At 73.3% G+C, this 54,155-nt stretch carries 60 protein-coding genes and 1 pseudogene (1 of these 61 running past the window's edge); 31 read left to right on the top strand and 30 right to left on the bottom strand.

The features are described 5' to 3' along the window. Window positions 1-235 precede the first annotated feature (235 nt). Window positions 236-367 carry a morphogenic membrane protein MmpB gene (gene mmpB, locus ACYVPE_RS18620; protein WP_461034755.1) on the top strand — a complete coding sequence of 44 codons (132 nt, stop codon included), beginning with the start codon at window positions 236-238 and terminating at the stop codon, window positions 365-367. On the opposite strand, the gene ACYVPE_RS18625 is transcribed toward mmpB, so the two are convergent. From ACYVPE_RS18625 to ACYVPE_RS18635, 3 genes are read right to left on the bottom strand one after another with little or no spacing between them, the layout of a single operon-like run. Then, the gene (locus tag ACYVPE_RS18625; RefSeq protein ID WP_461034756.1) at window positions 357-1,985 is read right to left on the bottom strand and encodes a CotH kinase family protein; all 1,629 of its coding nucleotides are present in this window, start codon (window positions 1,983-1,985) and stop codon (window positions 357-359) included. The genes mmpB and ACYVPE_RS18625 overlap by 11 nt on opposite strands. Beyond that, window positions 1,985-2,662, bottom strand: coding sequence for a DUF4956 domain-containing protein (locus ACYVPE_RS18630; RefSeq protein WP_461034757.1), 678 nt, complete (start codon window positions 2,660-2,662; stop codon window positions 1,985-1,987). The genes ACYVPE_RS18625 and ACYVPE_RS18630 overlap by 1 nt, the downstream gene beginning before the upstream one ends. Further along, window positions 2,652-3,524: a VTC domain-containing protein gene (locus tag ACYVPE_RS18635; RefSeq protein WP_461034758.1), complete on the bottom strand. Its 873-nt coding sequence runs from the start codon at window positions 3,522-3,524 to the stop codon at window positions 2,652-2,654. The genes ACYVPE_RS18630 and ACYVPE_RS18635 overlap by 11 nt, the downstream gene beginning before the upstream one ends. A 186-nt stretch (window positions 3,525-3,710) precedes the next feature. On the opposite strand from ACYVPE_RS18635, the gene ACYVPE_RS18640 reads away from it, so the two are divergent. From ACYVPE_RS18640 to ACYVPE_RS18650, 3 genes are all read left to right on the top strand, one after another. Further along, on the top strand, window positions 3,711-5,132 hold the full coding sequence (locus tag ACYVPE_RS18640) for an ABC transporter permease (protein ID WP_461034759.1): 1,422 nt from the start codon (window positions 3,711-3,713) through the stop codon (window positions 5,130-5,132). A gap of 827 nt (window positions 5,133-5,959) precedes the next feature. Beyond that, window positions 5,960-6,637, top strand: a complete 678-nt coding sequence (locus ACYVPE_RS18645) for an ABC transporter ATP-binding protein (RefSeq protein ID WP_461034760.1) — start codon at window positions 5,960-5,962, stop codon at window positions 6,635-6,637. Window positions 6,638-6,695: 58 nt separating this feature from the next. Next, window positions 6,696-7,310 carry a nucleoside triphosphate pyrophosphatase gene (locus ACYVPE_RS18650; RefSeq protein WP_461034761.1) on the top strand — a complete coding sequence of 205 codons (615 nt, stop codon included), beginning with the start codon at window positions 6,696-6,698 and terminating at the stop codon, window positions 7,308-7,310. On the opposite strand, the gene ACYVPE_RS18655 is transcribed toward ACYVPE_RS18650, so the two are convergent. After that, on the bottom strand, window positions 7,242-7,739 hold the full coding sequence (locus tag ACYVPE_RS18655) for a hypothetical protein (RefSeq protein WP_461034762.1): 498 nt from the start codon (window positions 7,737-7,739) through the stop codon (window positions 7,242-7,244). The two genes, ACYVPE_RS18650 and ACYVPE_RS18655, sit on opposite strands and share 69 nt — an antisense overlap. A gap of 330 nt (window positions 7,740-8,069) precedes the next feature. Here ACYVPE_RS18655 and ACYVPE_RS18660 point away from each other — a divergent pair, with 330 nt between their 5' ends. Next, entirely contained in the window at window positions 8,070-9,848 is a 1,779-nt protein-coding gene (locus ACYVPE_RS18660; protein ID WP_461034763.1) for an acetyl/propionyl/methylcrotonyl-CoA carboxylase subunit alpha, read from the top strand. 212 nt (window positions 9,849-10,060) lie between these two features. After that, window positions 10,061-10,258, top strand: a complete 198-nt coding sequence (locus tag ACYVPE_RS18665; protein ID WP_461034764.1) for a DUF397 domain-containing protein — start codon at window positions 10,061-10,063, stop codon at window positions 10,256-10,258. A 74-nt stretch (window positions 10,259-10,332) separates the two neighbouring features. On the opposite strand, the gene ACYVPE_RS18670 is transcribed toward ACYVPE_RS18665, so the two are convergent. Both ACYVPE_RS18670 and ACYVPE_RS18675 read right to left on the bottom strand, forming a co-directional pair. After that, a complete protein-coding gene (locus ACYVPE_RS18670) occupies window positions 10,333-11,214 on the bottom strand; it encodes a DeoR/GlpR family DNA-binding transcription regulator (RefSeq protein WP_461034819.1) in 882 nt (293 codons plus the stop codon). A gap of 169 nt (window positions 11,215-11,383) precedes the next feature. Next, window positions 11,384-12,826 carry an NAD(P)H-quinone dehydrogenase gene (locus ACYVPE_RS18675; protein WP_461034765.1) on the bottom strand — a complete coding sequence of 481 codons (1,443 nt, stop codon included), beginning with the start codon at window positions 12,824-12,826 and terminating at the stop codon, window positions 11,384-11,386. Window positions 12,827-12,934: 108 nt separating this feature from the next. Between ACYVPE_RS18675 and ACYVPE_RS18680 the strand changes: the two genes are divergently transcribed. The 4 genes from ACYVPE_RS18680 to ACYVPE_RS18695 all read left to right on the top strand — a co-directional run bounded on the left by ACYVPE_RS18680 (window position 12,935) and on the right by ACYVPE_RS18695 (window position 17,194). Then, entirely contained in the window at window positions 12,935-13,372 is a 438-nt protein-coding gene (locus ACYVPE_RS18680; RefSeq protein ID WP_461034766.1) for a gamma-glutamylcyclotransferase, read from the top strand. A 995-nt stretch (window positions 13,373-14,367) separates the two neighbouring features. Beyond that, a complete protein-coding gene (locus tag ACYVPE_RS18685; RefSeq protein ID WP_461034767.1) occupies window positions 14,368-15,168 on the top strand; it encodes a purine-nucleoside phosphorylase in 801 nt (266 codons plus the stop codon). Continuing rightward, window positions 15,168-16,871, top strand: coding sequence for a phospho-sugar mutase (locus tag ACYVPE_RS18690; RefSeq protein WP_461034768.1), 1,704 nt, complete (start codon window positions 15,168-15,170; stop codon window positions 16,869-16,871). Before ACYVPE_RS18685 ends, ACYVPE_RS18690 begins: the two co-directional genes overlap by 1 nt. A 50-nt stretch (window positions 16,872-16,921) precedes the next feature. After that, a complete protein-coding gene (locus ACYVPE_RS18695; RefSeq protein WP_461034769.1) occupies window positions 16,922-17,194 on the top strand; it encodes a type II toxin-antitoxin system RelE family toxin in 273 nt (90 codons plus the stop codon). A gap of 13 nt (window positions 17,195-17,207) precedes the next feature. Here ACYVPE_RS18695 and ACYVPE_RS18700 read toward each other — a convergent pair whose 3' ends face one another. After that, complete coding sequence (locus ACYVPE_RS18700; RefSeq protein WP_461034770.1) at window positions 17,208-17,846, bottom strand: PH domain-containing protein; 639 nt, start codon at window positions 17,844-17,846, stop codon at window positions 17,208-17,210. A 371-nt stretch (window positions 17,847-18,217) separates the two neighbouring features. Here ACYVPE_RS18700 and deoC point away from each other — a divergent pair, with 371 nt between their 5' ends. From deoC to ACYVPE_RS18735, 7 genes are all read left to right on the top strand, one after another. After that, the gene (gene deoC, locus ACYVPE_RS18705) at window positions 18,218-19,180 is read left to right on the top strand and encodes a deoxyribose-phosphate aldolase (RefSeq protein WP_461034820.1); all 963 of its coding nucleotides are present in this window, start codon (window positions 18,218-18,220) and stop codon (window positions 19,178-19,180) included. A 35-nt stretch (window positions 19,181-19,215) separates the two neighbouring features. Next, window positions 19,216-20,646 carry an aldehyde dehydrogenase family protein gene (locus tag ACYVPE_RS18710; RefSeq protein ID WP_461034771.1) on the top strand — a complete coding sequence of 477 codons (1,431 nt, stop codon included), beginning with the start codon at window positions 19,216-19,218 and terminating at the stop codon, window positions 20,644-20,646. A 1-nt stretch (window position 20,647) separates the two neighbouring features. After that, the gene (locus ACYVPE_RS18715; RefSeq protein WP_461034821.1) at window positions 20,648-21,523 is read left to right on the top strand and encodes an aldehyde dehydrogenase family protein; all 876 of its coding nucleotides are present in this window, start codon (window positions 20,648-20,650) and stop codon (window positions 21,521-21,523) included. 85 nt (window positions 21,524-21,608) lie between these two features. Further along, window positions 21,609-22,016, top strand: a complete 408-nt coding sequence (locus ACYVPE_RS18720) for a hypothetical protein (protein ID WP_461034772.1) — start codon at window positions 21,609-21,611, stop codon at window positions 22,014-22,016. A gap of 77 nt (window positions 22,017-22,093) precedes the next feature. After that, the gene (locus tag ACYVPE_RS18725) at window positions 22,094-22,918 is read left to right on the top strand and encodes a maleylpyruvate isomerase N-terminal domain-containing protein (protein WP_461034773.1); all 825 of its coding nucleotides are present in this window, start codon (window positions 22,094-22,096) and stop codon (window positions 22,916-22,918) included. 95 nt (window positions 22,919-23,013) lie between these two features. Next, window positions 23,014-23,904 (top strand): erythromycin esterase family protein, encoded by an 891-nt coding sequence (locus ACYVPE_RS18730; RefSeq protein WP_461034774.1) that lies wholly within the window; start codon window positions 23,014-23,016, stop codon window positions 23,902-23,904. Between the two features lie 4 nt (window positions 23,905-23,908). Then, window positions 23,909-24,322 carry a VOC family protein gene (locus tag ACYVPE_RS18735; protein WP_461034775.1) on the top strand — a complete coding sequence of 138 codons (414 nt, stop codon included), beginning with the start codon at window positions 23,909-23,911 and terminating at the stop codon, window positions 24,320-24,322. Window positions 24,323-24,332: 10 nt separating this feature from the next. Here the strand turns inward: ACYVPE_RS18735 and ACYVPE_RS18740 are convergent, their stop codons facing one another. From ACYVPE_RS18740 to ACYVPE_RS18755, 4 genes are read right to left on the bottom strand one after another with little or no spacing between them, the layout of a single operon-like run. Beyond that, window positions 24,333-24,800: a hypothetical protein gene (locus ACYVPE_RS18740; protein ID WP_461034776.1), complete on the bottom strand. Its 468-nt coding sequence runs from the start codon at window positions 24,798-24,800 to the stop codon at window positions 24,333-24,335. A gap of 12 nt (window positions 24,801-24,812) precedes the next feature. Further along, window positions 24,813-24,962, bottom strand: a complete 150-nt coding sequence (locus tag ACYVPE_RS18745; RefSeq protein ID WP_461034777.1) for a hypothetical protein — start codon at window positions 24,960-24,962, stop codon at window positions 24,813-24,815. 30 nt (window positions 24,963-24,992) lie between these two features. Further along, window positions 24,993-25,565, bottom strand: coding sequence for a GNAT family N-acetyltransferase (locus ACYVPE_RS18750; RefSeq protein WP_461034778.1), 573 nt, complete (start codon window positions 25,563-25,565; stop codon window positions 24,993-24,995). Continuing rightward, the gene (locus ACYVPE_RS18755; RefSeq protein WP_461034779.1) at window positions 25,562-26,773 is read right to left on the bottom strand and encodes a hypothetical protein; all 1,212 of its coding nucleotides are present in this window, start codon (window positions 26,771-26,773) and stop codon (window positions 25,562-25,564) included. Before ACYVPE_RS18755 ends, ACYVPE_RS18750 begins: the two co-directional genes overlap by 4 nt. A gap of 331 nt (window positions 26,774-27,104) precedes the next feature. On the opposite strand from ACYVPE_RS18755, the gene ACYVPE_RS18760 reads away from it, so the two are divergent. From ACYVPE_RS18760 to ACYVPE_RS18770, 3 genes are all read left to right on the top strand, one after another. After that, on the top strand, window positions 27,105-27,317 hold the full coding sequence (locus ACYVPE_RS18760; protein ID WP_461034780.1) for a hypothetical protein: 213 nt from the start codon (window positions 27,105-27,107) through the stop codon (window positions 27,315-27,317). Next, complete coding sequence (locus ACYVPE_RS18765) at window positions 27,314-27,547, top strand: hypothetical protein (RefSeq protein ID WP_461034781.1); 234 nt, start codon at window positions 27,314-27,316, stop codon at window positions 27,545-27,547. The genes ACYVPE_RS18760 and ACYVPE_RS18765 overlap by 4 nt, the downstream gene beginning before the upstream one ends. A gap of 200 nt (window positions 27,548-27,747) precedes the next feature. Next, entirely contained in the window at window positions 27,748-28,209 is a 462-nt protein-coding gene (locus ACYVPE_RS18770; RefSeq protein WP_461034782.1) for a hypothetical protein, read from the top strand. 197 nt (window positions 28,210-28,406) lie between these two features. On the opposite strand, the gene ACYVPE_RS18775 is transcribed toward ACYVPE_RS18770, so the two are convergent. Together ACYVPE_RS18775 and ACYVPE_RS18780 are read right to left on the bottom strand one after the other, a co-directional pair. Beyond that, the gene (locus ACYVPE_RS18775) at window positions 28,407-29,045 is read right to left on the bottom strand and encodes a DedA family protein (RefSeq protein ID WP_461034783.1); all 639 of its coding nucleotides are present in this window, start codon (window positions 29,043-29,045) and stop codon (window positions 28,407-28,409) included. Continuing rightward, a complete protein-coding gene (locus tag ACYVPE_RS18780) occupies window positions 29,042-29,689 on the bottom strand; it encodes a class I SAM-dependent methyltransferase (RefSeq protein WP_461034784.1) in 648 nt (215 codons plus the stop codon). The genes ACYVPE_RS18775 and ACYVPE_RS18780 overlap by 4 nt, the downstream gene beginning before the upstream one ends. Window positions 29,690-29,804: 115 nt before the next feature. Between ACYVPE_RS18780 and ACYVPE_RS18785 the strand changes: the two genes are divergently transcribed. Together ACYVPE_RS18785 and ACYVPE_RS18790 are read left to right on the top strand one after the other, a co-directional pair. Then, window positions 29,805-31,031: a sensor histidine kinase gene (locus ACYVPE_RS18785; RefSeq protein WP_461034785.1), complete on the top strand. Its 1,227-nt coding sequence runs from the start codon at window positions 29,805-29,807 to the stop codon at window positions 31,029-31,031. Beyond that, the gene (locus ACYVPE_RS18790; RefSeq protein ID WP_461034786.1) at window positions 31,028-31,699 is read left to right on the top strand and encodes a response regulator; all 672 of its coding nucleotides are present in this window, start codon (window positions 31,028-31,030) and stop codon (window positions 31,697-31,699) included. Before ACYVPE_RS18785 ends, ACYVPE_RS18790 begins: the two co-directional genes overlap by 4 nt. On the opposite strand, the gene ACYVPE_RS18795 is transcribed toward ACYVPE_RS18790, so the two are convergent. After that, window positions 31,623-32,840: an MFS transporter gene (locus ACYVPE_RS18795; protein ID WP_461034787.1), complete on the bottom strand. Its 1,218-nt coding sequence runs from the start codon at window positions 32,838-32,840 to the stop codon at window positions 31,623-31,625. The genes ACYVPE_RS18790 and ACYVPE_RS18795 overlap by 77 nt on opposite strands. Before the next feature lie 88 nt (window positions 32,841-32,928). Between ACYVPE_RS18795 and ACYVPE_RS18800 the strand changes: the two genes are divergently transcribed. Next, the gene (locus tag ACYVPE_RS18800) at window positions 32,929-33,915 is read left to right on the top strand and encodes a DUF5937 family protein (protein WP_461034788.1); all 987 of its coding nucleotides are present in this window, start codon (window positions 32,929-32,931) and stop codon (window positions 33,913-33,915) included. Window positions 33,916-34,171: 256 nt separating this feature from the next. Here the strand turns inward: ACYVPE_RS18800 and ACYVPE_RS18805 are convergent, their stop codons facing one another. Further along, the gene (locus ACYVPE_RS18805; protein WP_461034789.1) at window positions 34,172-34,921 is read right to left on the bottom strand and encodes a SigE family RNA polymerase sigma factor; all 750 of its coding nucleotides are present in this window, start codon (window positions 34,919-34,921) and stop codon (window positions 34,172-34,174) included. Between the two features lie 197 nt (window positions 34,922-35,118). Here ACYVPE_RS18805 and ACYVPE_RS18810 point away from each other — a divergent pair, with 197 nt between their 5' ends. The 4 genes from ACYVPE_RS18810 to ACYVPE_RS18825 all read left to right on the top strand — a co-directional run bounded on the left by ACYVPE_RS18810 (window position 35,119) and on the right by ACYVPE_RS18825 (window position 38,725). Beyond that, complete coding sequence (locus tag ACYVPE_RS18810; protein WP_461034790.1) at window positions 35,119-35,796, top strand: response regulator; 678 nt, start codon at window positions 35,119-35,121, stop codon at window positions 35,794-35,796. Continuing rightward, entirely contained in the window at window positions 35,793-37,415 is a 1,623-nt protein-coding gene (locus tag ACYVPE_RS18815; protein WP_461034791.1) for an ATP-binding protein, read from the top strand. The genes ACYVPE_RS18810 and ACYVPE_RS18815 overlap by 4 nt, the downstream gene beginning before the upstream one ends. 53 nt (window positions 37,416-37,468) lie before the next feature. Further along, window positions 37,469-38,047 (top strand): hypothetical protein, encoded by a 579-nt coding sequence (locus tag ACYVPE_RS18820; RefSeq protein ID WP_461034792.1) that lies wholly within the window; start codon window positions 37,469-37,471, stop codon window positions 38,045-38,047. A 144-nt stretch (window positions 38,048-38,191) separates the two neighbouring features. Next, window positions 38,192-38,725 (top strand): VanZ family protein, encoded by a 534-nt coding sequence (locus ACYVPE_RS18825; RefSeq protein ID WP_461034793.1) that lies wholly within the window; start codon window positions 38,192-38,194, stop codon window positions 38,723-38,725. A gap of 13 nt (window positions 38,726-38,738) precedes the next feature. Here ACYVPE_RS18825 and ACYVPE_RS18830 read toward each other — a convergent pair whose 3' ends face one another. The 3 genes from ACYVPE_RS18830 to ACYVPE_RS18840 form a co-directional block, all read right to left on the bottom strand. Next, a complete protein-coding gene (locus tag ACYVPE_RS18830; protein WP_461034794.1) occupies window positions 38,739-39,140 on the bottom strand; it encodes an ATP-binding protein in 402 nt (133 codons plus the stop codon). 173 nt (window positions 39,141-39,313) lie between these two features. Beyond that, entirely contained in the window at window positions 39,314-40,456 is a 1,143-nt protein-coding gene (locus tag ACYVPE_RS18835; protein WP_461034795.1) for an adenosine deaminase, read from the bottom strand. A 579-nt stretch (window positions 40,457-41,035) separates the two neighbouring features. Beyond that, complete coding sequence (locus ACYVPE_RS18840; RefSeq protein ID WP_461034796.1) at window positions 41,036-42,028, bottom strand: LysR family transcriptional regulator; 993 nt, start codon at window positions 42,026-42,028, stop codon at window positions 41,036-41,038. A gap of 92 nt (window positions 42,029-42,120) precedes the next feature. On the opposite strand from ACYVPE_RS18840, the gene ACYVPE_RS18845 reads away from it, so the two are divergent. The 3 genes from ACYVPE_RS18845 (at window position 42,121) to ACYVPE_RS18855 (ending at window position 44,108) form a co-directional block, all read left to right on the top strand. Then, complete coding sequence (locus tag ACYVPE_RS18845; RefSeq protein WP_461034797.1) at window positions 42,121-43,407, top strand: MFS transporter; 1,287 nt, start codon at window positions 42,121-42,123, stop codon at window positions 43,405-43,407. 96 nt (window positions 43,408-43,503) lie between these two features. Further along, on the top strand, window positions 43,504-43,860 hold the full coding sequence (locus ACYVPE_RS18850) for a hypothetical protein (RefSeq protein ID WP_461034798.1): 357 nt from the start codon (window positions 43,504-43,506) through the stop codon (window positions 43,858-43,860). Continuing rightward, window positions 43,857-44,108, top strand: a complete 252-nt coding sequence (locus tag ACYVPE_RS18855) for a hypothetical protein (RefSeq protein ID WP_461034799.1) — start codon at window positions 43,857-43,859, stop codon at window positions 44,106-44,108. The genes ACYVPE_RS18850 and ACYVPE_RS18855 overlap by 4 nt, the downstream gene beginning before the upstream one ends. 115 nt (window positions 44,109-44,223) lie before the next feature. On the opposite strand, the gene ACYVPE_RS18860 is transcribed toward ACYVPE_RS18855, so the two are convergent. The 6 genes from ACYVPE_RS18860 to ACYVPE_RS18885 form a co-directional block, all read right to left on the bottom strand. After that, the gene (locus ACYVPE_RS18860) at window positions 44,224-44,862 is read right to left on the bottom strand and encodes a sensor domain-containing protein (RefSeq protein WP_461034800.1); all 639 of its coding nucleotides are present in this window, start codon (window positions 44,860-44,862) and stop codon (window positions 44,224-44,226) included. Window positions 44,863-44,971: 109 nt separating this feature from the next. Next, the gene (locus tag ACYVPE_RS18865; protein ID WP_461034801.1) at window positions 44,972-46,135 is read right to left on the bottom strand and encodes an amidohydrolase family protein; all 1,164 of its coding nucleotides are present in this window, start codon (window positions 46,133-46,135) and stop codon (window positions 44,972-44,974) included. Window positions 46,136-46,139: 4 nt separating this feature from the next. After that, entirely contained in the window at window positions 46,140-46,760 is a 621-nt protein-coding gene (locus ACYVPE_RS18870; protein ID WP_461034802.1) for a TetR/AcrR family transcriptional regulator, read from the bottom strand. Window positions 46,761-46,788: 28 nt separating this feature from the next. Beyond that, entirely contained in the window at window positions 46,789-47,205 is a 417-nt protein-coding gene (locus ACYVPE_RS18875; RefSeq protein WP_461034803.1) for an ankyrin repeat domain-containing protein, read from the bottom strand. After that, window positions 47,202-47,312: a DUF397 domain-containing protein gene (locus ACYVPE_RS18880; RefSeq protein ID WP_461034804.1), complete on the bottom strand. Its 111-nt coding sequence runs from the start codon at window positions 47,310-47,312 to the stop codon at window positions 47,202-47,204. Before ACYVPE_RS18880 ends, ACYVPE_RS18875 begins: the two co-directional genes overlap by 4 nt. Next, on the bottom strand, window positions 47,275-48,219 hold the full coding sequence (locus ACYVPE_RS18885; RefSeq protein WP_461034805.1) for a helix-turn-helix domain-containing protein: 945 nt from the start codon (window positions 48,217-48,219) through the stop codon (window positions 47,275-47,277). Before ACYVPE_RS18885 ends, ACYVPE_RS18880 begins: the two co-directional genes overlap by 38 nt. A gap of 121 nt (window positions 48,220-48,340) precedes the next feature. Here ACYVPE_RS18885 and ACYVPE_RS18890 point away from each other — a divergent pair, with 121 nt between their 5' ends. Then, entirely contained in the window at window positions 48,341-48,664 is a 324-nt protein-coding gene (locus ACYVPE_RS18890; RefSeq protein ID WP_461034806.1) for a hypothetical protein, read from the top strand. A gap of 49 nt (window positions 48,665-48,713) precedes the next feature. Here ACYVPE_RS18890 and ACYVPE_RS18895 read toward each other — a convergent pair. From ACYVPE_RS18895 to ACYVPE_RS18920, 6 genes and pseudogenes are all read right to left on the bottom strand, one after another. After that, window positions 48,714-48,872 (bottom strand): annotated as a pseudogene (locus ACYVPE_RS18895) (helix-turn-helix domain-containing protein); the annotation flags it as partial. Beyond that, complete coding sequence (mgtE, locus tag ACYVPE_RS18900; protein WP_461034807.1) at window positions 48,868-50,193, bottom strand: magnesium transporter; 1,326 nt, start codon at window positions 50,191-50,193, stop codon at window positions 48,868-48,870. The pseudogene ACYVPE_RS18895 and the gene mgtE, both read right to left, overlap by 5 nt. A 318-nt stretch (window positions 50,194-50,511) precedes the next feature. Beyond that, window positions 50,512-51,798 carry a thymidine phosphorylase gene (locus ACYVPE_RS18905; RefSeq protein WP_461034808.1) on the bottom strand — a complete coding sequence of 429 codons (1,287 nt, stop codon included), beginning with the start codon at window positions 51,796-51,798 and terminating at the stop codon, window positions 50,512-50,514. Window positions 51,799-51,820: 22 nt separating this feature from the next. Further along, entirely contained in the window at window positions 51,821-52,243 is a 423-nt protein-coding gene (locus ACYVPE_RS18910; protein WP_461034809.1) for a cytidine deaminase, read from the bottom strand. 14 nt (window positions 52,244-52,257) lie between these two features. After that, complete coding sequence (locus tag ACYVPE_RS18915; protein WP_461034810.1) at window positions 52,258-53,553, bottom strand: ABC transporter permease; 1,296 nt, start codon at window positions 53,551-53,553, stop codon at window positions 52,258-52,260. After that, window positions 53,550-54,155 carry the 3' portion of an ABC transporter permease gene (locus ACYVPE_RS18920; RefSeq protein ID WP_461034811.1) on the bottom strand. Its footprint extends 546 nt past the window's final position, so the window shows 606 of its 1,152 coding nt (coding positions 547-1,152); its start codon lies beyond the right edge, outside the window; its stop codon occupies window positions 53,550-53,552. Before ACYVPE_RS18920 ends, ACYVPE_RS18915 begins: the two co-directional genes overlap by 4 nt.

Raw genomic sequence — 54,155 nt, forward strand, 5'->3', positions numbered from 1 at the left:
TCTTCCTAAGACCGCTTGGCCTCCGACTTCGACGGGCCACGGCCGGCGTCCGCCTGGTCGCACCCCGCCCGCACCGTGCCGCGGCGCCCCCCTGCGCCGGGTCCCGGCGCGTGGCGGACCAGCTTCTGGCCGGCCTGAGCCGGGCCGGGCGGAACCGGGCCGGGCGGAGGTGGGCTATCCGGATCTGAGTACGGGTACTCAGGCGCCCGGGCGCCTTCGCTGGGAGCCTGGTCCCATGCTCTGGTCCGACCTGGCAGAACCGTCAGACGCCGAGGGGGAGTACGGCGCCGCCCGGGCCATGCTGCGCCGCGCCGGCTGGGTGCTGGCCGTCGCGGCGCCGCTGGTGTTGCTGCTGCTCAGCCGGTGACCGTCGCCTCCTCCCCGGTCCCCGACCCGGCCTGCGTGGTCACGCTCTCCCGCAGGGTGTCGGCCGCGGCGGCGAGTTCGTCCGCGTCGGCGCCGGCGGCCTCGGCCCGCTCGACGAGCCCGTCGAGGATGTCGAGCGCGGCGCCCGAGCCGTAGAAGGCGTCCTGGAGTTCGCGCCGGGCGTCCGCGTAGACCTCGTCGAAGGCGTCGGACTCCAGGAACCGCTCCTTGAGGGCGTTTCCGGCCATCAGGCCGCCCTCCACACCGTCTTCGGGTCCGCCCTCGGGACCGCCGTCACCCTCGCCGGGCGGCCCGCACTCCTCGGTGCCCTCGGGCAACGTCAGGCCCTCCGGGAGCTCCATCCCCTCCGGCAGTTCCATGCCCTCCGGTGGTCCCCCACCGCCCGGCATGCCGCCACCGCCACCGTCGCCGTCGCCGTCGCCGCCAGGGAATCCACCGCCGGCCATGCCCATGCCGCTGAACGCCAGGTTGAAGTCCCAGCCCAGCACCTCGAACGTACGGCTCGAAAGGTCGTACCAGAGCAGGTAGTTGCTCCCGGGGCCCGACATGTCGTCGAAGTTGCCGATCAGGTCCTGGGTGGCCACGTAGCGCGCGAACGAGTCGACGTCCACATGGTCGGCCAGCTCGGCCGCGAACTCCTCGTCCGAGGACTCCTCGACCCACCGGATGAGGTCGATCACCGGCTGGAGGTCCTGGCTGCCCCGCTTGTTCAGCTGCTTGAAGTCGTCCTGGTACTCGGTCGGATCGTCCCCCCGGTAGCTGAACTCGCTGCTGGCCCGCGACTTGTAGAGCACGCCGTCGTCACCCAGCGCGGCCGCGTAGCCGGCGCTGGGGTTCTCCACCACCAGCCGGGTGGTGGCCGGCCGGCTGTTGACGGCGAAGGTGGAGAACGCGAACCGCTCGGCCGGCTGGTCGGACTCGGCCATCAGGGTGAGCGAGAGCGCCTCGTTGAGCGGCACGTCGGCGCCGCTGCCCGGCCGGACCGAGATCTCCTGGTGGCCCTGGTAGGCGCGGCCCTCGACGTACTCGTCGATGCTGATCAGCCAGGGCAGTTCCTCAGGCCGGTCGGCGGACAGGGTCACCATCCCCCCGCCGGCGGGACCGCCGACCAGGGGGCCCTCCTCGTCCCCGTCCGACGGGATCTCGCCACCCGGTCCAGCGCCGCAGATCACCAGGCCGCCCGGCATGCCCTCGTCGTCGCCCGGGCCGCCGCGCCCCGAGAGCGACGACAGCGTGGAGTTGCCCTTGAGCCGGATGCCCACGCTCTCGATGAAGGTGCCGTCGACGGTCAGGTCGGCCTCGATGTACTCCTTCTCGCCGTCCTCCTCGAAGGACGCCATCAACTCGGCGAAGTCGTCCTCGTCGTACTCCAGTTGGATCGAGTGGGCGACCGAGGAGTCGTACAGGTCGACCGTCCCCGCGATGTCCTCGGTGATCCGGTCGCCCTCGCCGTCCGACGCGCTGGTGACGACGGCGGTGACCCGGACGTCCCCGAAGAACGTCAGCGTCACCCCAAGCGCGCCGACCAACGCCGCCGCGGGCCGCCAGTGCTGCCGCAGCCGGACCGGCACCCGGTGCCGCAGCCGTCGGGTGGCCATCAAAGGTCCGTCTGGTCGTAGCCGGTCAACACCGAGACCCGCTGCCCGTGGGTGCGTTCCTGGAGCGCGGCGACCAACTGGGCTGGTGCCACGCCCTTCTTCATCCGGACCGTGTAACACGCCTCGGTCAACGCGCCGCCGCGTATCGACTCCGTGCTGACCAGCTCGAACTCGGTGGTGTGGCGGATCAGCACGTCCTCGATCGCCGCGGTGTGGTCCTCGCCGGCCGGCAGCTGCGCCTTGACCACCTGCCGCTGCACATTGAGGTGGAACACGTTGAACCGGTGCATCACCAGGATCACCGCGCAGACGGTGATGCCGCCGATCAGCGCCAGCGTGTAGAAGCGGGCGCCGCAGGCCATGCCGAGGCCCATCACCAGGAAGATGAAGCCGACGTCCCTGGTCTCCTTGATGGCGTTCCTGAACCGCACTACCGAGAGCGCGCCCACCAGCGAGAAGGCGCGGGCCAGGTTGGAGCCCACCACCAGCAGGATCAGCGCCACGATCATCCCGACGATCACCAGCGTCTGCACGAACGACTGGCTGTAGGAGACGTTGCGGTGGGTGGCCCGGTAGACGAAGCCGGTCATCATGCTGAGCACGAAGGACAGGGCCAGACAGACGATGACGTCGGTGGTGCTGAACGTGCCGCTGAGGTCCTGGAGATCATCGAACATGGGTGGGGGCCGTTTCTTCGAAGGCGGGGGTCTCGAACTGGTGGGTGGGGGGCGTGGGCGCGCTGGTCGCCGGCGCCTCGGCCTCGTCGGGCACGTGGAAGGCGGACCGCGGCGCGCGGCCGTACGCCTCCACGCTCTGGCAGTACTTGGAGACCCGGACCACGGTCAGGTTCCGGCGGGCCATCAGGTCGGTGATCCAGTACGGCACCCGCTCGTTGACCTTGACCTCCATCACGGCCAGCCGGGGCGGGACGATGTACCGGTTCTCCGCCGGCGAGGCGAAGTGGAAGTCGCGGTCCCGGCCGCGGATCCGCCGGTCGAAGGTCACCCGCAGGCCGGCGTCCTGTTCCCGGCCGACCAGCGCCTCGCGCCGGTAGCCGGTCATCGCCGTGGCCCGCAGGTCGAGCCGGATCAGCAGATCGAGCACCTCGTGCACGAACGGCCGTTCCCGCTCGGCGTGTTCGACCTCCGCCCGGCCGTCGCACAGCGTGCGCGCCGCGTGGTACGGCAGCCGCAGCCGGCGCTTCTGCGTGACGCGGTTGACCCGCTGCTTGATCTCCACGTGGACTGGCGAGTCGTCGGTCACCGCCGAGACGTCCCCGTAGTGCCTGATCCGCAGCTTCCGGCGGAACTTCAGCCCCTCGATCTTCTCCCAGTAGAAGCGCAGCGCCGGCGTGTCGTAGTACACGCTCCACACCCCGTAGCCACCGTCCGGGCAGTTCACGTCCCGGTCCATCCGCCGCGCGAGCTCGTCGCGCAGCGGGGCCACCTCCGTGACGGGCACCAGATACTTGATCTCGTACCGGTTGAAGGCGTGCAGTCGGCTGGCCACGCCTCGTTCGTGGCGTGCGTCGGCTGTCATGATCCCCCTTTCCCGAGTTCACCTCTCGATCGCTCGGCGTTAACCAACTAGCCGTGGATGAGAGGACGATGAGAACCGGCTGAGAATGGTCTTGGGGATCGCGCCCGGGGCGGCTCCGGCGGTTTCTCATGCGCCTCTCATGGCGCCCTCAGGGTCTCCTCACGGCCCCGCCCTACCGTGCCGCGCATGATCCTCACCTACCTGCGCCGGGAGTTGCGCAGACGTCGAAGAGCCCAACTCGTCATCGCCTCGGGGCTCGCGCTCGGCATCGCCCTGGTGATCGTCGTCAACGCGGTCTCCGCCGGCATGCAACGCGCCCAGGACGAGGTGCTGCGGTCGCTCTACGGCCTCGGCACGGACCTGACCGTCAGCCCCGCCGTCACCTCGCCGGCCGACGGCGGGGACGGTGAGGACGGCGGGGACGGTCAACGGCAGCGGCCCCGCTTCGAGTTCGACGCCCGGGAGGGCGAGGAGCAGAGCGGCGACATGCTGGTCGTGGACGGCTTCCAGACGCTGGACGAGTCGGCCGTCGCCACCATCGCCGACCTCGACGGCGTGACGGGCGCGGTCGGCGGCCTCGCGCTGCGCAGCGTGGGCGTGCGCGGCTCGTTCGAACCGGGCGAGGGGCCGCCGAGCGGCCAGGGCCGGGGGGAAGTCGGGGGCGGCGGGGCCGCGTTCGACATCGACCAGTACGCGATCCTCGGCGCCGACGTGGCCCACGTCGACCAGGGCCCGCTCGGCGCCACCGAGGTCACGGACGGCCGGACGTTCACGGCGGACGACGCCACGGCGGACGTGGCGCTCCTCGACGCCGGATACGCGACCGGCGAGGAACTCGCGGTGGGCGACACGCTCACCGTCGGCGGCGCGGACCTGGAGGTCGTCGGCCTCACCGCCGCGACCGAGGGCGACGCGGCCGCCGACGTCTACCTGCCGCTGGCCCGGGCCCAACAGCTCTCGGACAACGAGGGCGCCCTCACCGACGTCTACGTGCGGGCCGCGGACTCGCAGCGGCTGGACGCCGTCGAGGCCGCCATCACGGACCGGATCGCGGACGCGGACGTCGTGACGGCGGACGACCTCGCCGACCAGGTCTCCGGCTCCCTCGCCACGGCCGCCGACCTGGCGGACGGCCTCGGCCGCTGGCTCTCCTACCTGGTGCTCGGCTCGGCCTTCCTCGTCGCCGGGCTGCTCGCGTCCTCGGCGGTCACCCGCCGGGTCCGGGAGTTCGGCACGCTCAAGGCACTCGGCTGGTCGCGCGGCCGGGTCACCCGGCAGGTGCTGGCCGAGTCCCTGGCCACCGGCCTGTTCGGCGGCGCGATCGGCCTCGCGGCCGGCGTGGGCGCGGCGGCCGTCATCACGGCCGTCAAGCCGTCACTGACCGCCGAGTTGGGCACGGCGGCGTCCCTCCCCGGGCCCGGGATGCTGGGGCAGGGCATGGAGCAGCCGACCACGGCCCTCGACATCGCGCTCACCGCGCCCGTCAGCCTCGGCATCGTGACCCTCGCCGCCACCCTGGCCATCGCGGGCGGCCTCTTCGCCGGCACGTTCGCCACGTGGCGCGCGGCCCGCCTCCGCCCGGCCGACGCGTTGGCCCGCGTGGCGTGACCGGGTGCGGATATCCCCCACCCACCCGCCCTTTCCGGCATCCGGCGCGCCGTGGCCCTGCGGCCGGCAACGCAGCCACGGCACGGGCACGGGGGCGACACCAGTCCGAACGGAGGCCAGCGCTACGCGCAGCGACCCGGCCTGCGGCCGGCGCCCCAGGCACTACGACCTCCGCCCGCACGCAGCGCGGGGCTCGGAGGCGGCACCAATCGGCGCCGGCGCGCCGGCCACCGGCCACCGGCCACCGGCCAGGGCGATGCGACCCCCTGCCCGCGCGCAGCGGCCCGGCCTGCGGCCCGCGATGCAGCCGCGGCACGGGGCGCTGGGCAACACCTGCCAGCACGGCGGCCGGTGCTGGCGCGCGGCTGGCAACACCAAACGCCAGCGGCGGAGGGCCACTGGCCAGTGCTCGCCGCCACGGCACGGCCCCAACCCGCCGCAGCGCGGGGTACGGAGGCGACTTCGTCGGGACCAACGCCCGCGCGGTGCGCGGCCCGAGCCGGGCCCGGATGGGCGGGCCACCGCGAAATCCAGGGTCGCTGGAGCGGCGCGGCGCGGCGCGCCCGCGCGCAACGCGGAGTACCGGGGCCGGGGCTGGTGGCCCGCGCAGCGGGGTGGCGCGGCCCGGCCTGCGGCCGGTGGCGCGGGCCCGCTCTGCCCCAACCGCGTGCCGCGCTGGTTACAAGACAACGGCCCTCGGCGTTGGTGCCACACGCGCACGGCCCGGCGGCGCACCGTGGGGCGGGGGCCGGCCGCGCGGGGCGCGGGAAAGGGGTGGGTGGGTGGGGGGAAACAACAGTCGGACGACAGAAGGAAGCGCTGAGGACATGTACGAACTCACCGACGTCACCAAGACGTACCGCCGCGGCAAGGCGGCCGTCGTCGCGCTCGACGGCGTGCGGTTGACCGTGCCGAGTGGGGAGCGGCTGGTGATCCAGGGGCCGACCGGCGGCGGGAAGTCCACGCTGTTGCAGTTGCTCGGCGGGCTCGATCGGGCCAGCGGTGGCAGTGTCGTCCTCGACGGCACCGATCTCGGTCAGCTCTCCGAGGCGAAGCTCACCCGGCTCCGCGCCGAGCGGATCGGGTTCGTGTTCCAGGGGTTCCACCTCATCCCGACCCTCACCGCGCAGGAGAACGTCGAGACCGCGCTCGCCCCGCTCGGGCTCCGCGCCGCCGAGCGGCGGCGGCGCGCGGCCGAGGCGTTGGAGTCGGTCGGGCTCGCCGAGCGGGCCAACCACCTGCCGAGCGAGCTCTCCGGCGGTCAGCAGCAGCGCGTCGCCATCGCCAGGGCGCTGGCCAAGCGCCCGCAGGTGCTGCTCGCCGACGAGCCGACAGGCAACCTCGACGAGTCGACCCGGGACGAGGTCATGGAGGTGCTGGAGAGCCGGTGGCGGGAACTCGGCCTGACGTTCGTCATGGTCACGCACGACAGCGCGTTGGCCCGCCGGGCCGAGCGGGTGGCCAGGATCGCCGACGGCAGGATCGAGATCGTCGGGAGCGCCTGACGCCGGCGGAGGCCGGAAGGCCGGAAAGGCGGAAAGGGGGCCCGTTACGCTGACGGCCATGAACTCCCTGACGCCGAAGAGGCGACTCGTGCTGGCCTCGCGGTCCCCGGCCCGCCTCGGGCTGCTGCGGCAGGCGGGGCTGGCCCCCGAGGTGATCGTCAGCGGGGTCGACGAGGACGCGCTGGCCGCCGAGACGCCGAGCCAGCTCGCGCAGGCGCTGGCCGACGCGAAGGCCGCCGCCGTGGCCGCGCGGCCCGAGGCGGCCGGCGCGCTGGTCGTCGGCTGCGACTCGCTGCTCGAACTCGACGGCCGGCCGCTCGGCAAGCCGGCCGACGCCGAGGCCGCGATCGGCCGTTGGAAGTCGATGCGGGGCCGCGCCGGCGTGCTCCGCACCGGGCACTGCCTCATCGACACGCTCGACGGCCGGCGGGCCAGCGGCGTGGCGTCGACCACCGTCCACTTCGGCGAGCCGACCGACGACGAGATCGCCGCCTACGTCGCGTCGGGCGAACCCCTGCACGTGGCGGGCGCGTTCACGCTGGACGGCCGCTCGGCGCCGTTCGTCGACGGCATCGAGGGCGACCCCGGCAACGTGATCGGACTCTCACTCCCGCTGCTGCGCCGGCTGCTGCGCGACGGTCTCGGCATGGCCGTCACCGATCTCTGGACCTGACGGGCCTGACGGGCCTGACGGGGCCACCCCGGCCACTGCCGGCCCCCGCGGCGGAGCCGCCGGGTAGAGCGTCAACGTCAGCACGATCAGCGTGAAGATCACCATCATCCCGGTGAACGCCGTCCACCCCACGAGCCCCACGGCCAACGCACCGAGCACCGCGTGCACCACCGCCCCGCCCACGAGCGCCACCCGCGCGAAGCGGCGCGGCGGGCGGTCCGTCACCGAGACGCGCGCCAGCAGCGCGCCGCACAACACCAGGAACGCGGCGAGCGCCCCGCCGCCCACCCATGCCGAAAGGCTGATCGCCGTGGTGGACACGCCACCCACGGACATCTCCTGCCGTTCGGCCACCAGCCCGAGAATCCAGTGCAGCAGCCCGAGAACCACCGCCGCACCGAAGACCACCACCGCCGCCACCGCGGCCACGCCTCGTCTGCCCCGGTTCACGCGGCGCACGCTACTGCCGGGTAAAGCGGACGGCAACCCCCCTCGTCCAGACGGCAAAGAATCGCGCGGAGCGTTATGGGGTTCCCACAATTCCAAGGGGTCTCTGATGTCTCGGAGTACCCGAGTTTCAGTCCGCCTCAGGAATCCCAAGGCAAAGGCCAGCAAGGCGCGTACCTTGGGACAGCAAGGATTTTCGCCGGACGGGCGCGCTCCGCTCACCGCCCGTGTGGGCAAGGTCACCCCTGTGGGCGACTCGTTGCGAGGTGTCGCCAGTACCTAAAATCCCCTTGTTCCGAGGAGGGAGCCATCGTGCGCAAGGTGCTCATCGCCAACCGCGGCGAAATCGCCGTCCGGGTCGCCCGGGCATGCCGGGACGCCGGCATCGCCAGCGTGGCCGTCTACGCCGAGCCGGACCGGGACGCGCTGCATGTCCGCGCGACCGACGAGGCGTTCGCGCTGGGCGGTGACACCCCGGCCGCCAGCTATCTGGACATCGAGAAGGTACTCAAGGCCGCCGCCGACGCCGGCGCCGACGCCGTCCACCCCGGCTACGGATTCCTGTCCGAGAACGCGGAGTTCGCGCAGGCCGTGATCGACGCGGGCCTGACCTGGATCGGTCCGCCGCCGGCCGCCATCCGCTCGCTCGGCGACAAGGTCGCCGCCCGGCACATCGCGCAGCGCGCCGGCGCGCCGCTGGTCGCCGGCACCACCGACCCGGTGTCGGGGGCCGACGAGGTGCTGGCGTTCGCCGCCGAGTACGGCCTGCCGGTGGCCATCAAGGCCGCCTTCGGCGGCGGCGGCCGCGGCCTCAAGGTCGCCCGCACCATGGAGGAGATCCCCGAGCTGTACGACTCCGCGGTGCGCGAGGCGGTGTCCTCGTTCGGCCGCGGCGAGTGCTTCGTGGAGCGCTACCTCGACCGGCCGCGGCACGTCGAGACCCAGTGCCTGGCCGACCAGCACGGCAACGTGGTCGTCGTCTCCACCCGTGACTGCTCCCTCCAGCGCCGGCACCAGAAGCTGGTCGAGGAGGCCCCCGCGCCCTACCTGAGCGCCGAGCAGAACGCCGAGCTGTACCGGGCGTCCAAGGCCATCCTCCGCGAGGCCGGCTATGTCGGCGCCGGCACCTGCGAGTTCCTGGTCGGCCAGGACGGCACGATCTCCTTCCTGGAGGTCAACACCCGCCTCCAGGTGGAGCACCCGGTCTCCGAGGAGGTCACCGGCATCGACCTGGTGCGGGAGCAGCTGCGCATCGCGGAGGGTGCGGAGCTGGGCTACGACGACCCCGAACTGCGCGGCCACTCCATCGAGTTCCGGATCAACGGCGAGGACCCGGGCCGTGGCTTCCTGCCGGCGCCCGGCACCGTGACGACGTTCGTGCCGCCGCTCGGCCCCGGCGTGCGGGTGGACACCGGCGTGGAGTCGGGCTCGGTGATCGGCCCCGCCTGGGACTCGATGCTGGCCAAGCTGATCGTCACCGGCGCCACCAGGCGCCAGGCCCTGGAGCGGGCGGCCCGCGCGCTGGCCGAGTTCCGGGTCGAGGGCATGGCGACGGTGATCCCGTTCCACCGCGCGGTCATGAAGGACCCGGCGTTCGCGCCGGAGGTCGCGGGCCGGGAGGGCGAGCCGTTCCAGGTCCACACCCGCTGGATCGAGACGGAGTTCGTCAACGCGCTCGAGCCCTACGACAGCTCGGGCGCCAACGCGGACGCGGAGGGCGCGGTCCGCGAGACGGTGGTGGTCGAGGTCGCGGGCAAGCGGCTCGAGGTGTCGCTGCCGGCCACCCTGGCCATGCCGCTGGCGCGCGCCGCGGTCGCGGGCGGCGCCCGCCCGGCCCGCCGCAAGCCGGGCAAGCGGGCCGGCTCGGGCGTCACCGGCGACGCGCTGGCCTCGCCGATGCAGGGCACGGTCGTGAAGGTCGCGGTGGAGGAGGGCCAGCAGGTCTCCGAGGGCGACCTGGTGATCGTGCTGGAGGCCATGAAGATGGAGCAGCCGATCAACGCCCACCGCGCCGGCACCGTCACCACCCTCAAGGCCGAGGTCGGCGCCTCGCTGTCCTCGGGCGCGGTGATCTGCGAGATCAAGGACTGAACAGACCGAACGATTCGGCACGTTGCCCGGCCCCCGCGACACCGACCGCGGGGGCCGGGCGTCTTCACCGTGCGCTCCGTGTCCACCCGTGTACATATGCCGAACGCACTTTCGCTACCATCTGCTCTCGCGTCGTGACCGTATCGTGACGCGGCGCCTTCGCATGGGGCGTCAACCGGCGTGTTTTCCAAGGGCATGGAGGACGATCGGCGATGTACTTACTCCGGGAGTCGGAACTGCGGGCGACATCGTGGCGCAGGTCCAGCTACAGCAACGGCAACGGGGGCGAGTGCGTCGAAGTGGCGAGAGGGCACTCCGAGGCGCTGCCCGTCCGGGACAGCAAGGGTCCTGGCAAGCCGGTGCTGGTCTTCCCGCGCCGCTCCTGGCAGGCGTTCCTCACCTCGCTCTGAGCGGCCCGCACCACGCGGCCCGTTCCTGGCGGTCCGTTCCGTAGCGGCCCGCACCGCGCGGGCTCCGCGGGAGGTCAGCCGTCGAGCCTGCGCAGCAGCCGCGTGCCGCGCGGCAGCGGCACGTCGCGGCGGCCCCCCGCCGGCGGTGGCGACGACGGCGGCTCCCCAGGGTGCTTGGCGACGCCGCCACCGGCCGGGCCGCCGCCGGCGCCCGCCAGGGCGATGCGGACGCCCTGGGCGGCCAGCGCCTCGAGCACCCCGGCCGCCTTGTCGCCCTCCGCAGCCGGGGGCGGCTGGTCCGACACCAACTGCGCGATGTGGTCGGCCGGCACGGTCTGGAAGGCCGTGTCCAGGCCGAGCTTCGTGTGGTCGGCGAGCACCACCACCTCGGCCGCCGCCCGCACCAGGGCCCGGTCGACGCTGGCGGCCAGCATGTTCGACGTGGAGAGGCCGCGGTCGGCGGTGAGCCCGGAGCCGGACAGGAACGCCCTGCTGACCCGGAGGCCGAGCAGCGACTGCTCGGCGCCGCTGCCGACGAGCGCGTAGTTGGAGCCGCGCAACGTGCCGCCGGTCATCACCACCTCGACCCGGTTGGCGTGCGCGAGGGCCTGCGCGACCAGCAGCGAGTTGGTGACCACCGTGAGCCCCGGCACCCGCGCCAGCCGGCGCGCCAGCTCCTGGGTGGTGGTGCCGGCGCCCACCACGATGGCCTCGCCCTCCCGCACCATGCCGGCCGCGTACTCCGCGATGGCGGTCTTCTCCGCGGTCGCGGCCATCGCCCGCTGGGGGAAGCCCGACTCCCGGGTGAAACCGCCGGGAAGGACCGCACCACCGTGCCTGCGGTCCAACAGTCCTTCGGCCTCCAGCGCGCGCACGTCGCGCCGCACGGTCACCTCGGAGGTCTGGACAACCCGGGCGAGCTCCCGAAGCGAAACCGCCCCATTGGCCCGCACCATTTCGAGAATCATCTGACGACGTTCAGCAGCGAACACGGAACTGACAGTAACCTGAACGACCGTCTGCTTTCAGCAGGTTGCGGGGAATTTCCGAAGTTGTCTGTGCGCACGCCCCAGGCGTGCTATGCGCCCGTGCGCCCTTGTTTGCGATACACGCGCTGACCTGTGCCTACTGTTCCTCGCCCGTCCTGCGGTTGTGCAACTGCCGAGCGGCCTCCGCGATCGAGCCGGACAGAGACGGGTACACAGTGAACGCCTTTGCGATCTGTTCCACCGTCAGACTGTTGTCGACCGCGATCGAAATCGGATGAATGAGCTCGCTGGCCCGCGGCGCGACGATCACGCCGCCCACCACGATCCCGGTGCCGGGACGACAGAACAGCTTGACGAAGCCGTCCCGCACGCCCTGCATCTTGGCCCGCGGGTTGCGCAGCAGCGGCAGCTTCACCGCCCGCGCGTCGATCCGGCCCTCGTCCACGTCGGACTGGGTGTACCCCACGGTGGCGATCTCCGGATCGGTGAAGATGTTCCCCGAGACCGTGTTCAGGTCGAGCGGGGCCACCGCGTCGCCGAGGAAGTGGTACATCGCGATCCGGCCCTGCATCGCCGCCACCGAGGCCAGCGCCAGCACTCCCGTGCAGTCGCCCGCCGCGTAGACACCGGGGGCCGTCGTCCGCGACACCTTGTCCGTCCAGATGTGGCCCGAGTCCCTGAGCTTGACGCCGGCCTCCTCGAGACCCATGTCCGCGGTGTTCGGGATCGCGCCGACCGCCATCAGGCAGTGCGTGCCGGAGATCGTCCGACCGTCGGCCAGGGTGATCTCCACCCGGTCGCCCACCCGCTTCGCGGACGCCGCCCGCGAACGGGCCATCACGTTCATCCCACGCCGCCGGAAGACGTCCTCCAGCACGGCCGCCGCGTCCGGGTCCTCGCCCGGCAGCACCCGGTCCCGCGAGGACACCAGCGTGACCCGGGAGCCGAGCGCCTGGTAGGCGCCGGCGAACTCGGCGCCCGTCACGCCGGAGCCGACCACGATCAGCTCCTCGGGCAGCTCCTTCAGGTCATAGACCTGCGTCCACGTCAGAATCCGTTCACCGTCCGGACGCGCGTCCGGCAGCTCGCGCGGCTGCCCGCCGGTGGCGATCAGCACGCAGTCGGCCTCCAGCTCGAGCGGGACGCCGTCCTCCGTGTCGACCACCGTGATCCGCCGGGAGCCGACCGGCCCCCGCAGCGGCTCGAGACGGCCGCGACCGCGCACCACCCGGACGCCGGCCCTGGTCACCGACGCGGTGATGTCGTGCGACTGGGCGAGCGCCAGCCGCTTCACCCGACGGTTGACCCGGCCCAGGTCGACCCCGATGCCGCGCACCTCGTCGCCGACGCCGTCCCCGTCGTGGTCTATCTCGATGCCGAGCTCCTCGTGCGAGGAGTCGAAGCCGGTCATCACCTCGGCCGTGGCGATCAGCGTCTTCGACGGAACGCAGTCGGTCAGCACCGACGCCCCGCCGAGACCGGCGCGGTCGACGATGGTCACCTCTGCCCCGAGCTGCGCCGCCACGAGCGCCGCCTCATAGCCGCCTGGTCCGCCACCAATGATCACGATCCGAGTCACATATCCAGTGTCTCGTACGACCGGTCGAATCTCCCGCCCGGCCCCCACCGGCCGCCCGCGCCCGCCGCTTCGGCCTGTCCCCCGCACCTCTCCCGTACGCTCAGTCCCATGTCGCTCTACGCCGCATACGCCGGAAACCTCGATCCCCGGCTGATGTCCCGCCGCGCCCCGCACTCGCCGCTGCGCGTCACCGGCTGGCTCACCGGCTGGCGGCTGACCTTCGGCGGCGAGGAGATGGGCTGGGAGGGCGCCCTGGCCACGATCGTCGAGGACCCGATCTGCGACGTCTTCGTCGCCCTCTACGACATCGCACCGATGGACGAGGACGCGCTCGACCGCTGGGAGGGCGTCGGCCTCGGCATCTACCGCCGCACCCGCCTCCGCGTCCACACCCTCGACGGCGACGTCGCGACCTGGGGCTACGTCCTCAACGCCTACGAGGGCGGCCTCCCCTCCGCGCGCTACCTCGGCGAGATCGCCGACGCGGCGGATTCGGCGGGCGCGCCGCACGACTACGTGATGGAACTCCGCAAGCGTCCCTGCTAACCCGCCTGGCGGCTGGAGCGCCCCGAAGGGGCCTCCGCCGGCACGGACCTGGGCGGCCCGAAGGGCCAGGCCGCCCCGAAGGGGCGGACAGCAACCGCCTGGCGGCGGAAGCGTTCCGCCTCCCGGCGGGGGCAGCGCCCCCACTCGACCCGGCGACGCCCCGCACGTCGCTCGCCCACCGCCCTACCGGGCGGCATCCCCCGCCCAGCGGCGGCCAAGCAACCAGCCGCTCCGAAGGGGCGGACAGGAACGGCCGGGCCAAGGCCGGCACCGGCACCGCCTGGCGGCTGGAGCGCCCCGAAGAGCCTCCGCCAGCACGGACCTCGGCGCCCCGGAAGGGCGGACGGCGAACACCGGGCCAAGCCCGGCACCCGCGCCGCCTAGCGGTGGGACCGCCCCGAAGAGCCTCCGCCAGCACGGACCTCGGCGCCCCGGAAGGGCGGACGGCGAACACCGGGCCAAGGCCGGCACCCGCGCCGCGTAGCGGTGGGACCCGCCCCGAAGGGGCCTGCGCGAGCTTGGGCGCAGCCTCGCCGAACGTCGGCCGCCTGGTGGCGGCACACCCCGGGCCAGCAGCGGCCGGGGGGAGCCGGGCGGCCGTACCGCCCGGAGGGCCAGGTGCCCCGCAGGGGCTGCGGCCGCCAGCCGGCGGCGCGGGGCGCCGCCGCAGCGCCGGCCCGGGCCAGCGGTTGGCGCCCCGGCGCTGGGCGGAGCCCAGCGGGCCACAGCCCAACCGCCGCATGACGGCTCCACCCGCGCCTGGCGCGACGCCCGATGGCGAACCAACCGCGCTATGGCGGGGCGACGTTGCGCCGCCCCGGCGCGGAGCCGGGCCGTACCCGGCCCCCGGCCCCCGGCCGGGACCGGCTAGCGCGGCACGTACGCGCCGCGGTGTACCAACCGCCGGCCGTACCCGTCCTGCGGCCGGGACGAGTAGGACGGCCACGTCCGATCCGCCTCTACGCGCGTAGGCCGGTACCGGATACGCTCGTCGCGTGAACGCATCTGAGATTGACGACACGGTCAACGCCGCAGCAGCGCGGCTGCGCGAGTTGACCGGGGTGGCCGGCCACGACGTCGCGCTGGTCATGGGGTCGGGATGGCTGCCCGCCGCCGATGAACTGGGCCGCCCGGAAACCGAGTTCGACGTCACCGAGCTGCCCGGATTCCCGCCGCCGGCCGTCGAGGGGCATGCCGGCAAGGTCCGCTCCTACCGGGTCGGCGGCAAGCGCGCCCTCGTCTTCCTCGGCCGCACCCACTACTACGAGGGCCTCGGAGTCGCCGCCGTCGCGCACGGCATCCGCACCGCGGTCGCGGCCGGCTGCAAGGCCGTCGTCCTGACCAACGGCTGCGGCGGGCTGCGGCCCGGGATGGCCGTGGGGCAGCCGGTGCTCATCAGCGATCACATCAACCTCACCGGCACCTCCCCCATCGTCGGGCCCAACTTCGTCGACCTCACCGACCTGTACTCGCCCCGGCTCCGCGCCCTCTGCCGCGAGATCGACGCCTCCCTCGAGGAGGGCGTGTACGTGCAGTTCCCCGGGCCGCACTACGAGACGCCGGCCGAGATCCGGATGGTGCGGACGATGGGCGGCGACCTCGTCGGGATGTCGACCGTGCTGGAGGCCATCGCCGCCCGCGAGGCCGGCGCCGAGGTGCTCGGCATCTCGCTGGTCACCAACCTGGCCGCCGGCATCACCGGTGAGCCGCTGAACCACGAGGAGGTCCTCCAGGCCGGCCGCGACTCGGCGGCCAGGATGGGCAGTCTGCTGGCCCAGGTGCTGGGGCGGCTGTGATGACGGGGGCGGAGGAGACGCCCGAGGAGCTGTTCGCCCGCGCCGGGGCCTGGCTGGCCGAGGACCCGGACCCGGAGACCCGCACCGAGCTCGCCGCCCTGCTGGAGGCAGGGGACGTCGCGGCCGTCGCCGACCGGTTCGCCGGCACGCTGGAGTTCGGCACGGCCGGGCTGCGCGGCGAGATGGGCGCCGGTCCCAGGCGGATGAACCGGGCCGTGGTGATCCGGGCGGCGGCCGGCCTCGCCCGGTACCTGAAGCGCACGGCGCCCGGGCTCGTCGTCGTCGGCTACGACGCCCGCCACCGCAGCGCCGACTTCGCCCGGGACACCGCGGCCGTGCTGACCGGCGCCGGGCTGCGCGCCGCGCTGCTGCCGAGGCCGCTGCCGACGCCCGTCGTGGCGTTCGCGATCCGCCACCTCGGGGCCGTCGCCGGCGTCGTCGTCACGGCCAGCCACAACCCGCCCCGGGACAACGGCTACAAGGTCTACCTGGGCGACGGCAGCCAGATCGTGCCGCCGGCCGACGCCGACATCGCCGCCGAGATCGCGGCCGTCGGGCCGCTGGCCGGCGTGCCCCGTCCTGAGGCCGGGTGGGAGGTGCTCGGCGAGGAGGTCGTCGACGCCTATCTGGCCCGCAGCGGCGCGGCGCTGGCCCCCGGCGGGCCGCGGGAGGTCTCGGTCGTCTACACCCCGATGCACGGCGTCGGGCAGGCGACGCTCGTCGACGCGTTCGCCCGCGCCGGCTTCCCCGCCCCCGTCGCCGTGCCCGAGCAGGCCGAGCCCGATCCGGACTTCCCGACCGTCGCCTTCCCGAACCCGGAGGAGCCGGGCGCGATGGACCTGGCGTTCGCCCAGGCCCGGGCGGTCGGCCCCGACCTGGTGCTGGCCAACGACCCGGACGCGGACCGGTGCGCGGCGGGCGTGCCGGACCCGGGCGCCGAGATGGGGGCACCTCCCGGCCGCCAGGCCGGGGGAGGTTGGCGGATGCTGCGCGGCGACGAGGTGGGCGCGCTGCTCGCCACCCACCTGGTGCGGCGCGGGGTGCGCGGCACCTTCGCGGCGTCGATCGTCTCCGCCTCGCTGGTGGGCCGGATCGCGGCCGCGGCCGGGCTGCCCTACCGGGAGACGCTGACCGGCTTCAAGTGGCTCGGCCGGGTGCCGGGGCTGGCCTTCGGTTACGAGGAGGCGCTCGGCTACTGCGTGGATCCGGCCGGCGTGCGGGACAAGGACGGCATCACCGCGGCGCTGCTGCTCGCCGAGCTGGCGGCCGAGCTGCGGGCGGCCGGCGGCCGCAGGCTGACCGACCTGCTTGACGACATCGCGCTGGAGCACGGCCTGCACGCCACCGACCAGCTCTCGGTGCGGGTGGCGGATCCGGGCCTGATCGCCGACGCCATGGCCCGGCTGCGCGAGGCCCCGCCGGCCGCGCTCGGCGGGCTGCCGGTGGCCGCCGCCGAGGACCTGAGCGCGGGCTCGGCCGAGCTGCCGCCGACGGACGGCCTGCGGTACGCCCTGGCCGGCTCCGGCGGGGTGGCGTCGGCCCGGGTGATCGTCCGCCCTTCGGGCACCGAGCCGAAGCTGAAGTGCTACCTGGAGGTGGTGGTCCCGGTGGGTGACCGCGCCGCCCTGCCGGCGGCCCGCGCCGCCGCGACCGAGGCGCTGGCGGCGATCCGCCGTGACCTGGCGGCGGCGGCCGGCGTCTGAGACCGGCTCGCGCGGTACCCGGGCCCTGATGGCTCGGATACCGTGGTCGCGTGAGGTACGAACTACATCTCACCGAGGCCGCCGCTGACACGCGGGCCCGGTTGGACGACAAGCGGCGCGCCGCGTTCGACAAGGGCGTGGACATCCTCGCCAACGACCCGTTCAACGAGCACTCCCGCCCGGCCGGCGGCGACGACACCTCCCGCACCATCAGGGTCACGCCCTCGCTGCTGGTCGAGTACATCGTCCATCGCGGCTATGTCGTGATCGTCGTGCTGCGGGTCTTCGACAACCAGGATGTCCTGCTGCCGGACGCGGACTGAGCCCGCCCCGGCGTCAGGCGATCCAGAGCACGAGCAGCCCGACCGCGCCCACCGCGAGCGGGGCCAGGATCTCGTAGCTCCAGCGGACCGTGACCGCGCCCTCGGGCGCCTCGCGGTCCGCGTGCCGCTCGGCGAGCTCGCGCAACTCGGCGACCGCCACGTCGCTCGGCGCGGTGCGCGGCAGGTTGTCGGCGGGGCCGGCCGTGGCCGCGTTGCCGCCGAAGCCGAAGGCCAGCGGGCCGCGTGGGGTGCGGCCCGCGGCGACGTCCTCGTTGTGCCGGGTGGCCTTGGAGCGGGCGCGCAGCGAGACGGGGATGGACCACATCTGGTAGCGCTTGCCGGCGGCCACGAACTCCGTCGAGTAGCGGGCGTCGACCCGCTCGACGGCGGCCCAGGGGGTGGTGATGGTGCGGAACGGGTTGCGCACCCGAAGCCGTTCGTCGGAGGCGAAGACGGCGGGTCGGAAGGTGAAGGCCATCACCAGCGGCGCGAGGAACAGCAGCGTCGCCGTGGCCGTGAAGGGGGTGCGGCCGTCGCCGCGCAGGATGGCGTCGCCGCCCAGCCAGCCGGCCAGGCCGAGCAGCAGCGCACCGGCCGCCATGGCCGCCGGCGACCGGTAGACGCGGTCGGCGTAGGTCTGGGACTCACTCATGTATCCGATTCTGCCGGACGGAGCGTCCGCTACCCAGGGGCCCCTCTCCCCGATCTTCGTGGGGCCGCGACGCCATACACGGCACCTCGCTGCGTTGCCGAATCGCGCGAATACGGCCAGGTATGAGCTGCGCTGCGGTCGATGTGCGGCTCCGCCGCGTGGGGCGCCTTGCGCGAAGCGAATGGGGGCACCTCCCGGACGAAGTCTGGGGGAGCACCGCATCTGGGGGTACTCCCCCAAGCACTCCGTGCAGGGGGCACCCCCACCCAGGCCGCCAGGCCTGGGGGAGCCAAGGCCTGATCCACGAAGACCGAGAAGAGGGACCCCTCGCGACAGGTCACTACGCGCGTAGATATGCTGATCTGGTGAGCATGCCATCTCCAGCACCCGCGCTGGCCCCGGCCGACGTGGCGGACGTGACCGCCACCGACGCCGCGCTGCGCCGCTTCCTGCACGGCCTGCCGGGCGTCGACGCGGTCGGTCTCGAAGGCCGCGCCGCGGCCCTGGCCACCCGCTCGATCAAGACCACGGCCAAGGCGTTCGCCATCGACCTCGCCATCTCGATGATCGACCTCACCACCCTGGAGGGCGCGGACACCCCGGGGAAGGTGCGGTCGCTCTGCGCCAAGGGCATAAGCCCCGACCCGACCGACCGCACCGTGCCCTCGGTGGCCGCCATCTGCGTCTACTCCGACCTGGCGGGCGTCGCCGCCGAGGCGGTGCGCGGCACCGGCGTCCAGGTCGCCTCGGTGGCCACGGCCTTCCCGGCCGGCCGGGCCGCCCGCTCGGTCAAGCTGGCCGACACGGCTGAGGCGGTGGCCGCCGGCGCCACCGAGATCGACATGGTGATCGACCGGGGCGCCTTCCTCGCCGGCCGCTACCTGGAGGTCTTCGACGAGATCAGGGCGGTGCGCGAGGCGTGCGGCGAGGCGCACCTCAAGGTCATCCTGGAGAACGGCGAGCTCGCCACCTACGACAACATCCGCCGCGCCTCCTGGCTGGCGATGCTGGCCGGCGCGCACTTCATCAAGACGTCAACGGGCAAGGTCGCGGTCAACGCCACCCCGGCCAACACCCTGCTGATGCTGGAGGCGGTGCGCGACTTCCGGGACGCCACCGGGCGCCAGGTCGGCGTCAAGCCGGCCGGCGGGATCCGCACCGCGAAGGACGCGCTGCGCTACCTGGTGCTGGTCAACGAGACGGCGGGCGACGACTGGCTGGCGCCGGCCTGGTTCCGCTTCGGCGCCTCCAGCCTGCTCAACGACCTGCTGATGCAGCGGCAGAAGCTGGCCACCGGCGTGTACTCCGGGCCCGACTACGTGACCGTGGACTGACTGGACCGAGTGGACTGAGTGGGACTGACGAGATCATGAAATTCGAGTACGCCCCCGCGCCCGAGTCCCGGGCGACCGCCGAGATCGCCCCGTCCTACGGCCTGTTCGTCGACGGCGAGTTCCGCGAGGCGGCGGACGGCCGCACCTTCAAGACCGTCTCGCCCGCCACCGAGGAGGTGCTGTCCGAGGTCGCGCACGGCGGCGAGGCCGATGTGGACGCGGCGGTGGCCGCGGCCCGCGCCGCGTTCCCCGGCTGGTCGGCGCTGCCCGGCGCCGAGCGCGCCAAGTACCTGTTCCGGATCGCCAGGCTGGTCCAGGAGCGGGCCCGCGAGCTGGCGGTCCTCGAGACGCTGGACAACGGCAAGCCGATCCGCGAGACCCGGGACACTGATCTGCCGCTGGTCGCCGCGCACTTCTTCTACTACGCGGGCTGGGCCGACAAGCTGGCCCACGCGGGCTTCGGCCCCAACCCGCGCCCGCTGGGCGTGGCCGGCCAGATCATCCCGTGGAACTTCCCGCTGCTGATGCTGGCCTGGAAGATCGCGCCCGCCCTGGCCACCGGCAACACGGTGGTGCTGAAACCGGCCGAGACCACGCCGCTCACCGCGCTGCGCTTCGCCGAGATCTGCCGGCAGGCGGGCCTGCCAGCCGGCGTGGTCAACGTCGTCACCGGCGACGGCACCACCGGCGCGGCGCTGGCCGCCCACCCGGGCCTCGACAAGGTGGCGTTCACCGGCTCCACCTCGGTGGGCCGGGCCATCGCCCGCTCGCTGGCCGGCACCGGCCGCCGTCTCACCCTCGAACTGGGCGGCAAGGCGGCGAACATCGTCTTCGACGACGCGCCGCTCGACCAGGCCGTCGAGGGCGTCGTGAACGGCATCTTCTTCAACCAGGGCCACGTCTGCTGCGCCGGTTCCCGGCTGCTGGTCCAGGAGTCGGTCGCCGAGGAGCTGTTGGGCAGGCTGAAGCGGCGGCTCGGCACGCTGCGGCTCGGCGACCCGCTGGACAAGAACACCGACATCGGCGCCATCAACTCGCCGGAACAGCTGGCGCGCATCCGGCAGTTGGCCGACGCGGGGGACGCCGAGGGCGCCACCCGCTGGACGGCGCCCTGCGATCTGCCGTCCACCGGCTACTGGTTCCCGCCGACGCTGTTCACCGGCGTCACCCAGGCGCACCGCATCGCCCGCGAGGAGATCTTCGGCCCGGTGCTCTCGGTGCTGACCTTCCGCACCCCCGACGAGGCCGTCGCCAAGGCCAACAACACCCCCTACGGCCTCTCCGCCGGCGTCTGGACCGAAAAGGGCTCCCGCATCCTGTGGATGGCCCAGCGGCTGCGCGCCGGCGTCGTCTGGTCCAACACCTTCAACCGCTTCGACCCCACCTCACCCTTCGGCGGCTACCAGGAATCCGGCTACGGCCGCGAGGGAGGCCGACACGGACTGGAGCCCTACCTCGATGTCTGAGATGTCTGACACCTCCGCTGCCCGCCTCAGCGTCCTGAAGACCTACAAACTGTTCATCGGGGGCGCGTTCCCCCGCTCCGAGAGCGGACGGGTCTACGACGTGACCACCCCGGACGGCCGCTGGCTGGCCAACGCACCGCTCGCCTCCCGCAAGGACGCCAGGGACGCGGTGGTCGCCGCCCGCAAGGCGTTCCCGAAGTGGTCGGCCGCGACCGCCTACAACCGGGGCCAGATCCTCTACCGGATCGCGGAGATGCTCCAGGGCCGGCACGACCAGTTCCGGATCCAACTCGCCGAGGCGCAGGGCGTCGACGCCGACCACGCGGCCGCCGTGGTGGACGCGGCGATCGACCGCTGGGTCTGGTACGCGGGCTGGACGGACAAGATCGCCCAGGTCGCCGGCGCCACCAACCCGGTCGCCGGCCCGTACCTCAACCTGTCGTCGCCCGAACCGACCGGCGTGGTCGCCGTGGTGGCGCCGGTCGGCTCGCCGCTGCTCGGCCTGGTCTCGGTGCTGGCCCCGGTGATCGCCGCCGGCAACACGGCGGTGCTGGTGGCCGATCCGGCGGCGCCGCTGCCGGCGCTCACCCTGGCCGAGGTGCTCGCCACCTCCGACCTGCCGGGCGGCGTGGTCAACGTCCTCACCGGGCGCCCCGCCGAACTCGGCCCGCCGCTGGCCGGCCACCGGGACGTGAACGCGCTGGACCTCACCGGCGCCTCCCCCGACCTGGCGGTCGACCTGGAGGCGTCGGCCGCCGACACCCTGAAGCGGATCCACCGCCCGCGCGCCGCCGAGGACTTCACGGCGGACCCGGGCACCGGGCGGCTGACGGCGTTCCTGGAGACCAAGACGGTCTGGCACCCGATCGGCGTCTAGGCCCTGTCCGGGCGACAGGACCCAGCCGGCGTCCGGTCACCTCGGGGTTGACCTCATGAGGGCTTGAATTTCTAGGCTCGTCCTCGTGACCCCACACGAGGAACCCGCGCCCAGAGTCCTGACCATCGGCATCGACCCGGCCTTGGTCGATTTCTCGGCCATGCCCCACCTGGACGCCGCGCGGGTGCGCGGCACCGGCGCGGCCGTCCGGGCGGAGCTGGCGGCGGCCGGCGTCGACGTGACGCGCTGCGTGCTCGGCCTCGGCGAGACGGCCGACGAGGTGGTTCGACACGCGCTCGAAGGCGGCGAGTTCGACTGCGTGGTGATCGGGGCGGGCGTTCGGCTGGTGCCCGAACACCTGCCGCTCTTCGAACGCGTGATCAACCTCGTGCACCGGCTCGCCCCCGGGGCCGCCATCTGTTTCAACTCCGATCCGAGCGACACGGTGGCGGCCGTCCGGCGCGGTCTCGCCTCGCGCGCGGCGCGTTCGTGACGCCGGCAACCCGAGTGCGCCGGGCGTGAGTTGGCAAAACTCTGGCCGACGCACAATTACGCTGGCAGGCTCGGAACATGGAGCATGCCTGGCTCGGCCCGCCGATCGACGCACGTCCACTGTTCAGGCCGGAGCACGCGGCGCTGCACGCCACCCTGCGTGATCTGACGCCGGCGGAGTGGAGCAGGGAGGTGGTGCCGGGTTGGAGTGTGCACGACCTGGCGGCACACCTGCTCGGCGACTACCTGGGCCGGATACCCGGCCGCCGCGAGCGCCGCGCGCCGGCGCCCGAGGAGCCGCTCGAAGCGTTCATCCACCGGATCAACCAGGAGTGGGTCGACGGCCACCGGCAACTCGGCTCGGTAGCCCTCGTGGAGGCCATCGACCTGGCCGGTCCCGAGGTGGCCGAGCACTTCGAGACCCGCGACCCGTTCCGCCCGGCCCTCGGCGTCTCCTGGGCCGGCGTCGTCCCGGCGCCCGGCTGGCTGGACGCGGCCCGGGAGTTCACCGAGTACTGGGCGCACCGCCAGCAGATCCGCCATGTCGTCGGCCAGCGGACGGACCCCCAACCGCGGCCCTTCTCGGTGGTCCTCGACACCTTCATGCGGGCCCTCCCCCACACGCTGCGGGACGTCACGGCCCCGGCCGGCACCCAACTCCGGCTCTCCGCCACAGGGCCGGCCGGCTCGACCTGGACCGTGACCGCCGTCGGCCGCGGCCGCTGGTCGCTCGCCGAACCACCCGTCGAGGAACCGGACACGATCGTCACGATCGACCCCGAGACGGCGTGGCGGCTCTGCGTCCGGAGCGTCGACCCCGACACGGCGCTGGCCAGGGCCCGCGTCGACGGCGACGACGACCTCGCGGCGGCGGCCCTCCGGATCGTGTCGATCGTCTACTGACCCACGGCCCGCCTTGACTTCAAGCCGGCTTGATGTTCGAGGCTGACGTTCCCGCACCCGCCACCCGGCGGCGAGCACGAGCAGGAAGTCAGCCAATGAACATCGAGCCCGAGGTGGTCCGCTGGATCGACCGCCACGCCCATCCGTTCGTCCCGGACGCCGGGGCGCCGTTGGCCGCCGTCGTGGGCGACGCGCGGGTCGTGGCGGTCGGCGTCGCGTGTCGGGCGACCCGGGAGCTGAACGTGGCCGCGCACCGCGTCGTGCGGCTGCTGGTCGAGGAGCTCGGCTTCCGCACGGTGGTGCTGGAGGGCGACGATCCGGCCAGGCTCGGGCTCGACGCGTACGTCGCCGCCGGCGCCGGGGGCGACCCGCGGGCGGCGCTGGCCGGCGCGCGGGCGTTCTGGCAGACCGAGGAGGTGCTGGCCGCGATCCGGTGGCTGCGGGAGCACAACAAGCGGAATCCCGCCGACCCCATCCGCCTGGCCGGCTCGGTCGGCGGGGGCTCGGCCGCCGATCGCGACGCGCTCGAACGTTCCCTGGCCGAGGGCGCCCTCGGCCGGCTGGAACGCGCCGGCGACCGCGTGGCCTACTGGGGCGGCCTCGCCCATACCGCCGTCACGAGCCCGGCGCGGACGGCCGGCGGCCATCTGCGGGACCGTCTCGGCGCCGGCTTCGTGTCCCTCGGCATGACGTTCCACCACGGCCGGATCCCGGCGCATGTCCCGGCCCCGCCGCCGGAGTTCGCCGAGGCGACCCTGGGCGCCGTCGACCGGGAGAGCTACCTGCTCGACCTGCGGCCGGTCGCGCCGCCGCCCGCCGTGCGGGGCTGGCTCGACGCTCCGGCCACCGTGCGGATGATCGGCCCGGTCTACGATCCCCGGGCCGCGTCCGACCATCGGGTGTCCGGCGACTCGCTCGGCGGCATGTTCGACGCCGTCCTGTTCACCCGCGAGGTCGGCCCGGCCCGTCCGCTCCCCGAAAGGTGACCCCATGCCACTCGACGCCGCCGCGCACCTCCGCGTGGCCCGCCCCTCACGCGACCTCGCCGCCGCCGAGCGGTTCTGGGTGGCGGGGCTCGGCCTCGACGTGCTGTACCGGCACACGACGGACGGCGCGACGCCTGGCGAGCACTCCCTTCTGATGGTCGGCTGGCCCGCCGCCGCCTGGCACCTGGAGCTCGTCCACGACCCCGCCGCGCCCGTCGAGCCGCGGCCGACGCCCGAGGACCTGCTGGTGGTCTACCTCGGCGAGCCCGTGCCAGACCCGCTCGTGGCGCGCCTCGAACAGCACGGCGGCCGGCGGGTCCCCGCGCACAATCCCTACTGGGACACCTGGGGCGTGACCGTCCTCGACCCGGACGGCTACCCGCTGGTGCTCTCCACCCGCACCTGGTCCAACGCCTGACGCACCCAACTCACCGCACCAGCGGCGCGGCGCGGGCCACGAACGCCTCGATGGCCTGCAGCGCCTGACTGTCCCGAGAGTCCCGATCCGCCTGGTTCCGCGCGTTCGAGAGGTCCCACGTACGACGGTAGGCCCGCTCGGCTGCGACGACCACCCCTTCCTCATCCGTGAGCAGTTTGACGCGATAGAGCGCTTGCCTGGCCACCGTGCGGAGTCGATGCGCCTCATCGCGAGCCGTCAGGAACGTCTCGCCATCCGGATCCTCCTGCTTGCGGTACCAGCGGCTCGCCTGGGCGTGGCGGTAGTCCTCCAACGCCGTCGCGAACGAGGCGTACGCGGCTATTCGCTCCTCCCGAAGCGCCTCGGATCGCGCGAACGACTCGCCACGTCTGGAGGCGAGGCGCTGGAAGGAGTGCGTGATCACGGAACCCGATAACGTCCCAACGACGGCTACGACGCTCGCCCAGAAAGCTTCCATCTCGCCAGTCGATCACACGCGCCAGTCGTGAGATCGCCGCTGCGCCGCGCGAGGGACGAACGGCAGGACGAAGCTCCCATCGTCGCCGTCCTCTCCGGCCCGCCACCCGCGATCGTCGAACATCGTGTTGAGCGTGGCCACGTCCCCCTCGGCGCTGATCACGTGACCACCGAGCGGGCCAGCGGTTTCGGCTCAGTCAGCCGCCACCGTTCTCGTTTCACCCAGGTCGAGGAGCATGACGTCGTGCAGGGCGGCCCCGTCCCAAGGGTGGGCTTCGCCGACCTTCCGGTAGCCCCACGAGTGGTAGGCCGCCTGGGCCGCCGGCACGTCGGGTCGGGCGTTGAGCAGCACCCGCTCCTCGGTCGCGCTGCTGAGGACGGTGTCGTGCAAGCGACGGGCTACGCCTCGGCACCGCCAGGGCGCGCGGACCGCCAGTTCGATGAGGCCGAACGTGCGGCTGCCGTCCTCGCGGCGCAGTTCTTCCGGAACGGGGGTGGTCAGTCGGCCCCACCAGCCGGTGGTGGCGCTGAGCGGATAGCCGTAGGCGATACCGACCGGCTCGCCACCACCGGCGCTGGCGAGCGCGGCGCGGAACGTCGCCTTGCGGCACTGCGAGCGGAACCGGCGTGCGTTGGCTGCCACGTCGGCCGAGGTCTTGAGATAGGGCGGCTCGGCGAACGCCTCGGCGTACACCAGCGTGAAAGCGTCCTCGACCGCCGCCGCACCTGGGCCGTCCAGCGCGTCGACACGGACGACGGAGCTCATGAGGCGTCTCGCAGTGTGTCGCGGATCCGGTCCACCGGCCCGCGGGCGACCGCCGCCCCCGTGCCGGTGGCGGCGCCTGCGAAGTCGTGCAGCCGCCGGCGCAGCCGGTGGCTCGACACCCGGCCGCAGGCGTCGAGCACGCCCGTCACCTCGGCACACGCCTCTTCGACCGCGCCGGCGTCAAGCAGCGTCTGGGCCAGCCGAGTTCGGTACCAGGCGGTGTTACGGGTGTATCCACCGCCGATGCCGTCGACCGTGGCACGCAGGAACGGCAGTGCCCTTCGGGGTTGGCCCGCTCGCCGGTGCCATGCGGCGGTGGCGTAGTCGATCTCGACCTGGCCCGCGAACCTCGCCCATCGCGGGGCGTCCCGGTCGCCGTCCATACGTGCCTGGAAGGCCATCGCGCGGCTCAGTGCCCGACGGGCGGTCGTCAACTCCCCCACGTGGTTCGCCGCGTTCGCCTCCCGTAGCGCGATGACCAGATGCACGGTGGCCCCCGCACCGGCAGTACGGGCCAGGCTGTAGGCCCGCTCGACCGCCGAACGCGCCTCCCAGCCGCGGCCGGCCTCGGCCGCGATCAGTGCCAGGGAGTTGAGCGCCCGCACCTGAAGAAGCGGGCTGTCGACGAGTTGGGCGGCGGTCATGGCCTCCGCACACGCCGCGCGCGCCTGCTCGAGCCGACGCCCATACCCACCGTCGTAGGCGAACCAGGCGCGATGGCAGGCGAGTTCGCAGGCCATGACCTGGAGGGCGTGGCTGACCTGGCCGGTGCACGCCCCCGCGGTGAGGGCGTGGGAGACCTTCCGCCGCAACTCCCGGGCACGGGCCTGAGCCGGAATGCCGCCTTGGCGGTGATCGACCTCGTAGAGCTCGGCGAGAATGGCCCGCAGCCGACGTACGTCAGCCATGCCGATCCGGCCGACAGGCATGTCGGTGAGGAGTGCCCCGACGGCCATGCCACCAGAGCCGGCGACGAAATCCCGGCGCTTCACCTCTTCATCATGGCCGACGCAGAGCGCGCGGCACCGCCGATGGGTGGGAACGATGAAGCCCATCTCCGCTAGCGGAACCCCGAAGATCGCCTCCAAGACGGCCTGTTGTGCCGGATGCGGCAACGGAGGCGGCGCTTCACGTTCCCATCTCCGCAGCTGCCGCACCGTCAGCGTCGCGCTGATGCCCAACCGCGCGGCCTCCCGGGCGAACTCCACGACGAACGATCTCTGGGTGTGGCCAGCGGCACGCCGCAGTGCCGCCAATCTGTTGGGTCCCGTCATGGCGATCAGCCTCCCGTCCAGAGCCGGAGCGATCACGGTAACCGAACCGCGCGAGCGCGGTAGGTGAGGAAAGTCCGCCCAGATGTCCGCCTCATGTGGACCTGTCGCGTCAGTGGACGCGCTGGACTTGATCCGGGAGGCCCACCACACGGTCGATCGGAGGACGGGCGATGCGATCAAACTCGACACCGACCACACAGGACAGACGCGACGCACCTGCCACGTGCGAGGGCCGGCACCCCCGGTTCGGTATCGAGGCGGCGACGTGAGCCAGAACCCCCTGCTGCGTTGGGGGGTCCACGAGCTCGCCGGCGAACGCGTCGTCGACCAAGCCGGCCGCGTTGGCACCTTGGGCGGCGTCCTGGAACACACCGATCGAGCCACCGGCAACCTGCTCCGGCGCGAAGCACACCTTCGGCCGGTGGACGGCAGCGGTTGGGAATGGGTCACGGATGCCGACACCCTTCGCCGCGCATGAACGACGGTGAGCGACGAGAGCTCCCCGCGGTAGGCGCCACCGTCCGCGACAAGCGACTGAACACCATCGGACGGGTCGTGACGCACACCTGCGGCGAATTGCGGCTGCGCTCGATGGACGGTGACCGCGAGTGGGCGGCCTGCCCCGAAGACGCTGAGCCCGTCCGCCTGAGTGAGGCACTGGGGTCGCTGGTGGCCGAGGCGAACCGACGATCCGCTCGCCCCAGGTGAGCTCGTCCACCTGTTCATGATGTCCGTTCCGGGCGGATGGATGTGGCCGTCCCCGCCCGGAACGGCTGCACCACCGGCGTGGGGCAACAAGGCCCCGTGCCTCGGGATGAGAGGAACGGTAACCGACATGGCAGCGGATCCGGGAGACGACGAACCGACCGAGGGCGGGCAGTCCGGCGGCTGCGGAGACGGCGACGGCTGTGGACGCCAGTAACCCGCACGACGGCGGGCTCCCAGAAGGGGGCCCGCCCCGGCCGCACTTCCACGCCTACCGCTGGGCCGGGGATCGCCGCACCTACGACCAGGAAGGCCCCCGCCGGCCCGAATCCCCGGGCTTCGCCACCAACTCCTGCACCCCCGTGCGCATCAGCGACTGGCTGCTGCGACCGGCTACCGCCATCGCCGCCACCTTCCACGAAGTCGACGAGGCCGTCGCATGGTTCGAGGAACAGATGACCCGCGCCGCGCCAGGCTTCGCCAGCCCACAGGAGCGGGAGCGGGCACGGCTCGCGGCGAAGATCGCCCACGTACACGACACTCTCCACCGGGGAGGCGACACACACGCCGCTTGGTATATCCAAGCAACCGGCTACACCACCCTCGACCTCGTCACCTGCTCGCCGAACAGGGGCAACCCCGGCCTGCCCTGCCCGATCCTGTGACGAAAGGTACGCGACACGCCGGTCGGAGCGTGCACAACGTCACAGGAGACGCCCGAGTCAAGGAGACGCCGGCCGGACTCAACTCCCCTGTCCCGTTGTCACCGACACGCAGCTCGGTGCGGGCAGGGTGGCGGCCGGGGAGGTGATCTGGCTGCCGGTCAAGCAGAACCGGCGGCCGTCCCGTTCTGGGCCGCGCGTCAGCCCGAGGAGACGGCCTCGTGGTCGGGGCCAGATCGCCAGCGGTGCCAGCGGCGCAGCCCGACGACGGCCGCCAGCAGCGCGGCCAGCGAGCTGAGCACGAAGAAGCCGCGGGTGCCCCAGGAGATCACCCGGTCGAGCGACTCGGCGGCCAGATAGCCGGCGACCGCCTCGCCCGAGGCCCAGAGCACGGCGGCCAGCACGCTGTAGGGCGCCATCCGGCGGTAGGGCAGCCCGCCCGCGCCCACCAGATAGGGCGAGACGGTGCGGGCCACGGGGATGAACCGGCAGATGAACACGGCCTGCGCGCCCCGGCGTTCGGTGAGCCGCCTGGCCCGGCGCCAGGCCGGCTCGGGGATGCGGCGGCCCACCCGGCCGGTGTAGAGGCGGTCGCCGAGCGAGCGCCCGGTGCGGTGGCCGAGCGCGTCGCCGCCGACCACCGCGCACACCGCGACCAGGATCACGACGAACAGGTTCAGGGTGTCGGCGCGGGACAGCGCGCCGGCGGTCAGCATGGTGGTGAGCGTCGGCACGAACGCGCCGATCAGCAGCACCGACTCGGCGAACACGATCGCCGCGAGCAGCGCGTAGGCCGGTAACGGAGGCACGTCGCCGAGCAGGTCGGCCAGGCCGTTCACCCCTCCACCGGGGGCGAGTCGAGCCGCCAGACGCGGGCCGGCGGCAGGTTGGCCCAGACGGTGGTGAACCGGGCGGCGTGCCTGGCCTGGTAGCCGGCCAGCACCTCCTCCACGGCCCGGTGCCTGGCGGTCTCGGTGCGGGAGGAGACGGCGGCGCGCAGCGTGCGCGTGCCTGTGTAGGCGAAGTAGGTCAGCGCACCGCCGGGGTGCAGCAGTTCCAGGTAACGGCTCATGATGTCGTCCACCTGCTCGGGCCGGAAGTTGGTGAACGGCAGACCCGAGACGATCACGTCGTAGCTGCGGCCCGTGTCGAGTTGCTCCACCAGCGTGTGGTGCACCTGGACCCGGTCGGCCTCCCCGGCCGTCAACTCCCGCAACTTCGCGACGAATCGGGCGTTCGCCTCCACCACGTCAAGCCTACTGCCGGCGCCGAGTAACGGCATCAGCTCCCGGGTGACAGGACCGGTGCCGGCCCCCACCTCCAGCACGTTCCAGGCGCCGGGGCCGCGCTCGCGGAGCGGCGCCGCCAGCGCGGCCGCCAGCCGGCGGCCGCTCGGGGCTATCGCCCCGGTGGTGCGGAAGCCACGCAGTGCCTCGGCGAGGAACAGGGTGGTGCCGCCGTTGCGGGAGGGGGAGGTCGCCATGGGGTCGACGCTAGGAAGTGCGACCCGCGTGCGGATCGGTCGAAGTGCGACCCCCGCCCCCTACGAAAGTCGGGGGTGCCGGCCGGGCGCCAGCGCCTACCATCGCCGGGTGGGGATGAGGCGAGCGTCCGAGTGGCCGTGGTGGGTCGAGGCCATGGTGGTGGCCGTCGTCGCCACGGTCTCGGTGTCGGACGCCAGCGTCGCGGCCGGCGGCGGGAGCGCCGCCGTCGGGTCGATGACCGTGTCCTTCGTCACGTCCACGGTGTTGCCGCTGCGGCACCGCTGGCCGGTACCGGTCACCGCGGTGGCCGTGGTCGCCGCCGGCGGCTGGGGCACGATGCTGCCGCTGCTGCTGCTGACGTTCCACCTGGCCACGCACGGCCGGGTCAGGCAGGCGGTCGGCGCCGGCGGCGTGGCGCTCGTCGTCAACGCGCTGACGCAGCCCGCGCTCAGCCTGTGGACGCCCCGGGCGTACGGGCCGTGCGCGCTGTTCTGCGTGGCGCTGGCGCTCGGCCTCTGGGCAGGCAGCAGCCGCCGGCTGGCCGACGCGCTGGCCAGCCAGGTCGAACACCTGCACAGGGAGCGGGAGTTGCGGGAGAGCGCGGCGCGGATCTCCGAGCGCACGGCGATCGCCGCCGAGATGCACGACGTGTTGGCCCACCGGCTGAGCCTGATCGCGCTGCACAGCGGGGTGCTTGCCACCCGCGCCGAGCAGCTGCCGGCGCCGGTGGCTGACCGGATCCGGCTGCTGCGCGCCGCCTCGACGGACGCGCTCGGCGACCTGCGGGACGTGCTCGGCGCATTGCGCACCAGGGACGACGACCGGCCGGGTTCACTGGCACCAGCGCTGCGGGAGGTGGGCGAGCTGATCGACGAGGCCAGAGAGGCCGGGCAGGAGATCGAGGCCCAGATCGACGGGCCGGCCGAGCAGGCACCGGCCGCGCACCGGCTCGCGGTCTACCGGCTGGTCCAGGAGGCGGTGACCAACGCGCGGAAGCACGCGCCGCGGGCCCCGGTGCGGGTGCGGGTGCGGTACGGCACCGCGGCCACCAGGGCCGAGGTCACCAACAGCGCGCCGGCCGGCGGCGCCGCGGCGGCCGCCGTGCCCTCCGGCTACGGCCTGGTGGGGTTGCGGGAGCGGGTGCGGGCGCTGGGCGGCGCGCTGGACGCGGGGCCGACCGGCGGCGGTGCCTGGCGGGTCGCCGCGCACATCCCGGTGCAGCCGGCCGCCGAACAGCACCCGGCCCTTGGCGGCCACGGCAGGTCGGCGGAGTGCCGGGTGACCGGCGGCCGGGCGGCCGCGGTGGAGGCCAGGCGCGACCAGAACGGCGCCCGCTCGTGATCCGCACGATGATCGTCGACGACGACGCGCTCGTCAGGCTCGGCCTCGCCGACCTGCTGGACGCCGACCCGGGCGTCACGCTGGTGGCCCAGGCGGCCGATGGGCTACAGGCCGTGGAGCAGGCCATCGCGCACCGCGTCGACGTGGCGCTGGTGGACGTGCGGATGCCCAGAATGGACGGCATCGCGGCCACCGCGAGGCTGCGCGCCCTGCCGCACCCGCCGCGGGTGATCACGCTGACCACGTTCGACCTGGACGAGTACGTGTACAACGCGCTGGCCGCCGGCGCCGACGGCTTCCTGCTCAAGGACAGCGATCCGGCGGACATCCTGCGGGCCGTGCACCTGGTGGCGGCCGGCTCGGCGATGCTGCACCCGACCGCCGCGCGGCGGCTGATCGACCGCTACCACCACACGGCCCACCCACAGGCAACGGCGGCGCGGGCGCGGATCGACCGGCTGACCCCGCGGGAGCGCGAGGTGCTCTCGCTGCTGGCGGGCGGCGCGACCAACGCGGACATCGCGGCCGGGCTCGGGATGCGGGAGAGCACCGTCAAGGCGCACGTCAGCCGGATCCTGATCGGCCTCGGCGTCAGCAACCGGGTGCAGGCGGCGCTGCTGGCGAGGGACGCCGGGCTGCCGCCTGGCCAGCGGCCCGGCCGGCCCTGAGCTGTAGCGCCAGCGCCCCGGCCGCGGTGGCCGCGGCGATCAGCGTCGCCGCGGTGAGCGGCAGCACGCCGACGGCGAGCGAGCCGAGGCCGAAGCCGGTGCCCTGGACGACGAAGCCGATGGCGAAGCCCTCGGCCCGCCGCCCGGCCGGCAGCAGCTCCTGGAGCCGCACCGAGACCACGGTGAGCAGCGGCCCCGTGACGACGCCGACCAGCACCACCGCGGCCAGCAGCCCGGCCCAGCCGAGCGGGCGGGCCAGCAGCAGCGAACCGGCGACGAAGCAGGCCAGGAACGCGGGCGCGGCGGCGGGCGTCGGCCGGCCGCGCCAGGCGAACAGCGCGCCGCCGACGATGCTGGCACCGCACAGCACGGCGATCACGACGGCCGCGCCGGTGCCGCCGGCGCCCAGCCGCTGGGCGTAGGCGAGCGGCGCCACCTCGACCGTGGAGAGCACGTGGCCGACGGCGAACTGGCAGCCGAACCAGCGGACGGCGGCGCGCAGCGGCAGCGGCTCCTCGGTGGACGCCGCCGCCTCGGCGGTGGCGGTGACGACCGGGGCGCGGCGCGGCAGCGCGGCCATCAGGGCGGCGGAGCCGGCGCAGGCGGCGGCCATCGCGAGGACGGGGGCGAGCTCGTCGAGCGTGGCGAGGGCGGCGACCAGCAGCGGGCCGGCGATCAGCACCGCGTCCACCAGCATGGCGTCGACGGCGACGGCCCTTGGCAGGGTGGCGTCGTCGACGGTGCGGGCGAGCAGCGAGCGGAAGCCGCCGGACAGGCCGCCGGCGATGGCGCCCGGCACGGCGACCAGGGTCAGCAGCACGGCGCGCGGCGCGCCGGCCGCCGCGGCGCCGGTCAGGGCGGCGAGGCCGAGGGCGGCGCAGCCGGCCAGCGCCACCACGCCGCGGGCCGCGCCGACCCGGTCGAGGAGCCGGCCGGAGGGGACGGCGCCCGCCGTCTGGGCCACCACGAAGACGGCCATCATCACCGCGCCGAGGCGGTACGAGCCGGTGGTGGCCAGGGTCAGGGTGGTGAAGGCGAGCGGCGCCATGGCGGTGGCGAGCCGCCCGGACTGGACGCCGGCCGACCAGTGCCAGTAGCCAGCGTTGCGGAGCAGGGGGCGGGGAGCGGTGGCGGTCGTCATGGACGGCACCCTCCGGCTCCTGGCACCCGGTGCGACACTGATTCGGCCACCGCCGAATCCAACGACCCACCGGGAGGGAGGCGCCGCGGTGATCGAGCTGGAGCTGAGCACCGTCGCCGCTATGGGGGCACCTCCCAGCGCCAGCTGGGGGAGGGTGCGGTTCGCCGTCTCCCCGCTCGACGAGACGATGTCGGCGGTCCAGGTGGCTCTCGGCCTGCGCCACCACCCCGTCTACCGGGGCTGGCTCGCCGAGGTGGCGGCCGTGGCGCGCGAGCTGCCGATCGCCGAGCTCGGCCGGGTGCTGGGCGCGGCCAGCTACCTCACCGACTTCCTGGCCCCGCCGCCCGAGGGGCCGGAGACCACCGCCGAGGCGCAGCTGGCCGCCGTGCGCGCCACCCCGGCGGACCGGGTCGCCGCCGAGCTGGCCAGGGTGGACGCCGACCTGAGCGGCCTGCCGGCCGACCCGGCCGCGGCGCGCGACCTGCTCGCCGACCAGATGGAGGTGGCCTGGGAGCGGCTGGTCGCCCCGCACTGGGCGCGGGTGCGCGACGCGTTGGCCGCCGATATCGCGTTCCGGGCGCACCAGTCGGCGCGGGGCGGCCTGGCGGCGGCCGTGGCCGACCTGCACGAGCGGGTTCGGCTGGTCGGCGACACGCTGGTGGTCAGGAGTTCGACCCGGGCGCGGGCATCACTCGACGAGCGAGGGCTGCTGCTGGTGCCGAGCGCCTTCGCCTGGCCACGGATCGGGGTGATCATGACGCCGCCCTGGCAGCCGGCGCTGCTCTACCCGGCGCGCGGGGTCGGCGAACTCTGGCCGGTGGCGGCGGGCGCGGCGCCGGCTGCCGGGGACCGGCTGGCCGCCGTGCTGGGGCGTGCCAGGGCGCGGCTGTTGCTGGCGCTCGCCGAGCCGGCGTCCACCACGGCCCTGGCCCGCCGGCTCGGCCTGTCGCCGGGCACGGTGTCGGAACACCTGACCGCGCTGCGGGACGTGGGGCTGCTCGCCACCCGCCGCTCGGGGCGCGCGGTCCTCTACCACCGGACGCCACTCGGCGACGCGCTGGCCGAGGCCGGCTGACCCCGCCTGAACCTACTGAACCCGGCTGAACCCGGAAACGCGGAAACGCGGAAACGCGGAAACGCGGAAACGCGGAAACGCGGAAACGAGGTCCGGCCGTACCCCCCGGTCGACCGGACCCCGCTTCTCCCCCGTGTCCCCCCGCTGTTTCCCCCGTTCCCCCCTCTTTCCCCGTGTCCCCCCACCGGTGTCCCCCACCGGTTTCCCCCGACTCGGCCTCCCCCGGCCGAGCTTCCGGGCCCCCCGGCCCGGTCGTTCAGGCGACCAGCTCGCCGAAGCACCTCTCCTGGTCCTCGCCGCGGCTCAGCGCCTCGTCGTCGCGCAGCCGGCGCAGCGTGCGCCAGATGCTGCTCTTCACGGTGCCGACGCTGATGTTCAGCGTGTCGGCGATCTCGGGGTCGGTGCGACCCTCGTAGTAGCGGAGCACCAGCATCGTGCGCTGCTGCTCGGGCAGTCGTGCCAGCGCCTGCCAGAGCACGGTGCGCAGCTCGGTGCCGCGCATCGTGTCCTGCTCCCCGGGCGCCTCGGGCAGTTCCTCGGTCGGGTACTCGTTGAGCTTCCGCCGACGCCATGCACTGATGTGCAGGTTCGTCATGGTTCGCCGTAGATATCCACCAACGGCCGCTTTGTCGCTGATCCGATCCCAGGCGCGGTACGTGGAGAGCAGCGCGCTCTGCAACAGATCCTCGGCCTCGTGACGGTCACCGGTCAGGTGGTAGGCCGTCGCGTACAGGGACGCGCGGCGCTCTCGCACGTAGGCGGTGAACTCCGCCTCCGTAGCCCCCTCGCGCCGCGCGGCCCTGCCGCGACCGCCCATCCCCCGGGGGAAATCCCCCTCAGCGACCACCGCGGTGAGGTGCGCCGGTCGCTGCTGACGCCCGATGCCGCGTCGACCCCCAAGCCTGTTCGCGGCACCGGACTTCTCCCCACACCGGACGGGAACCACAGCGGCGGAAGCGCGCGTCCCACTCACCGTCGTTTCGGTGACGCCGTGCGTTGCGCTCATCTCCGCTCCCCCTCGTCTGTCCGTCCTGCTCGTCTTTCCTGGGGAATACAGTGCCGGGCCAGTTTCATCAGGGGGTCCCCCAACTGTCACAGCGGTGTCACAGGGAGCGCGCATAGGACGAGCATCCAAACAGGAAATAATCGGCCGGGCATAGCGGGCAGTCGAACTCCCGCTGGTCCATACGACACAATGTGCCGGTGGCTTTCCTGTTGCTGATCGAGGACGACGAGGCGGTGCGCACGGCCCTGGAGATGAGTCTGACTCGTCAGGGGCACCGTGTGGTGGCCGCCGCGACGGGTGAGGACGGCCTGAAGCTTCTGCGCGAACAGCGGCCGGATCTCATCGTGTTGGACGTGAACCTGCCGGGTATCGACGGCTTCGAGGTGTGTCGGCGCATCCGCCGCACCGACCAGCTGCCGATCATCCTGCTGACGGCGCGCAGCGACGACATCGACGTGGTGGTGGGCCTGGAGTCCGGCGCCGACGACTATGTGGTCAAACCCGTCCAGGGCCGGGTGCTCGACGCCCGCATCCGCGCGGTGATGCGGCGCGGCGAACGCGAGGCCAACGACTCGGCGACCTTCGGGTCGATCGTCATCGACCGGGCGGCCATGACGGTCACCAAGAACGGCGAGGACCTCCAGCTCACCCCCACCGAGCTGCGCCTGCTGCTCGAACTGAGCCGCCGTCCAGGCCAGGCGCTCTCCAGACAGCAGCTGCTCAGGCTGGTCTGGGAGCACGACTACCTGGGCGACTCCCGCCTGGTGGACGCCTGTGTGCAGCGGCTCCGCGCCAAGGTGGAGGACGTCCCCTCGTCGCCCAAGCTGATCCGCACCGTGCGCGGCGTGGGATACCGGCTGGACGCTCCTTCGTGAGGGATCGGGTGAGCGGCTGGTCACGCCGGCTCCGGAGGCTGCCCAGCCTGCGGCTGCGCCTGGTCACGGTGTTCGCGCTGGTGGCCCTCGGGGCGGCGGTCTCCGTCTCGGGCATCGCCTACTGGCTCACCCGGGACGCGGTGCTCACCCGGGCACAGAACGCCGCGCTCAAGGACTTCCGCAAGTCGCTCAGCGACACCGCGGGTGCGCTGCCGGAGAACGCCACCTGCGACGACCTGCGCGGCATGGCGGCGGCCGTGGCGAACACCACGATCAACTACCAGGTGGTGCTGGTCGACGACCGGAGCACCGGGCCGATATGCGAGGTCGAGTCCGACCCGCTCGCCTTCAAGCTGGCCACGGTGCCGCGCTCGCTGATCGACGCCGTCCACGAGCGGCGGGACGACGACACCCCGGACGCGCCCTACCACCTCTACTGGCAGCGCGTCTCCCACGACGGCGACCCCTTCCTGATCGCCGGCACCCGGGTCCTGGAGGACGGCCCGACCGCCTACATGCTCACCTCGCTCGCCCCGGAGCGCGACGACCTCGACTCGCTCGCCTGGTCGCTCGGCACCGCCACCGCGCTCGCCGTCATCGGCTCCGTGCTGCTGGCGCAGGCCGCCGCCACCACGGTGCTGCGGCCGGTGCAGCGGCTGAGCGACGCCGCCCAACGGCTCGGCGAGGGCCGGCTCGACACCCGCCTCGAGGTGCGCGGCGCCGACGAACTCGCCCATCTCACCCGCACGTTCAACAGCGCCGCGGAGTCCCTCGAACGGCAGGTGCAGGACCTCAGCAACCGGGAGTCGGCCAGCCGCAGGTTCGTCGCCGACATGTCGCACGAGCTGCGCACGCCGATGACCGCGATCACCGCCATGACCGAGGTGCTCGAGGAGGAGGTCGACAACCTCGACCCCATGATCGCGCCGGCCGTGCAGCTGGTGGTCAGCGAGACGAGGCGCCTCAACGACCTGGTCGAGAACCTGATGGAGGTCACCCGCTTCGACGCCCGCACCGCCCGGATGGTGCTGGACGACGTCGACATCGCGGACCAGGTGACCGCCTGCATCGACGCCCGCGCCTGGCTGGACGCCGTCGAGGTGGCGGCGCCGCGCGGCATCATCGCCCGCATCGACCCGCGGCGGCTCGACGTGATCCTCGCCAACCTCATCGGCAACGCGCTCAAGCACGGCGGCTCGCCGGTCCGGGTCACCGTCACCGAGGAGTCGGCGGACGGTCCTGACGGAGAGGTCTACGTCGTCTTCGAGATCGCGGACCGCGGCCCCGGCATCCCGGAGGACGTCCTCCCCCACGTCTTCGACCGCTTCTACAAGGCGAGCGCCTCCCGGCCCCGCTCCGACGGCAGCGGCCTCGGCCTGTCCATCGCCCTGGAGAACGCCCACCTGCACGGCGGCGAGATCAGCGCGCGGAACGCCGCCGAGGGCGGCGCCGTGTTCACGCTGCGGCTGCCGCGCGAGGCCAGGTCGGACGACGAGAGCGACGCCGAAGACCCCGCGGCGGGCGCCGCCCCGGCCGGGCGCACGCCTGCCCCGCGGTCGGCCGCCGAACCGCCGGCGGCCGCGTCGACCAGCGGCGGCGACGGGGAGGAGCTCAGGTGACGGCCGGCACCAGGCCGGCGGGGCGGTTCCCGCGGCGGCCCCTCAGGACGGCCGTGACCTTGGCCACCCTGCTCGGCACGCTGCTCACGACCGGCGGCTGCGGCATCCGCGCGACCGACGTGCCGGTGGACGCCGGCCCGGCCCCCACCCGCACCACGTGCGACGCGCCCGCCGAGGAGGGCCCGGCCGAGCTGCGCACCGACGTCTACCTGGTCTGCGGCTCCCGGGTGAACCCGGTGCAGCGCAACATCGAGCTGCTCGCCGACACCTCGGACCGGGTCCAGGTGGCCAAGGCACTGCTCGCCGAGCTCCAGACCGAACCTGGCCGGGAGGAGCGGGCCGCCGGCTTCGCCAGCGAGGTGCCGTCCGACCTCGCGGTGACCGGGCCGGCCGCGAACGACCCGGCGGAGGCGCTGCGGCTCAACAAGCGGCCGAGCGACCTACCGGCCGCCGCCCTCGGACAGCTGGTCTGCACCTTCGCGCACAGCGCCGAACTCGGCGACGGCAGCACGGTGATGCTCGGCGGCCCGCTCGACTCGCCACACGGCGGGGAGCCCAAGCGGTACCGGTGCTCCACGGCGATGTGGGGCGGCGTCCCGGGACTCGACCCGCCGGTGGCCTCGATCGACTGACGCCCGGGCCGACCCGGACCGCGCGGCCATACGACACACGTCACATCGGGTGCGCGGAACCGGGTCCCGGGTGATCGCGTCATGCTCTGCGTGCAGCAACGTCCCGCGGGCTCGTCCGGGCCCCGCGTCAGCCCACGCGTCCGGATGACGGCCCTTGCCCTCCTCACCCTCTACCTTGCGCTGACGGCCTATCTGTCGCTGCGGCCGCTCGCCGTGCTCTGGGTCTCGCCCGCCAACGTCGAGCCGCTGGCCACCATCCGCGCCCTGCTGCGGCGCGGTCCCGAGGAGGCCGTCCCCGCCATCTCGGCCGGGATGCTGCGCCTGGCCCCGCTCGGCGCGCTGCTGCCGCTGCTCGGCCACCGGCTCGGCGGCACCCGCCTCGGCTCGCTCTGCCGCACCGTCTTCGCCGGCGCGATGATCGCGCTGGCCATCGAGATCTGCCAGTCGCTGGTGCCGAGCAGGACCGCCGACGTGGACACGGTGATCCTCAACGCGCTGGGCATCGCCGTCGCCCACCAGCTGTGCTACGGCCCGCTGCGCCGCCGGCTGCTCCGCGGCCCCGACGTGCCGGCGCCCGGCGCCCGGCAGGAGCCGCGTCCGGCGCGGCCGGACACCACCTGGACCCCGCGTCGGGCGCGCGCCGAGCACGAACTCGCGGTGGTCTCCTCCCACGCCTGACCGCGCTGGCGGCTCAGAGGAGGTTGGTGCTGCCCAGCAGGTTGCCGGCCGGACCGAGCACCTGTCCCGCGTCGCCGAGGTCGACCGAGTTCGGGTCGCCGAGGGGCACGCCGCCGAGCAGGCCAGAGACCGAGTCCAGGGTGTCGTCCGAGCTGGTGGTGTGGGAGAGGGTGTCGCTGGCCAGCGGCAGGGCCTCGGAACCGTTGCCGAGCAGCTGCGTCCCGGTCTCGACCACGTTGCCCGCGCCGTCCGGCAGCATGTCGGTGGCGCTGTCGGCGGGCAGGGTGCGCACCACGTCGCCTGCGGTCGACTGGAGGGTCTCCAGGTTGGCGGCGGTGGCGGCACCGGCGGCGGTGGCGGCGATGGCGGCACCGAGCGCGGCGGCGCCCAGGGTCTTCACGGTTGACTGCTTCATATGCGATCTCGTCCTTGAGTGGGGTTGCGGTGGTTCCAGCGGCGAGGTGAAGGTAGCCATTGCGACGCCGCTCCCGCAATGAATCGAAATGCGCGCCGCTACCCGTAACCCGGCCGGCCCCACATGTCGTACCGGGCGCCGCCGAATTCCGCCCACCCGCACGTCGCAGCAGGTCAGGACGGCGGGCCGGCCGAGTTGGAGAACACCCATTCGGAACGCAGCGCCGCGTACCCCGGTTTGATCACGTCGTTGATCACGGCGAGACGTTCATCGAAAGGAATGAACGCGGACTTCATCGCATTGACCGTGAACCACTGGAGATCGTCCAACGTGTAACGGAATGTCCGGACCAGATGGGTGAATTCGAGGGTCATGCTGGTTGCGCTCATCAACCTGTTGTCGGTGTTCACCGTCGCCCGGAAGCGCAACCGGCGTAGCAGGCCGATGGGGTGCTCGGCGTAGGATGCGGCGGCCCCCGTCTGGAGGTTGGAGGTCGGGCAGAGCTCCAACGGGATCCGCTTGTCGCGCACGTAGGCCGCGAGCCGGCCCAGCTTGACCGAGCCGTCCTCGGCGACCTGGATGTCGTCGATGATCCGCACCCCGTGCCCGAGCCGGTCGGCGCCGCACCACTGGAGTGCCTGCCAGATGGAGGGCAGCCCGAACGCCTCGCCGGCGTGGATGGTGAAGTGGTTGTTCTCCCGCTTGAGGAACTCGAACGCGTCCAGGTGCCTGGTGGGCGGGAAGCCGGCCTCGGCGCCGGCGATGTCGAAGCCGACCACGCCCAGGTCCCGGTAGCGGTTGGCGAGTTCGGCGATCTCCAGCGCGCGGGCCGCGTGCCGCATGGCGGTCAGCAGCGCCCCGACCCGGATCCGGCGCCCCTCGGCGGCGGCCAGCCGTTCCCCTTCCCTGAAGCCCTCGTTGACGGCCTCGACCACCTCCTCCAGCGTGAGCCCGCCCGCCAGGTGCTGCTCGGGCGCGTACCGCACCTCGGCGTAGACGACGCCGTCCGCCGCCAGGTCCCGCACACACTCGGCGGCGACCCTGACCAGCGCCTCCCGGGTCTGCATCACGGCGCAGGTGTGGGCGAACGTCTCCAGGTACCTGACCAGCGACCCGGAGTCCGCGGCCTCCCTGAACCAGGACCGCAGCCGGTCGGGTTCGGTCTCCGGCAGCCGGTCGTACCCCTGCTCGGCCGCGAGTTCGACGATGGTGGCGGGCCGCAACCCACCGTCGAGATGGTCATGGAGCAGCACCTTCGGCGCACGCCTGATCTGCTCCTCGTCGGGCGGCGGACTCTGACTGAACGCTGTCTGCATGCCGAGAGCCTATGCGCGTAGACCCCGGACCGGTGTTACCCCCACCCACCCGCCCTTTGTTCCGCGCTCCGCGCGGAGGGGGGCGGCCCTCGGGGGCCGAAGGCGGCTGCGCCGCCCGGCCCCGCCTGGGGCGCGGCCCCGGCCCGCGGCGGCTTCGCCGCCGGGCCGGGTGCCCCGCGCTCCGCGCGGGGTTTGCCCCACCCTCCCCCAGCTAACGCTGGGAGGTGCCCCCACGAGCCCTTGGCTCCGCGCTTCGCGCGGAGCGGAGGGGGCCCCGGGGCCGAAGGCGGCTGCGCCGCCCGGCCCTTCGGGGCGCGGGCCCGGCCTTCGGCGGCTTCGCCGCCGGGCCTGCGGCCCGCTGCCGCGCAAGGCCACCGCCAAGGGCGGGTGGGTGGTCGCGGCACGGCCGCAGGCCGGACACGGCCGCAGGGGCCCAACGGCGGCGAAGCCGCCTCGTTGGGCCCCCGCGGGCCGCCGCCCGCGCGCGCAGCGCGCACCACCCCGCGCGAAGCGCGGCGAAAAGGGCGGGTGGGTGGGGAGAACCGGCGCGAAGCGCCAGGCCCGCGCCACGCCGCCGCGTCACCGCTCGTTGGCCGCCTGGCCGGAGGTCAGGCGGCCCCGGTGGCCAAGCAGGAAGCGTTTGAAGTCGGCGACCGGCCGCGTGTCGACGTGGCCGGCGAGCCAGGCGACGCCGATCTGGCGGGCGGCGCGCGGCGCGGTGACGGAGAGTTCGACGACGCCCGGCCTTGCCACGGTCGGCGGCGGCAGCAACGCGACGCCGAGCCCGGCCGCGACCAGGCCGCGCAGCGTCTCCGGTTCCTCGCCCTCGAAGGCGACCCGCGGCCGGAAGCCGGCCTTCTCGCACAGCTCGTCGGTCAACCTCCGCAGCCCGTAACCGGGTTCGAGCGTGACGAACGGCTCGTCCGCGGCCTCGGCGAGCCGCACCCGGCGTCGGCCGGCGAGCCGGTGGCCGGCCGGGACGACGAGGTGGAGCCGCTGCTCGTCGAGGCGTCGCGTCACCAGGTCGGGCGCCTCCGGCACCGGCGAGGTGAGGCAGAGGTCGAGCTCGCCGGCCCGCATCCGCTCGATCATGTCCTCGCCGTAGCTCTGGACGAGCGAGAAGCGGACCCGCGGGTGGTCCTCGCGGAACTCGCGGATCAGCGCGGGCACCGTCTCCGGGCCCATGGTGTGCAGGAAGCCGAACGCGACCTTGCCGGCGGCCGGGTCGGCGTCCGTCCGCACCGCCTCGGCGGCCCGCTCGACGTCGCCGAGCGCGCGCTCGACGGACCGCGCGAAGGCGCGCCCGGCGGGGGTCAGCGTCACGCGCCGCCCGTGGCGGGCGAGCAGCGTGACGCCGAGATCCGACTCCAGCCTGGCCATCGCCCGGCTGAGCGTGGACTGCGGGACGGCGAGACTCCGGGCCGCCTGCGTGACGTGTTCGTGTCTGGCGACGGCGGCGAACTGGGCGAGCCGTGGCGTGAGCAACGCGGCCCAGGAGTCCGGGGAGAGGTCGGCTCCGCCGGGTGTGACCGGTGTAACGCCGGTGTCGTTCTCGTTGCGCGAGGATGACATGCGCGCCCCTCACCTCTACTGATGCGCTGGTGGATCGATCTTCGCAGATTCGCGCATTGGACGCATGAGATCCGGAGTTCTAGTTTGTTGGTATGCCCAGTGACCTAGCCGGGGCTCCCACCACCGTGGGGGCCTCCACCGCGCCGTTCCCGACCCACCCGACCGACGTGCGTCACCCCTCGCGGCCCCTCTCTCGTACGCGCATCAACCTCGCGCTGTTCGCGATCGGCCTGGCCACCTTCGCCATGCTGTTCTCCACCCAGTCACTGCTGCCCGACATCGCGACCGCCTTCGCGGTGGGCGCCGACGCGTCCAGTTGGACGGTCTCCGCCGCCACCATCGGTCTGGCCGTCGCGGTGCTGCCGCTGAGCGCGCTCTCCGAGCGGTTCGGCCGTCGGCGGATGATGACGGTCTCGGTCGGCGTGGCCGTGGCGCTGGCGCTGGTCATCCCGTTCGCGCCGGACCTGGGCAGTCTGGTCGCGCTGCGCGCGCTGCAGGGCGCGGCGATCGCCGGCATCCCGGCGTCGGCCGTCGCCTATCTCTCCGAGGAGCTCGACTCGCGGGCCACGGTCGGCGCGGTCGGCCTGTTCATCGCGGGCAACAGCGTGGGCGGCATGGTCGGCCGGGTGCTGACCGGCTGGGTGTCGGACGGCTTCGGCTGGCGGGCCGCGCTGGGCGCGGTGGCGGTGATGGCGCTCGTCGCGGCGGTCGTCTACCGGGCGTTGCTGCCGCGGAGCCGGAACTTCCGGCCGGCGCCGCTGCGTCCCCGGGTGCTGTTCGGCGCGGTGCGGGCGCACCTGTCGCGGCCGCTGCTGGTGCGGCTCTACGCGATCGGGATGCTGTTGATGGCCGCGTTCAGCGCGGTGTACACGGTGATCGGCTTCCGGCTGGTCGACGAGCCGTTCGGCCTCTCGGCCGGGCTCGCCGGCTCGGTGTTCGTCGTCTACCTCGTCGGCACCGGCTCCGCCTCCGTCACCGGCCCGATGATCGAGCGGCTCGGCCGGCGTGGCGCGCTCTACGCGGCGATCAGCACGGTGTCGGCCGGCCTGCTGCTGACCCTGTCGGACCGGCTGGTGCTGGTGCTGACCGGCCTGGTGCTGATCACCGGCGGCTTCTTCTTCGGCCACGCGGTGGCCTCGGGATCGGTGAGCCGGGCGGCGACCGAGGGCCGGGCGCAGGCGTCGGCGCTCTACCAGGTGGCGTACTACCTGGGCGCCAGCCTGGGCGGCACCACCGGCGCGATGATCTACCACGCGGCCGACTGGTCGGGCCTGGTCGCGTTCGCGCTGACCGCCCTGGTGACCACGGCCGGCATCACGCTCTACGCCACCCACCGCGCCCACGCCGACCGCCGCGCGGCGGCGGCCCGGCTGGCCTGAGCGCGGTGGTCGCGGGCTGACACGGACGAACCGCCGTCATCGTCAGTCTCCCCGGCTACTCTGGTCAGTCGAACGACGCCTACTGGGGAGGCCGACATGAGCGCACAGCCCGAGCTCACGGACGACGGTGAGTTGATCTCGCGGCCGCCGCGCACGCCCGATGCCTTGCTCCTCGCCATGGCGCGTATCGCGCCGCACCGGCTGTCAGAGATGCAGCGGCAGAAGGACGAGGCGTTCTCGCTCGCCGCCCAAGGCGACACCCTCGGACCCATTCGAGGGTGGCTGGCCATCTGGGCCGGCGAGGTGGAAATCGAACGTCGCCCCGATCTGGCCGCCCGCCGCCGGGCGGCGGAGCGCACCGTGCAGACCCTCGACAAGGACGCTCCAGCCTGGCGCAAGGCCGCAGACGAGCTGCTGGCGGTCGTCAACGAGGCTCGCGAGGCCACCGGTTGAGCTGGGCGTGGGAGTACGACCCCGACGAAGAGACGGTCGCGGCTGGCGCTCCGCCGGTCCTCGTCGCCGAGGTGGAGAAGCGGGCCGACGAGCTCGTTCGGGCCGCCGAGGCGTTGTACCTGGACGGTACGACCTATCAGGGAGGCGCCCTCAAGGGCGGCGACGCCATCGTCCCGAACGGGATGTTCGTCTATCTCGTCGTCCCACGACACGAGCGCGTCTATATCCGCCAGATCACCGTGTGGTGAAGGCCGCGCGCCGCCGCGTCCGGCACGACGGCCAACTCCCCGCCACCAGTACTTCGCCTGAGACAGGCCGGCGCCGGCCAGGGCGAGTGCCCGGGCCGACGCCGGTCGGTGGCGGTCAGGCGCGGACCAGGATGCCGCGCGCCACCCCGGCCTGGAGGGAGGTCAGCCCCCGCACCACCGGCACGGCCGTGGCCAGGAGCAGCACCCCGACGCCGGTGTTGAAGGCGATGTCGGCAACCGTGGAGTCGATACCGAAGGCCAGGTCGAGGATGCCCTCCTCGCCGCCGTCGCGCGGCAGCGACCAGGACCACAGCACGTAGCAGAGCTCGCCGAGCCCGCCCAGCGTCCAGGTGATCGCGAGGCTGAAGGTGAGCAGCCGCACGGGCAGGGCGGCCATCATGTGCGTCCAGTCGCGCCACGCCTGCGGGTCGCCGAGCGCGTGCCACCAGCGGGCCAGCCCCGCGCCCCGCGGCTCGCGGTAGCTCGGCTCCGGCATGGCGCGCCCGGTCACGGCGGCCACCCGGGCGCGCTCGCCGCGCGCGAAGCCGCGCGCCGCGGCCAGCGTCCCGGCGAGCACCGGCACCCCGAAGACGGCAACGAACCCGCCGACGCCGAGCGAGAACCCGGTGGCGGCCACCACGAAGGCCGCCACACCCACCGGCAGCCCCGACAGCAGATAGGCCAGCTCGCGGCCGAAGCGGCTCGAAGTGCCCTGGTACTTCACGGCGGCGCTCGCCGGCATCGTCTCGATCATGTGCACCACTCTGCCGCCCGGCCGCGCGCCGGCCGAGCCGGCTAGCCCACCGGTCAGGGGGTGTTGCTGGGTACACCCCCCGGGGGGGCGGGCGGCCGGGCCGCCGACCTCAACCGCCCGCCACCCGGCGGCCGTTGCGCCACACGCCGACGATCCTGGACTCCAGGGTCGCCGGGTCGAGGCCGATGCCGGAGAGCAGCACCAGGTCGGCCCGCTTGCCGTCGGCGATCTCCCCCCGGTCGTCGGCCAGCCGGAGCAGCCGGGCCGCGTCGATCGTGGCGGCCCGCAGCGCCCCCACATGGCCGAGGCCCGCCGCGGAGAGGTGCTCCAGCTCCCGCAGCGCCTCGGCGTGCGGCCGCACCGGGTTGTCGGTGCCCATCGCGATCGGCACCTCGGCCGCGATCGCCAGCCGCACCGCACGCAGGTGCGCCTCGGCGGCCTCCGCCGGCACCTGGTCGGGGGCGCTCTGCGAGACCGAGAGGGTCGGCACCAGCCAGGTGCCGGCCTCGGCCATGGCGCCCACGGCCGCCTCGTCGAGGAACATGCCGTGCTCGACGGAGCGCGCCCCGGAGCGGGCCGCCAGCTCGGCCGAACGCGCGCCGTGCGCGTGCACCATCACGCCCCGGCCGCCCTGCCGCGTCGCCTCGTCCACCAGGGCGGCCATCTCGCCGGCCGTCAGCTGCACGTCGTGCACCCCGACCCCGCGGGACATGGAGCCGGAGGCGGTCACCTTGAGCCAGTCGGCGCCGGCCCGCACCATCCGCCGCACCACGGCGCGGGCCTCCACCGGCCCGTCGAAGACGGGTTCCGGCATCGCCGGGTCCCCGAAGAAGTCGATGTCGCCGCCGCGTATCGACCAGTGGTCGCCGATGCCGCCCGTGGTGCACACCTGCCGCAGCGAGACCAGGAGTTCGGGCCCCTCGATCCAGCCACGCTCCACCGCGAGCCGGATCCCGGCGTCGGCGCCCCAGGCGTCCCGCACGGTGGTGATCCCGAGCCCCAGCAGGGTCCGCAGCACCGGCACGGCGGACAGCGGCCGCACCGAACGCGCCAGCCCGAACGAGTCCTTCATGGTCTCGGCCAGCGCCACGTGCGTGTGGCAGTCGATGAACCCGGGCACCAGCAGCGAACCGGCGCAGTCGACCGCCTCGTCGCCGTCGAGACCCCGGCCGACGGCCACGATCCTGCCCTCCTCCACCACCACGTCGGCGCCCCGGACCTCGCCGGAGACGACGTCGAGCACGGATCCAGAGCTGAAGAGAGTACGTTTCACCTGGTCATGGTCGCACCAGCAGCTCGAGGACGGTGGTCAGGGCCTCGCGCACCTGCTCGGGCCCGACCGACTCCGGGTCGACCAGGTGTTCGTTCGACAGCCCGTTGGACAGGCAGTGCAGGATGAGCGCGGCCACCTCGGGGCTGACCCGGGGCCGGGCCCCGGTTCGCTCCGCGACCTCGGCGAACGAGCCGGCGGCCGCCTCCCGTTGGGCGCGCCGCAGCGGCACCAGGATCTCCCTGATGCCCTCGTCCCGCACGGCCTGGGCGGCGAACTCGAGACCGAGCTGGCCCCGTTCGTCCTCGGCGACGATCCGCCCGGCCACCAGGTCGGCGGCGTGCGCGACGGCCTCGGCCGGGTCGTCGGTCTCGCCGACCCCGGCCCGCACGGCGGCCAGCTCGTCCGCCGAGCCCTCGCCGAGGATGGCGCCGAACAGCTCCTGCTTGCTGCCGAAGTTCGAGTAGACGGCGCCCTTGGTGAAACCGGCGGCGCGCGCGATGTCCGCCAACCTGCTGTCGGCATAGCCTCGTTCGGCGAACACCTGGGCGGCCGCGGCGAGCAGCCGCCGCCGTACCTCGTCGCGTGGCGTGCGCGGGATGGGACCCGGCGGAGTCTCTTCCGTCATGCACCCAGGGTATCGAGTACCCCCGGTATCACCGCTCTGCCGCGGCCACCAGCAGCGTCTCGGTGCCCGGGTACGGCCCACGGCGCGCCCACTCCAGCGGCGTGAGCCCCGTCCCGCCGTCCTCCCGCAGCTCGGGCCGGGCGCCGAACGCCAGCAGCTCCCGCACCGCGTCCTCGTGCCCCCAACACGCGGCCGCGCACAGCGGCGTGCCTTCCGACCCCTCCCCCGCACTCTCCCGGTCCGGCGCCGCGCCGGCCCCCAACAGCAGCCGCACGGAACGCGCGTCGCCGTGCACGGCGGCGGCGTACAGCGCCGTCATCCCGTCGGCGTCACTCGCCTCAGGACTCACCCCGGCCCGCAACAGCCGCGCCACGGTGGCCGACTCCCCGAGCATGGCCGCCACCACGAGCCGCGCGGCGGCCTTCTTCCGACGCCGCCGGTTCACGCGGACCGCACGAACGCGGCCCAGGCCGCGGCCGAGAACGTGACCACCGCCCCACCGGCGACCTTGCTGTCACGCACCGGCATCACGCCGGGAACCCCGTCCCCCACCTCGACGCACGAGCCACCCCCCTCGTTGCTGCGGCTGCTTTTGCGCCAGGCGACGGCGCTGAGGTCGAGCGGGGAGGTGAGCTGCACCGTAGTGGCCTTCCATCACGGATCGAATCAGGTCGAGCGACAGGTGCGTCGGGAGTGCCTGCGCTCGAATCTGATCGTAGGCCTTCGCGTACCGCCTCACCTCCCCTGGTTCTTCGATGAGATGCCCGTAATCCGATGCCTCCTCATAGGCGGACTCCGAACCATCCGGCAGGGTCAACAGCATCAGCGAAGCGCTCATCGCCGGATGCCCGCCGGACGTGAACGGGTGCACCTGAATCGTGATCCGGGGATCCTCGGCCGCCTCAAGCAGCCGAGCAAGCTGTGCTCGCATCACCGCAGGGCCGCCGACCGATCGCACCAACGCCGCCTCGTCCAGCACCATGCAGAACTCACGCAGCTCAGGGGCATCCAGGCGCGGCTGTCGTTCGATTCGCGCAACCACCCTCTCCTCCAGTTGTTCCTCGGAGGCGAGGGTGGGGCTCAGACTGAGCAACGTACGCGCGTACTCCTCGGTCTGAAGGAGACCGTGCACCACCTTGCCCATGTACACCCGAATCGCTGTCGCGACGCCCTCCTGGTCCAGATGGACCCGCGCCCAGTCCGGGAACGCCTCACGCCGCACGTGCGGCGTGAGTTCGGCCAACAGGCCGTCCGTCTTCAGCAACTTGTCCAGCGTCGTGGAGAGTTCGAGCGTCGGCTTGGCCCCGGTGGCCCGCTCCAGCTGGTTGATGCGGGACTGGACCACGTGGGCCCGGAATCCCAGGTCGCCCTGGGTCCAGCCGGCTTCGAGGCGGTAGCGCCGCAGGCGCGACCCGTACAGCGCGCCCATGGAGTCGTTGGGGTCGATCGCGTTGGCCATGGCGTCACTTCCCTCTGTTACGGCGGTCAGCGGTAATCCGCTGCCCCCTTGGAGAGGCTAGGCCGGTTCGGCCATTGTCGATCGCGTACCGCGAACAATGGACCCCGGAGGGTGATTATCCGTGGAGCCGGTAAAGTCCGACCTCTACAAGCTCTGTGGCGAACTGCGCCTGGAACTCGACCGGCACGGAGTGCGGTTGCCTGCGCTGATGCCGCTCGCCGAGCTGGAGATCGATCCGCCCGAGTGGTCGGCCCAGTTGATCTGGCTCGGCACCTGCCGCGTCCCGGTGGCCCGGCGTCTGCTGGCCACCCTCCGCTCGGCCGCACCGCCCGAGCCGCGCCCGGACCTCAGCGCCCTGGTCCGGGAGGCCAACGCCCGCAGCGAACAGAATCGGGCCATCAAAGGCGGCGGCGGGCTCTCGTGTCATGGTCCGGAGAGTCCCTGACCAACGCCGAGCTGACTGAGCGCATATCGTCATTGGCCGCATCACCCGCTCACGCGGCGTTCCTCGGCGTCAGATCGATCGTGAGCTCGGCGTCAAGGGCACGCGCCAGACGGCGCAGGAGCGGAATGGTGGGTACGGTGCCTCCGCCCTCGATGCGGGAGATCTGCGGCTGCTTCATCCCGCATCGTTCTGCCAGCTCACTGCTAGATGCCGAGCACCAGCTTGGCGGTGGTGAAGTAGATGACCAGACCGGTGGCGTCGACCAGGGTGGTCACCATCGGGGCCGAGACCACCGCCGGGTCGATGCGGAGCTTCTTGGCCAGCAGGGGCATGGTGCCGCCGACCGTGGAGGCCCAGGTGCAGATGACGATCAGGGTGATGGCGACGACGGCCGCCACGTCGGCGCCGACGAAGATCGCGCCGACCACGAAGCCGACGGCCGCCAGCATCAGGCCGAGCAGCAGTCCGGTGCGGCACTCGCGCCAGATCACCCGGATCAGGTCGGAGGTGCGCACCTCGCCGACCGCCAGGGCGCGGACAGCGGCGGTGGCGGCCTGGGCGCCGGTGTTGCCGCCGGTGCCGATCAACAGCGGGACGAAGAGCGCGAGTTGGGTGACCGACTCCAGGGTGCCCTCGTACGCCTGGTTGACCGAGACGGTGAGGGTGGCCGCGACCAGCAGCAGCATCAGCCACAGCATCCTGGTGCGGGAGAGCTGGAAGACGCTGGCCGACATGTAGTGCCGCTCCAGCGGCTCGGCGCCGGCCTGCCTGGCCACGTCCTCGGTGTCGGCCGCCTCGATGACCTCGAAGGCGTCGTCGCTGGTCAGCAGGCCGACGAGGCGGTCCTCGCTGTCCACCACCGGCAGGTCGAGGACGTTGGTCTCGCGCATCAGCCGGGCCGCCGACTCGGCGGGCTCGGTGGCCTGGGCGCGCGGCGGCTCGGTGACCACCAGCTCGGAGACCATGGCGGTCGGCTCGCTGAGGACCAGTTCGCGCAGCTCGACGATGCCGGTGAGGCGGCGGCCCCGGTCGACCACCGGCAGGGTGTAGATGGTCTCGGCCCGCGCGCCCCGGCGGCGCACCACCTCGAGGGCCTGGTCGACCGTCAGGTCCTGCTGGAGGGCGACCGTCTCGGGGGTCATGAAGCGGCCGACCGAGCCCTCGGGGTAGCCGAGCAGCGCGGCCGTCATCTGCCGCTCGTGGGCGCTCAGGCCGGCCAGCACCCGCTTGGCGACCTTGGCCGGCGCCTCCTTGAGCATCCGGGCCCGGTCGTCCGGGTCCATGTTCTCGACCAGGTCACGGAACGCCTGGTCGCGCAGCCCCTCGAGGATCTGCTGCTGGTCGACGGGATCGAGTTCCTCGAAGACCTCGAGCGCGCGGTCCTTGTCGAGCAGCCGGAAGGTGATCACGGACTGGACGGCGTCCATCCGGGCGATCTCGTCCGCGATGGCGTAGGGCGGCTGGGTCTCCAGCCACTCGAGGGCGCCGGCGAGGTCCTGCTCGTCCAGGAGCATGGGAAGGTGGGTCATGGCGGTGGAACCCCCAGGAAACGGAAGGCGAGCACGGGCATCCGGGGCACGCGCACACGCCGACCACCCCAGGTGCCGCCAAGAGGTGGGGGGCTACCTGGGCGTGCCGGCGCGGCGCGGGGGATGACTGGGAGGGTCACTGCGCATCGCAGCGTCACCTCCCGCCGTGTCGTTCCACCGAGGCTTTCGCCAAGTCCGTCATTCAGGGTACTAGCCATCGATGACGATCATGGCAAAAATTCCGACATAATGGACTGTCAGTCCGTCGGTTCACCTGATCGTTTCTGCGTCGTCCCGACCCGGCCGCCGGGCGGTGGCTCAGCCGACCCGGTCCAGCACGATCGAGGAGCCGGGCTCCCGCACCGCGCCGACCGGCGCGATCCGGATCGCCTCGTCGCCCGCCAGCGCCGCGAGCGCCGGCTCGAACCGCTCGGGGGTGTCAGTGTGCAGGGTCAGCAGCGGGGCGCCCGCCGTCACCCGGTCCCCCGGCTTGGCGTGCAGCTCCACGCCGGCCGCCGCCTGCACCGGGTCCTCCTTGCGGGCCCGGCCGGCACCGAGCCGCCAGGCCGCCACGCCCACCGCGTAGGCGTCCAGGTCGGTCAACACACCGGACTCGGAGGCCGTCACGGTATGCGTCTCGCGGGCGGTCGGCAGCGGCGCGTCCGGGTCGCCGCCCTGGGCAGCGATCATCCGCCGCCAGCGGTCCATCGCCGAACCGTCGGCGAGCGCGGCCGCCGGATCGGCGTCCGGCAACCCGGCCGCGTCCAGCATCTCCCTGGCCAGCGCCAGCGTCAGCTCCACCACGTCCGCCGGGCCGCCGCCGGCCAGCACCTCGACGGACTCCCGCACCTCCAGCGCGTTGCCCGCCGTCAGCCCCAACGGCGTGGACATGTCGGTGAGCAGCGCCACCGTCCGCACCCCGTGGTCGGTGCCGAGCCCCACCATGGTCTCCGCCAACTCGCGGGCGTCGGCGAACGTCTTCATGAACGCGCCCGAGCCGACCTTGACGTCGAGCACCAGCGCGCCGGTGCCCTCGGCGATCTTCTTGGACATGATCGACGAGGCGATCAGCGGGATCGACTCGACGGTGCCCGTGACGTCCCGCAGCGCGTACAGCTTGCGGTCGGCCGGGGCGAGCCCGTCACCCGCCGCGCAGATCACGGCGCCGGCCGAGCCGAGCACGTCCAGCATCTCGTCGTTGGACAGCAGCGCCCGCCAGCCGGGGATGGACTCCAGCTTGTCGAGCGTGCCGCCGGTGTGCCCGAGCCCACGCCCGGACAGCTGCGGCACGGCCGCGCCGCAGGCCGCCACCAGCGGGGCGAGCGGCAGGGTGATCTTGTCGCCGACGCCGCCCGTCGAGTGCTTGTCGGTGGTGGGCAGCGGCAGCTTCGAGAAGTCCATCCGCTCGCCCGAGGCGATCATCGCCGCCGTCCACCGGGCGATCTCGGCCCGGTCCATGCCGTTCAGCAGGATCGCCATGGCGAGCGCCGACATCTGCTCGTCGGCCACCTCGCCCCGCACGTAGGCGTCGATCACCCAGTCGATCTGCTCGGGCGTCAGCGCCAGGCCGTCCCGCTTGGCCCGAATCACGCTGATGGCGTCCATACCGTTCAACTGCTCACTTTCCTCAGTTGCTTTCCAACTGCCAGGCGTCCGGCAGCAGTTCGGCCAGCGGCCGGATGCCGTCCCGGGTGTCGACCAGCAGTTCCGGGCCGCCGTGCTCCATCAGCAGCTGCCGGCAGCGGCCGCACGGCAGGATGATCTCGCCGCGCCCGTCGCAGCAGGTGAAGTGGGTCAGCCGGCCGCCGCCCGTGGCGTGCAGCGCGGAGACCAGGCCGCACTCGGCGCACAGCCCGAGCCCGTACGAGGCGTTCTCCACGTTGCAGCCGCTGACGGTGCGCCCGTCCTCGGCGACCAGCGCCGCGGCGCCCACCGGGTAGGCCGAGTAGGGCGCGTACGCCCGGGACATGGCGTCCCTGGCCGCCGCGCGCAGCGCCGCCCAGTCGACGCCGTCGTCGGCGGAGTTCGGAGTAGGGGTCGAGGTGCTCACCCCGGGATTCTCCGTCACCGCGCCTGACCTCTTCGATAGGGCTTGCCCACGGCGCGCGGCGTGCGCAGCCGTTGCGAGAACAGCGCGAGCACCAGCAGCGTCGCCAGGTAGGGGCTGGCGGTGATCAGCTCGCGCGGGATGCTGTCGCTGGCGGCGTACCAGAGCCACAGCAGCCCGGCCAGCACCACACTGGTGGCCGCCGCGGCGCGCTTGCCCCGGGTGAACTGCCAGACGGCGAGCACCAGCAGGCCGAACGAGAACAGCAGCAGCATGGCGTGCACGGTGGCCGCCTCGCGGGTCTGCAACGCGTCCATGAAGCCGAAGAGCCCGGCGCCGGCCGCGACCCCGCCAGGCCGCCAGTTGCCGAAGATCATGGTGGCCAGGCCCAGGTAGCCGCGGCCGCCGGTCTGACCGTCCTGGTACATCCTGATCAGCACGGCCAGGTAGGCGCCGCCGAGGCCGGCCAGGCCGCCGGAGACGGCGAGCGCCACGTACTTGTAGAGGTACACGTTGACGCCGAGCGACTCGGTGGCCTGCGGGTTCTCGCCGCAGGAGCGGAGCCGCAGGCCGAACGCCGAGCGCCACAGCACGAAGTAGCTGCCGACGAAGAGCAGCACGGCGAGCAGCGTCAGCCAGGACACGTTGGTGACGGCGGCCCGCAGGATGCCCGCGGTGTCGGAGACGAGGAACCAGTGCCGGTCGGCGATGTTCCCCAGCGCGTCGGAGACCCCGGGCACGGTGAACGGTTCGAGCCGGTCCATCTGCGGCGACTGCTTGTCGTTGCCGCCGGCCGCCGACGCCGCCTCGTTCTCGCCGAACCAGAGCCTGGCCAGGAACTGGACGACGCCGAGCGCCAGGATGTTGATGGCCACGCCGGAGACGATGTGGTCGACGCCGAAGGTGACGGTGGCCAGCGCGTGCACGAGACCGCCCAGCATGCCGCCCACGATGCCGGCGGCCACGGCGGCCCAGGGGCCGTGCTCCCAGCCGATCCAGCCGGCGGCGAACAGGCCGAGCATCATCATGCCCTCGAGGCCGATGTTGACCACCCCGGACCGCTCGGCCCACAGGCCGCCGAGGCCGGCCAGGCCGATCGGCACGGCGAACGTCATGGCGCTGGTCCACTGCTGGGTGGCGGTGATGCTGGGCTCGTCGGTGATGGCACGCACCAGGGAGAGCAGCAGCAGCGCGCCGGCCACCAGGAGCAGCAGCCCCGCGGACGTCAGCCGGGGCCGGCGGCCACCGCCGCCGCCCTCGTTGTCGTGAGCGGGACGCACTCTGGCGGCCAGGTTGGAGAGGGTCGTGGTCACGCGGACACCTCCGCCGAGTCCGAGTCGTTCTTGCGGGTCGCCCCGGACGAGCCGGCGGCCCCGCCCTGGGCGGCGGCCAGTTCCTCGCCCACCATGCGCTGCTGGCGCCTGATCCCCCACCGGCGGACCAGTTCGTAGGCGACGACGACGGAGAGCACGATGACGCCCTGCATCACGAGGATGATCTCCTGCGCGTAGTCCTCGGCCTCCAGCTGCGTGGAGGTGCGTTCGAGGAAGCCCCAGAGCAGCGCGGCGAAGCCCATGCCGAGCGGGTGGTTGCGGCCGAGCAGGGCGATGGCTATGCCGGTGAAGCCGAGGCCCTCGGGGAAGTCGTTGCCGTAGTTGCCCGACTCGTTCAGCAGGGTCGGCATGCCGACCAGTCCCGCCACGGCGCCGGAGAGCAGCATGGCGGTCACCACGGTGCGCTTGACGCTGACGCCACTGGCCTCGGCGGCCGGCTCCGACATGCCGACGGCCCGCAGGTCGAAGCCGAACCGGGTGCGGTTGAGCACGAACCAGTAGGCGACGCCGATCAGCACGGCGATCACCACCGTGCCGTGGACCGGCTGCACCTGGGTCTCGAACTCGAAGAACATGCTGGA

The organism is Streptomyces mayteni, assembly GCF_054783955.1.

Excerpts from the sequence above, each read along its gene's own strand:
- ACYVPE_RS18740 (WP_461034776.1), bottom strand. The coding sequence starts at position 24,800 with ATGGAAGCTTTCTGGGCGAGCGTCGTAGCCGTCGTTGGGACGTTATCG.
- ACYVPE_RS18905 (WP_461034808.1), bottom strand. The coding sequence starts at position 51,798 with ATGGACGCCATCAGCGTGATTCGGGCCAAGCGGGACGGCCTGGCGCTG.
- ACYVPE_RS18840 (WP_461034796.1), bottom strand. The coding sequence starts at position 42,028 with ATGTCATCCTCGCGCAACGAGAACGACACCGGCGTTACACCGGTCACA.
- ACYVPE_RS18825 (WP_461034793.1), top strand. The coding sequence starts at position 38,192 with ATGACGGCCCTTGCCCTCCTCACCCTCTACCTTGCGCTGACGGCCTAT.
- ACYVPE_RS18845 (WP_461034797.1), top strand. The coding sequence starts at position 42,121 with ATGCCCAGTGACCTAGCCGGGGCTCCCACCACCGTGGGGGCCTCCACC.
- ACYVPE_RS18795 (WP_461034787.1), bottom strand. The coding sequence starts at position 32,840 with ATGACGACCGCCACCGCTCCCCGCCCCCTGCTCCGCAACGCTGGCTAC.
- mgtE (WP_461034807.1), bottom strand. The coding sequence starts at position 50,193 with ATGACCCACCTTCCCATGCTCCTGGACGAGCAGGACCTCGCCGGCGCC.
- ACYVPE_RS18835 (WP_461034795.1), bottom strand. The coding sequence starts at position 40,456 with ATGCAGACAGCGTTCAGTCAGAGTCCGCCGCCCGACGAGGAGCAGATC.
- ACYVPE_RS18650 (WP_461034761.1), top strand. The coding sequence starts at position 6,696 with ATGAACTCCCTGACGCCGAAGAGGCGACTCGTGCTGGCCTCGCGGTCC.
- ACYVPE_RS18805 (WP_461034789.1), bottom strand. The coding sequence starts at position 34,921 with ATGAGCGCAACGCACGGCGTCACCGAAACGACGGTGAGTGGGACGCGC.
- ACYVPE_RS18750 (WP_461034778.1), bottom strand. The coding sequence starts at position 25,565 with ATGAGCTCCGTCGTCCGTGTCGACGCGCTGGACGGCCCAGGTGCGGCG.
- ACYVPE_RS18850 (WP_461034798.1), top strand. The coding sequence starts at position 43,504 with ATGAGCGCACAGCCCGAGCTCACGGACGACGGTGAGTTGATCTCGCGG.
- ACYVPE_RS18730 (WP_461034774.1), top strand. The coding sequence starts at position 23,014 with ATGAACATCGAGCCCGAGGTGGTCCGCTGGATCGACCGCCACGCCCAT.
- ACYVPE_RS18625 (WP_461034756.1), bottom strand. The coding sequence starts at position 1,985 with ATGGCCACCCGACGGCTGCGGCACCGGGTGCCGGTCCGGCTGCGGCAG.
- ACYVPE_RS18725 (WP_461034773.1), top strand. The coding sequence starts at position 22,094 with ATGGAGCATGCCTGGCTCGGCCCGCCGATCGACGCACGTCCACTGTTC.
- ACYVPE_RS18690 (WP_461034768.1), top strand. The coding sequence starts at position 15,168 with ATGACGGGGGCGGAGGAGACGCCCGAGGAGCTGTTCGCCCGCGCCGGG.
- ACYVPE_RS18785 (WP_461034785.1), top strand. The coding sequence starts at position 29,805 with ATGAGGCGAGCGTCCGAGTGGCCGTGGTGGGTCGAGGCCATGGTGGTG.
- ACYVPE_RS18715 (WP_461034821.1), top strand. The coding sequence starts at position 20,648 with ATGTCTGACACCTCCGCTGCCCGCCTCAGCGTCCTGAAGACCTACAAA.
- ACYVPE_RS18640 (WP_461034759.1), top strand. The coding sequence starts at position 3,711 with ATGATCCTCACCTACCTGCGCCGGGAGTTGCGCAGACGTCGAAGAGCC.
- ACYVPE_RS18765 (WP_461034781.1), top strand. The coding sequence starts at position 27,314 with ATGAACGACGGTGAGCGACGAGAGCTCCCCGCGGTAGGCGCCACCGTC.
- ACYVPE_RS18870 (WP_461034802.1), bottom strand. The coding sequence starts at position 46,760 with ATGACGGAAGAGACTCCGCCGGGTCCCATCCCGCGCACGCCACGCGAC.
- ACYVPE_RS18885 (WP_461034805.1), bottom strand. The coding sequence starts at position 48,219 with ATGGCCAACGCGATCGACCCCAACGACTCCATGGGCGCGCTGTACGGG.
- ACYVPE_RS18710 (WP_461034771.1), top strand. The coding sequence starts at position 19,216 with ATGAAATTCGAGTACGCCCCCGCGCCCGAGTCCCGGGCGACCGCCGAG.
- ACYVPE_RS18780 (WP_461034784.1), bottom strand. The coding sequence starts at position 29,689 with ATGGCGACCTCCCCCTCCCGCAACGGCGGCACCACCCTGTTCCTCGCC.
- ACYVPE_RS18670 (WP_461034819.1), bottom strand. The coding sequence starts at position 11,214 with ATGGTGCGGGCCAATGGGGCGGTTTCGCTTCGGGAGCTCGCCCGGGTT.
- ACYVPE_RS18860 (WP_461034800.1), bottom strand. The coding sequence starts at position 44,862 with ATGATCGAGACGATGCCGGCGAGCGCCGCCGTGAAGTACCAGGGCACT.
- ACYVPE_RS18680 (WP_461034766.1), top strand. The coding sequence starts at position 12,935 with ATGTCGCTCTACGCCGCATACGCCGGAAACCTCGATCCCCGGCTGATG.
- ACYVPE_RS18645 (WP_461034760.1), top strand. The coding sequence starts at position 5,960 with ATGTACGAACTCACCGACGTCACCAAGACGTACCGCCGCGGCAAGGCG.
- ACYVPE_RS18735 (WP_461034775.1), top strand. The coding sequence starts at position 23,909 with ATGCCACTCGACGCCGCCGCGCACCTCCGCGTGGCCCGCCCCTCACGC.
- mmpB (WP_461034755.1), top strand. The coding sequence starts at position 236 with ATGCTCTGGTCCGACCTGGCAGAACCGTCAGACGCCGAGGGGGAGTAC.
- ACYVPE_RS18830 (WP_461034794.1), bottom strand. The coding sequence starts at position 39,140 with ATGAAGCAGTCAACCGTGAAGACCCTGGGCGCCGCCGCGCTCGGTGCC.
- deoC (WP_461034820.1), top strand. The coding sequence starts at position 18,218 with ATGCCATCTCCAGCACCCGCGCTGGCCCCGGCCGACGTGGCGGACGTG.
- ACYVPE_RS18635 (WP_461034758.1), bottom strand. The coding sequence starts at position 3,524 with ATGACAGCCGACGCACGCCACGAACGAGGCGTGGCCAGCCGACTGCAC.
- ACYVPE_RS18700 (WP_461034770.1), bottom strand. The coding sequence starts at position 17,846 with ATGAGTGAGTCCCAGACCTACGCCGACCGCGTCTACCGGTCGCCGGCG.
- ACYVPE_RS18630 (WP_461034757.1), bottom strand. The coding sequence starts at position 2,662 with ATGTTCGATGATCTCCAGGACCTCAGCGGCACGTTCAGCACCACCGAC.
- ACYVPE_RS18665 (WP_461034764.1), top strand. The coding sequence starts at position 10,061 with ATGTACTTACTCCGGGAGTCGGAACTGCGGGCGACATCGTGGCGCAGG.